Raw genomic sequence first — 56995 nt, forward strand, 5'->3', positions numbered from 1 at the left:
CGGCAGTTAAGCTCTTTTGCGCCGATGGTAGTTGGGGGTTTCCCCCTGTGAGAGTAGGACGTCGCTGGTCTAGAGAAAGAAAACCGTTGCCTTAACCGGCAGCGGTTTTTTTGTGCGTCTGGACATTGTCCGGATCACTGAGCGCCTAACGGTCCTTTGATCAAAAGTTATTCGCTATTGCAATAGTGGCATGAATGCCATAAAGAATAAATCGAAATTTTAATAGATTTTTCAATTGAATAAATTAAAATGTACCTTCATTGTCATATATAGCACAATTGTCAGAAGGGTAGAGTTTTTGTGTCCGGATTTGAAAGACAGGGATAGAAATAAGAAAATTAAAACCTCTATTCTAAAATTTTCTAAGAACTTCCCACCTTTTCATAAGTTATCGAAACAAATTGTTTTCAAAATTTTAAAAGCTTGAATGATGAAATTTATCATAAGATTTTTAAAAATAAGCACCATAATGATTAACAACGTCACGCATTGGGAAAACTGATAATGAGGTGATATGCATGAAACCAGGTTTATATAAAGTAGAAACAATTGATAAAAGAACTGCGCTGCTCACTCCATTGAATAAACAAGATGATCAATTTACTTTTCCAGTCTCCGATTTTACACACGATGTGGCTGAAGGAGATGTCGTAGAAGTTTGGCGGGAAGGCACTAAATGGAAAACGAAATATTGCGAAGAAGATACGAAATCGATTTCCAGCCACACTAAGGATTTTGTAAAGCGGATTATGGATAAAGAATAACTTATGATGTCTCGGGGATAATTAGTCTCGAGACATTTTTTGATTGTATTATTCAAATCGTAGAATTTGAAATCCTTAAAAAGCTTAGTGTATAATTAAGTCAAATATAGTCAAAGTCAATTAAAGACTAATTAGGTACCTGAGAGGTGATGGCGATGCGGAATATTTCGGACATAATTGAAGGGTATTTAAAAGGGATTATAGAAGTAAGCGAAAGAGACTATATTGAAATCAAACGCAATGAAATCGCCGAAAGATTTCAATGTGTCCCTTCGCAAATAAATTACGTGATAAATACTCGATTTACAGCGGATCGCGGCTATCTCGTAGAAAGCAAAAGAGGCGGTGGCGGATATATCCGCATTAAGCGCATCACGCTTCATACGAAATCCGATGTTCTTTCCGATGTTATTAAACGCTTGGAGCAAGGTGCCTCTCAAAGCATGGCAGAAGATATTGTTTTTAGGCTATTAAACGAGGATATCATTTCTAAAAGGGAAGCGAAATTAATCCTGAGTGCGAGCGATCGCGCGACGCTGCTTCTGCCGTTGCCGACGCGTGATGAGGTAAGAGCGAGAATTCTAATCGCTATGTTATTTACTTTGAAATATCAGTCGAGTATTTGAGAGGTGATCAAATGTTTTGTGAGCAATGCGGGAAAAGGCCGGCTTCTGTGATCGTCAAACAAAATGTGAATGGCAATACAATCCAACGCAACCTTTGCCCAATCTGTGCTGCTGAAAGCCATAATCTAAATTATACTTTTGAGCAAGATCCTATGGCCATTCACCAATTATTGTCCAATTGGTTTCCAAACCAAAAAACCTCTGTTAATCCAGTCAAAAAGGAAGTAGCTGTATGCCCGAATTGCGGATTCACATTCTCTAAATTCATGGAAATCGGAAAATTCGGTTGTGCTACTTGCTACGAAGCTTTTGAAGATCATTTAGATAATATATTCAAGAGACTCCATAATGGAAATTATAGGCACGAAGGTAAAATACCTTCTGCTTACGGCAGTACCTTAAAGATAAAAAAAGAGATAGAAGAATTACGAAAACAGATGCAAGTTTCTATTGCCGATGAGGATTTTGAAGAAGCGGCAAAACTGCGTGATGAGGTAAGGGCTCTTACTCTCCAACTTGTAGGGGGTGAGGCGGATGGAAATTGATCGTTTTCTGCAGCCTAAAGCTAGCAGTTGGATGGAAACAGATAGTGAAAATGCAGATATCGCAATGAGCACCCGGATACGGCTAGCCCGTAACTTAAGCGATTTTAAATTTCCTTACTCGTTTTCAGAAGACGAAGCATTAAAAGTAGACAAGGCGATTTCATCGGTGCTGATAGACCAAGGACGTAAATTGAACTTGGAATTCACCCATATTGATATACAGGAAATCCTTCCTCTCCAGCGAGAGGTGTTGATTGAAAAGCATTTGATCAGCCCATACTTAGTGAAGGAAAGCCATTCCGGCGCAGTTCTTCTTTCGGAAAATGAAGAGCTTAGTATAATGGTAAATGAAGAAGACCATTTGCGGATTCAAAGTTTACGGGCTGGGTTCCATTTGAAAGAAACGTATCAGGTGGCCAATGACCTGGATAATCTATTGGAACAGCATTTATCGTATGCGTTTCACGAAAAATATGGTTATTTGACCAGTTGCCCGACTAATACAGGAACAGGAATGCGAGCTTCAGTCATGCTGCATTTGCCAGCGTTGACAATGTCACAGCAAATCGCGCGGATCGTTCCGGCAATCTCACGTTTAGGAATGGCTGTGAGAGGTATTTACGGAGAAGGCAGCGAAGCGCTGGGCAATGTATACCAGATTTCCAATCAAATGACGCTTGGCAAGTCAGAATATGAAATTTTGCAAGACTTGGAAAGTATGACCGACCAAATCATTCAACAAGAACGCAGGGCGAGGGATGCGATTTTGAATAATTCGCCGGTCGCTTTGGAAGACCGGGTGTATCGCTCTCTCGGTACGTTAGCCAATGCAAGATTGTTGTCTACAGAGGAAGCGGCGACTTGCTTATCGAATGTCCGATTGGGCATCGATTTAAAATTAATTAAAGATATCGATATGTCGATATTAAATGAATTGATGATTTTTATGCAGCCGGCATTTTTGCAGCAGTATTCAGGCAGCCCTTTACAGCCGACTGAAAGAGATATTGCCCGCGCAAAATTATTCCGCGAGCGTTTGAATAAGGATAGTGTAACTAACAAAGGAGAGGATTTTGCATGATGTTTAATCGATTTACACAACGCGCACAAAAAGTTCTTCAACTAGCTCAAGAAGAAGCCATCCGCATGAAACACGAATCGATTGGGACCGAACATATTTTGCTTGGATTGATTCGTGAGGGCGGCGGCATAGCTGCTAAAGCTCTAGAAGCAATTGATGTTAATACACAACTAATCGAAGAAGGCATTAAAGAACTGGTCGGTGTCGGCGAAAAAGATGTAGGGCCGATTGTCCATTATACTCCGAGGGCGAAGAAAGTCATCGAGTTATCGGTGGATGAATCACGCAAGCTTGGCCATTCCTATATTGGGACCGAGCATTTGCTGCTTGCCTTGATACGCGAAGGTGAAGGAGTTGCTGCGCGGGTACTTGGCAATGCAGGCGTCAGCTTGAACAAAGCTCGCCAGCAAGTGCTTCAGCTATTGGGAAGCAACGAACAGGCTTCAAATACAGGAAGCAGCCCAAATGCTTCTGCGAATACACCGACTCTTGATGGCCTGGCACGCGACTTGACTCAAGTGGCGCGCGAAGGCAGTTTGGATCCGGTCATTGGGCGCAGCAAGGAAATTACACGGGTAATCGAAGTGTTGAGCCGCCGCACGAAAAATAATCCGGTGTTGATTGGTGAGCCAGGTGTTGGTAAAACAGCGATTGCCGAAGGATTGGCACAGCAGATTGTCAATAATGAAATACCGGAAACGCTGCGCGACAAACGTGTTATGGTACTTGATATGGGGACCGTTGTTGCCGGTACGAAATACCGCGGTGAATTTGAAGATCGTTTGAAAAAAGTGATGGACGAAATTCGCCAAGCGGGCAATGTCATTCTGTTTATCGATGAACTTCATACATTGATCGGTGCAGGCGGAGCGGAAGGGGCAATTGATGCTTCGAACATTCTGAAACCGTCATTGGCACGCGGAGAGTTGCAGTGCATCGGTGCTACTACATTGGACGAGTACCGAAAATACATCGAAAAAGATGCCGCCCTTGAGCGCCGGTTCCAGCCGATTCAAGTGGATGAGCCAACAGTGGCAGAATCCATTCTAATCATTAAAGGGTTGCGTGACCGTTACGAAGCGCATCACCGAGTGAAAATTACAGACGAAGCTATTGAAGCGGCAGCGGTCATGTCCGACCGATATATTTCTGACCGTTTCTTGCCGGATAAAGCGATTGATTTGATTGACGAAGCGGGTTCTAAAGTCCGTCTTCGTTCGTATACGACTCCACCTGATTTGAAAGAGTTGGAAGATCGCTTGGAATCTGCCCGCAATGAGAAGAATGCGGCTGTCCAAAGCCAGGCTTTCGAAAAAGCTGCTTCTTTGCGCGATGCCGAGCAAAAGCTGAAAGATCAATTGGATAAAACAAAGAAAGAGTGGAAAGAAAAGCAAGGCAAAGAAGAGTCTGAAGTGACGGTTGAGGATATTGCAGCGGTCGTCTCTATGTGGACAGGCGTTCCAGTTTCTAAATTGGCACAAACAGAAACTGAAAAATTATTGAATTTGGAAGATCTTCTCCACAATCGCGTAATCGGACAAGAAGAAGCCGTGACTTCGATTTCCAAAGCGATCCGCCGTGCGCGTGCAGGTTTGAAAGATCCGAAACGCCCGATTGGTTCGTTCATTTTCCTTGGGCCTACGGGTGTCGGTAAAACGGAACTTGCCCGCGCTTTGGCAGAAGCGATGTTCGGAGATGAAGAAGCGATGATCCGCATTGACATGTCCGAGTATATGGAAAGACATTCGACTTCACGCCTTGTCGGTTCGCCTCCGGGCTACGTCGGGTATGAAGAAGGCGGCCAATTGACGGAGAAAGTCCGTAGAAAACCGTATTCAGTGATATTACTAGATGAAATTGAAAAAGCGCATCCGGATGTCTTCAACATCCTGTTGCAAGTTCTCGAAGATGGACGTTTGACTGATTCGAAAGGCCGACGCGTCGATTTCCGCAACACGGTGATCATCATGACATCCAATGTTGGTGCGGAAGAATTGAAATACAATAAATACGTAGGATTCAATTTGCAGGACGGGAAAACGGATTACAAGGACATGAAAGCGAAAATGCTGGGCCAATTGAAAAAAGCTTTCCGTCCGGAGTTCTTAAACCGTATTGACGACATGATTGTGTTTCATTCTCTTGAACGGGAAGATTTGCGCAAAATCGTCAACTTGATGTCCCAGCAATTGGTCGATCGTTTGAAACAACAGCATATTGATTTGGAACTGACAGACGCTGCGCTTGAAAAAATCGCGAAGGAAGGGTATGATCCGGAATATGGTGCCCGCCCACTTCGCCGTTCTCTTCAAAAACACGTTGAAGACCGCTTGTCTGAAGAATTATTGAAAGGTACGGCAATTGCGGGGCAACATATCGTATTCGATGTAGAAAATGACGAATTTATCGTTCGCACAACGGCGGATATCAAGGAATAAAAGAATAATCATTCCGCTCGCCGGATTTTCGGCGGGCGGTTTTTATATGGAAAGGGAGAGAGTCATGGCTAAGAAAAAGTCGAAATTCATCTGTCAATCATGCGGCTATGAATCAGCGAAATGGATGGGCAAATGCCCAAACTGCGGCGAGTGGAACCAAATGGTGGAAGAAGTCGAAATGGCAGTGCCTAAAGGTACGCGCGGCGCATTCCAGCATTCGGCTTCTGTACCTCAAAAAGCCACACCGATCAACTCAATCGAAACGCAGGATGAACCGCGGGTGGATACGAAAATGGGCGAGATGAACCGGGTTCTCGGCGGCGGCATTGTGCCGGGTTCGCTCGTGCTCATTGGTGGTGATCCGGGGATCGGAAAATCGACGCTGCTTCTTCAAGTGTCTGCGATGCTTGCGAATAATGGCAACCGGGTATTGTATATTTCGGGAGAAGAATCGATCCGCCAAACGAAGCTGCGCGCGGAGCGCTTAGACGCTGCGTCGCCGGAATTATTCATTTATGCGGAAACGAATCTGGAACTGATCAATCATACAATTGAAGATGTGGCACCTGATTTTGTCATTATCGATTCCATCCAGACCGTGTATCATCCGGAAGTGACGTCCGCACCAGGCAGTGTGACCCAAGTGCGAGAAAGTACCGCCGAATTGATGCGCATTGCTAAAACCAAAAATATCGCGATTTTCCTGGTTGGCCATGTTACAAAAGAAGGGCAGATTGCAGGACCGCGTATTTTGGAGCACATGGTGGATACGGTGCTTTATTTTGAAGGCGAGCGGCACCATACGTACCGGATTTTGCGCAGCGTCAAAAACCGCTTCGGCTCGACAAATGAAATCGCGATTTTTGAAATGCTGCAAAGCGGGTTAGTGGAAGTGTTGAACCCGTCGGAACTCTTCCTTCAGGAACGCTCGAGCGGAGCGGCAGGGTCGACCGTCGTCGCTTCGATGGAAGGCACGCGGCCGATTCTGGTAGAAATCCAGGCGCTGGTAACGCAGTCGAGCTTCAATTATCCGAAACGGATGGCAACTGGCATCGACCAAAACCGGATTTCGTTATTGATGGCGGTCCTTGAAAAACGGGTGGGTATGCTGCTGCAGTCACAGGACGCTTATATCAAAGTGGCCGGAGGCGTCAAACTGGATGAACCGGCCATTGATTTGGCTGTGCTGGCGAGTATTGTTTCCAGCTACCGGGATATTGCGCCGAACGTCTATGACTGCATCATCGGAGAGGTCGGATTGACCGGTGAAGTGCGGCGGGTATCGCGCATTGAGCAGCGTGTTCAGGAAGCGGCTAAGCTCGGCTTTAAACGCGCTATCATTCCGGCTTCGAATCTGGGAGGCTGGGATTATCCGGAAGGAATCCGGGTAGTCGGCGTCGAAAGTGTCAACGATGCATTGAAAGAAATATTCCCACAGCAGTAAGAGGGCGCATTGCCCTCTTTTTCTTTACTGTAAAGCCGAACACAGCGTTTCCATTACAAAACGTGTATAATTATTTAAAAGGAGGTGGAGTCCATGTTAAAGAGAATTATCCAGATTTTATTTTTACTGATTGGCGCTACCGTCGGAATCATATTTTTGCCCTATGTTTTTGAACTTATTCCCATTCCCGACAGCCCGTGGATTAATAATGCCATCGTATTTGCTTTGATCGGCGCCCTTGTATTCTTTTTATTGTCATTATTGTTTGCGGATTCGATTGTTAAATTTGTGAGGTGGATGGAAGAGAAATTGCTCCATGCACCGACTCCGGATCTATTGTTCGGTACGGTAGGGCTTATCATCGGATTGGTGGTGGCTTTCCTGATCGGATTCGCCTTGAACACCATCGATATCCCGATTGTCGCTACGGCAGCTCCAATTATTCTGTCTGTGGTGCTCGGGTATTTAGGGTTCCAAGTTGGCTTTAAGAAGCGGGAAGAAATGGTCGGCATGCTGACGCCTCAGCGCATTATGACGAACCATAAAAAGGCGGAACCTGAAGAGCCTGTAAAAAACATGTCCTATAAATTGCTTGATACGAGTGTCATCATCGATGGCCGGATCGCGGACATTTCAGCTACCGGTTTTATGGAAGGTACGTTTGTCGTACCACATTTCGTGTTGTCGGAATTGCAGCATATCGCGGATTCATCGGATACGCTAAAACGGACACGCGGCCGCCGCGGCTTGGACATTTTGAAACGCCTCCAGGCTGAGCGTGAAGGTGCGATTGTGATTACCGAAGAAAATTACGATGAAGTCGCTGAAGTTGATATGAAATTGATGCGCGCTGCGAAGAAAATGGGCGGGCAAGTAGTAACAAACGACTTCAATTTGAATAAAGTCTGCGAATTGCACAATGTGCCGGTGCTGAACATCAATGATTTGGCGAATGCTGTGAAGCCGGTTGTCATTCCGGGTGAAGATATGCACGTTGTCGTGATCAAAGACGGCAAAGAACAAAATCAAGGCGTAGCTTATTTAGATGACGGCACGATGATTGTCATTGAAGACGGCAAAGGCTATATCGGCCAAGCCATTAATGTGACGGTGACGAGTGTGCTGCAAACATCGGCGGGCCGCATGATTTTTGCGAAACCGCGTGAGGGGCGCCAAGCCTCAATGAATGGATAAAGGATGTCGCAATATGAACTATACAGTGGTCTTGCCTGCTGCGGGCAGTGGAAAACGGATGAAGGCAGAGAAAAACAAATTATTGCTGGAGCTTTTCGGCAAACCGATTTTCGTTTACACGCTTGAAGTCTTTCAGAATGATCCGCAATGTGACGCGATTTGGCTTGCGGTAAAAGAAGAAGAGCGCAGTGTAATTGAACGCTATGTTGCGGATTACGGCATTACGAAAGTAAAAGGCTATGCACAAGGCGGAATGGAGCGTCAAGACAGTGTCAGAGCTTGTCTTGAAGCGATTCCGCCTTGCGGTGTTGTATTGGTGCATGACGCGGCGCGGCCATTCATTGCGCCTCGCGTCATCGCCAGTCTGGTACAGGAAGCGGCTCAAAAAGGGGCGGCGATTGCTGCGGTCCCGGTGAAAGATACCATCAAAAAAGCGGCGAATGGCATTATTACGGAGACTGTAGACCGGGAACAGCTGTGGATGATTCAGACGCCGCAAGCGTTCACTTATGAGCTTATGCTTGAGGCGGCACAATCGGCAAACGAAGCCGGTTTTATCGGTACGGATGAAGCGATGCTCGTAGAGCGCCTCGGCCATCCGGTACATATTATTGAAAGCACCTATGAAAATGTGAAAATGACTACTCCGGAAGACTTGATTTATGGCAAAGCCATTTTGGAGAGCCGGATACAGGAGGAATTGAAATGATTCGAATTGGACAGGGATATGATGTGCATCAATTAGTAGAAGGGCGGCCGTTCATCTTAGGCGGCATTGAAATTCCCCATGTTAAAGGATTGCTTGGGCATTCGGATGCGGATGTGCTGTTGCACACGATTACGGACGCTGCGCTTGGCGCGATTTGCGGAGGCGATATCGGCAAGCATTTTCCGGATACGGACCCTGAATTCAAGGACGCGGATTCAAAAAAACTGCTGTCGCATATTTGGCAATATGTAAAAGAACAAGGCTATGAACTGGGCAATGTCGATTGCACCGTCATCGCGCAGAAACCGAAATTGGCGCCGTATATTGAGCAGATGCGCGAATCGATTGCCCGCTTGCTGGAAGCAGATGTGTCGCAAGTCAACGTTAAAGCGACGACTTCGGAGCATCTAGGATTTACGGGCCGTGAAGAAGGCATCGCAGCGCTGGCTGTGATTTTACTGGTGCAGCGCCCGCTTTCGCTGGACGTTCCAGAATGATAGAATAAAGGATATTGTTATTCAAATGAGGAGGAAATATACATGACACAAGAAGTACGCGTACGCTACGCTCCGAGCCCGACTGGCCATTTGCATATCGGAGGAGCACGCACAGCGTTGTTCAATTATTTATATGCACGCCATAATAACGGCAAATTTATCGTCCGGATCGAGGATACCGACATTGCACGGAATATCGAAACCGGAATAACCTCGCAGCTAGACAATTTGAAATGGCTTGGCATCGAATACGATGAGTCGGTTGATATCGGCGGCGAATACGGTCCGTACCGACAGATGGAGCGCCTAGACATCTACAAGAAATACGCTGGCCAAATGCTTGAACAAGGAAATGCTTATAAATGCTTCTGTACGCCTGAAAAATTAGAAGCAGAACGCGAAGTCCAAAAAGCTGCAGGCATTGCTGCTCCTCAATACGTTGGGACATGCCGCAACTTAACTGCTGAACAAGTAGCTGAAAAAGAAGCTGCCGGCCTTTCCCATACTTTGCGCATGAAAGTGCCAGCTAACGTAACGTATGAGTTTGAGGATCTGGTCCGCGGGCCGGTATCATTCGAGTCGAAGGACGTCGGTGACTGGGTACTCGTGAAAACGAACGGCATCCCGACCTATAATTTCGCAGTTGTCGTAGATGACCATTTGATGGAAATCTCACATGTCTTCCGCGGAGAAGAGCATTTGTCGAACACACCGAAACAGATGATGATATTTGACGCATTCGGCTGGGATTACCCAACTTACGGCCATATGACATTGATCGTCAATGAAGACCGCAAAAAACTGTCGAAACGCGATGAATCGATTATCCAGTTCATATCCCAATACAAGGATCTTGGATTTATTCCTGAAGCGTTGTTCAATTTCTTCTCACTTCTTGGCTGGTCTCCGGAAGGGGAAGAAGAGATCTTCTCGAAAGAAGAGCTGATCCGCATTTTCGATGTGAACCGCCTTTCCAAATCGGCATCGATGTTCGATAAACAGAAGTTAACTTGGATGAATAACCAGTACATCAAGCAAATGACGCTGGAAGAAGTGGTCGCCTTGGCGCTTCCGCATCTGCAAAAATCGGGCAAGCTGCCTGAAGAGTTGACACCGGAACAAGCCGAATGGGCTGAAAAGCTGATTGCCCTGTATCATGAGCAATTGAGCTATGGCGCTGAGATCACGGAATTGACCGAAGTGTTCTTCGTTGATGAACTGACGTTCGAGGAAGATGAAAAAGCGGTGCTTGCCGGCGAACAAGTGCCGGAAGTGATGGCTTCTTTCAAAGAGCAGTTGGAAAACTTGGAAAGCTTTGAAGCGGCTGACATCAAAGCGTCGATCAAAGCAGTGCAAAAAGCGACAGGCCACAAAGGGAAAAATCTTTTTATGCCGATCCGCATTGTCACGACGGGCCAAATGCACGGACCTGAATTGCCGGATGCCATTTCGTTGCTCGGCAAAGACAAAACGATTGCCCGTGTTGCCCAGTTCGCAAGCGCTTAAATTGACTTCTGCTAAAAAAGAGGTACAATAAATCTACTATTACCAAAACGTTGACGAGAAGAAGTACGTGCGCACGCTCTTTAGAGAAGACCTCCACCGGCTGAAAGGGGTCTGGGCCTCTGCGGCACGGAAATGCCTCTCTGAGTGCTGAGTCGAATCAAGTAGACCAGACGTGCCGCCTGCGTTAAAGGCTTCGAGAGAGAAGGCACAGCCCTTCTAATCAGAGTGGAACCGCGCAATTATGCGTCTCTGTCATTAATTTGACAGGGGCGCTTTTTATTTTGCCCTAGGTTAGGAAGGAGTTAAGAAGATGTGGAAGTTATTGAAAGAAGACATTGATGTTATTTTTGAACAAGATCCGGCCGCCCGCAGCTACCCGGAAGTCATTCTGACGTATGCAGGCCTCCATGCCATTTGGTTGCACCGGCTGGCTCATTTCTTTTTCAAAAATAAGTTATTTTTTATCGCACGGGCCATCTCTCAGATCAGCCGTTTTTTCACGGGCATCGAAATTCACCCGGGCGCGGTCATCGGCCGCCGGGTCTTCATTGACCACGGCATGGGCGTAGTGATCGGCGAGACATGCATTATCGGCAATGACGTGACGCTGTACCAAGGCGTCACACTTGGCGGGACTGGGAAAGAACGCGGCAAACGCCATCCGACATTAGAAGACGGCGTGCTGGTCGCGACCGGCGCGAAAGTGCTCGGTTCGATTGTCATCGGCGCTAATTCCAAAGTGGGTGCCGGTTCGGTGGTTTTGAAGAATGTTCCGCCGAATTCGACCGTTGTCGGAATTCCAGGCAAAGTGGTCATGCAAGACGGCGTCAAAGTGAAGCCGGACTTGAACCACCAGAACATGCCGGATCCGGTCATGGACAAATGCGACAGCATGGAAATGAAGATTGCTGCGCTGCAGCGCGAAGTGGAACAACTGAAAAATGCTCAAAAGAAAGCAGGGGAACTTCAATGACGATCCAAATTTTTAATTCATTGTCACGCCAAAAAGAGGCGTTTATTCCGTTAGAAGCGGGAAAAGTAAAGATGTATGTGTGCGGGCCGACCGTCTATAATTACATCCACATTGGCAACGCGCGTCCGGTCATCGTCTATGATACCGTACGCCGCTACTTGGAATACCGCGGCTATGACGTAACGTATGTGTCTAATTTCACGGATGTCGATGACAAGCTAATCAAGGCGGCCAAGGAACTTGGCGTAGAAGTGCCGGAAGTGGCTGAGCGGTTCATCGGTGCCTATTTTGAAGATACGAAAGCGTTGGGCTGCAGCGAAGCAGATGTCCATCCCCGTGTAACGGGCCATATGCCGCAGATTGTCGATTTCATTAAAGTGCTGATCGAAAAAGGCTATGCCTATGAGTCGCAAGGCGATGTTTATTACCGCACCCGCAAATTCGAAGGCTACGGCAAATTGTCGCATCAATCGGTCGACGAGCTGAAAATCGGTGCGCGCATCGAAACGGGCGACAAAAAAGAAGATGCTTTGGACTTTGTGCTGTGGAAAACGGCCAAGCCTGGCGAAATTTCTTGGGAAAGCCCATGGGGCCAGGGACGTCCAGGCTGGCACATCGAATGCTCAGTGATGGCGCGCGAGCACCTCGGCGACACAATCGACATCCATGCCGGCGGACAGGATTTGACGTTCCCGCACCACGAAAACGAAATCGCACAGTCGGAAGCGCTGACAGGCAAACCGTTTGCACGCTACTGGATGCACAATGGCTATATCAATATCGACAATGAAAAAATGTCCAAATCACTGAATAATTACGTGTTGGTCAACGACATCCTGAAAGAGCTCGATGCCCAAGTGCTGCGATTCTTCATGCTGTCCGTGCATTACCGACATCCGATCAACTATTCGCAGCAATTAGTGGAAGATGCCATTGCAGCATTGGACCGCCTGCGCACGGCATACGCCAATTTAAAGCATCGCTTGCAAGCGTCCGCCGACCTCGGGGACCATTCGGACATTTGGCTGTCAAAAATGGACGGCATCAAAGCGGAGTTCCTTGAAACGATGGATGACGATTTTAATACAGCAAATGCCATTTCAAAGCTTTTTGATTTGTCGAAGCTGTCGAATACGTATTTACTGGAAAAGCAGACATCAACGCAAGTGCTTTCGGCATTTATCGCGATGTTCGACGAATTAGCGGGTGTTCTTGGGCTGCCGTTCAACGAGCAGGAAGAATTATTGGACGAAGAAGTCGAAGCGCTGCTTGCGGAACGGATCGAAGCGCGCAAGAATCGCAATTTTGCCCGTGCCGATGAAATCCGCGATTTGTTCAAAGAGAAAAGCATCATTTTGGAAGATACAGCGCAAGGCACGCGTTGGAAGCGGGGGTGACAGCATGAATGTGTTACGGAACCAAGATGTCGACCAGCTGAACGGGCTTGCGCTCGCCTATATGGGGGACGCTGTCTATGAGCAGGCAGTGCGCGAACATTTGCTGCGCTCAGGGCGCGTTAAACCGAATACGCTTCACCGCCAGGCGACGACGTTCGTCTCGGCAAAAGCTCAGGCAATGGTGCTGAAACGGTTGACGGAAGAAGGTTTTTTAACGGAAGAGGAATTGGCGGTCATGCGGCGCGGCCGCAACGCCAAATCAGGCTCCGTGCCCAAAAATACCGACGTCCAGACCTATAATTTCAGTACCGCGTTCGAAGCGGTTCTGGGCTGGCTGTATTTGAAAGAACGGCAGGAGCGGACAGGCGAGGTCATTCGCTACGCCATCGAGATTGTTGAAGAGTTGAGAGGAGTGGTCAAATGAGCGAAGAACTAACGCCAGAAATCATCGGCGGCAAAAATCCTGTACTGGAAGCGTTGCGCGCCGACCGCGATGTCAATAAAATCTGGATTGCTGAAGGCGTTCAGAAAAAAGGCATCATGGAAATATTGGAACTGGCTAAAGAGAAAAAAGTCTTGGTGCAATTCGTGCCGAAGAAAAAAATCGACAGCCTGACTGATTCCAACCACCAAGGAATCGCGGCAGCAGTAGCGGCCTATAATTATGCAGAGCTGGATGACTTGTTCGAAGCGGCGGTAAGCCGCTCTGAAGATCCGTTCTTTCTCATTCTCGATGAACTTGAAGATCCGCATAATTTGGGGTCGATCATGCGCACCGCGGATGCTATCGGTGTCCACGGCTTGATTATTCCGAGGCGCCGGGCAGTCGGGTTGACGGCGGTTGTTGCAAAATCCTCAACCGGTGCGATCGAGCATGTGCCGGTGGTACGGGTCAATAATTTATCGCAAACCGTTGATGAATTGAAAAAGCGTGGCCTGTGGATTGCCGGTACAGATGCGAAGGAATCTGCTGATTACCGGACAATGGACGCTAAATTGCCGCTTGCCGTCGTCATTGGCAGCGAAGGCAAAGGCATGAGCCGCCTGCTGCGCGATAAATGCGATTTCCTTTACCAGCTGCCGATGGTCGGGCATGTCACGTCGCTCAATGCGTCTGTCGCTGCTAGCCTTCTGATGTACGAAGTCTACAGAAAGCGCAATCCACTAGGTTGAGGCAATGGACATTCTACTGGTGGATGGGTATAACATCATTGGGGATTGGCCGGAACTGCAGAAACTGAAAAAAGATAAGTTGGCGGATGCCAGAGATCGGCTGATTGAGCGCATGGCGGAATACCAGAGCTATAAGGGATGGCGGGTCATCATCGTTTTTGATGCCCACCTGGTGCCTGGCATCGAAGCAAAAGACCGGCGCCATGATATAGAAGTGATTTTTACCCGGGAAAGCGAGACGGCCGATGAACGAATCGAAAAGCTGGCGGACAGTCTTGGCAACCGGCGTGACCAGATTTACGTCGCGACATCGGATATGACCGAGCAACGGGTGATTTTCGGCAAAGGCGCGCTAAGAATTTCGGCTCGGGAGCTGGAAATTGAAACAGAAGAAATAAAGCGAGATATTACAAAAAAAGTAAAAGAAATCCAGGAGCAGCGCGCTTTCTCAAAGATCCTGCTGTCTGATGAAATAGCTGAAATTTTCGAAAAATGGCGCAGGGGACAGAAATGATAGGTTGACGCTCAATTTTTGCTTCCTGTATACTGAGGATATCGAGGCTCGCAACCGGAGGGATAGCCGTGGTAAATCATGAGCAAGTTCAAGCCCAACGATTCACAAAAATGTCAGATGAGGAACTTGTCAGCTTAGTCCACAGCGGAAATACTGAGGCCTTGGATTATTTAATTACGAAATATCGGCATTTTGTCCGCATGAAAGCGCGTTCTTACTTTCTGATCGGCGCCGATAAGGAAGACATCATCCAGGAAGGGATGATCGGTTTATACAAGGCGATCCGTGATTTCCGCAGCGATAAATTATCGTCGTTCCGTGCGTTTGCCGAATTGTGCATCATCCGCCAGATCATCACGGCGATCAAAACGGCGACCCGCCAAAAACATATTCCGCTGAATTCCTATGTTTCATTGGATAAACCGATCTACGATGAGGAATCAGATCGCACTTTGATGGATGTGCTGACAGGCAACGGCGTGGATGATCCTGAAGAATTGATGATTAACAACGAAGAGTTCATGTACATGGAAGCAAAAATGGGGGAAGTGCTTAGCAACCTCGAACGGGAAGTGCTGGCGCTGTATCTCGACGGACAATCCTATCAGGAAATTTCAGAAAAATTAGAACGCCACGTCAAATCCATCGACAATGCGCTGCAACGAGTCAAGCGCAAATTGGAGCGGCATCTTCAGCTGGATGAGACACAGACGTCCTGACGCTGTTGACAGGTTACTTTTTAGATGCTAATCTGGAAAAAGCTGAAAACTCGAATAGGGTGAAGAAATATGGCTAAAAAAATCGTTTAAGCTGCTCGAAATGTGCATCCTGCAATTATACGGTTCCGGCGCGTTCGGAACCTAGCACACGTTTGGAACTTAATAAATCCTGTGCTCATTGCAATGGGCATACCGTGCATAAACAAACGATATGAATATTAAGTGAATGCCGAACGATATAGAGTGATTTTAAATTTTCGGAGGTTTTTTAAACAATGGGCAACATTGGCAGTTTCTTTAAGAACGTCGTTTCGGAAATGAGAAAAGTTAGCTGGCCTAAACGCAAAGAACTAACACGCTATACGATAGTGGTTCTTTCAACAGTCATCTTCATGGCGCTTTTCTTCGCATTGATTGATTCAGGCATCTCGGAATTATTCCGCTGGTTCTTGGCACTCTAAAGGATCAACAACAATAACATGTCAAAAATAGCCCGTCAGCAGTTGAGAACGGGTTTTTTCATTTGGTGAAAAAAGGAGGGACGGACGTTTAGTCCGAACGAATATGGAGAAAAACTGGTATGTGGTCCACACGTATTCCGGATATGAGAACAAAGTGAAGGCGAATTTGGAAAAACGTGTCGAAACAATGGGCATGCAAGACAAGATCTTCCGCGTCATCATCCCGGAAGAACAAGAAACAGATTTCAAAGATGGCAAAAAACGCACGGTCATGCGCAAAACCTTCCCGGGTTACGTGCTGGTTGAATTGATCATGACGGATGAGTCTTGGTATGTTGTGCGCAATACGCCGGGCGTAACCGGCTTTATCGGTTCATCGGGCGGTGGCGCGAAGCCAACGCCGCTTTTAGATGAGGAAGTCGATTTCATCCTGAAACAGATGGGCATGGCTGCGCGCAAAGTGGATATCGACTTTGCAGTGGGCGATACCGTTGAAGTCATGGAAGGGCCATTTGCGAACTTCCAAGGGAAAGTCGAAGAAATCGACGAAACAAAGGGCAAAGTCAAAGTGTCGATCGATATCTTTGGCCGTGAAACAAAAATGGAACTTGATTTCGAGCAGGCCCATAAAATTTAAATACCCCTTGCTATTCTCTTAGGGAAGTGGTATTATTTCATAGGTCAGACTGTCATCAGACAATTTGTACAAGCTAATTAATTCTATCAACATAGTTGACAGAGATATTGAGTGGGAGGGGAAACCCTATTACCACATCACGGACTTAAGGAGGTGTGTTTCGTGGCTAAAAAAGTTATTAAAGTTGTAAAATTGCAGATCCCTGCAGCAAAAGCTAATCCAGCGCCACCGGTTGGTCCAGCATTGGGTCAAGCAGGTGTTAACATCATGGGCTTCTGTAAAGAGTTCAACGCGCGTACGGCAGATCAAGCAGGACTGATCATTCCAGTTGAGATTTCAGTATTTGAAGATCGTTCATTTACATTCATTACGAAAACTCCACCCGCAGCTGTTCTACTTAAAGTAGCAGCCGGTATTGAATCAGGTTCAGGCGAACCGAACCGCAATAAAGTAGCGACTGTAAAACGCGACAAAGTTCGCGAAATCGCAGAAACTAAAATGCCAGATCTAAATGCTGCTTCAGTTGAAGCTGCAATGTTGATGGTTGAAGGTACTGCTCGCAGCATGGGCATTACAATCGAAGACTAATACAGCAGTTGTTTTTGGATGGGTTGCGTGAGTTCAATATGAACCGCGCAGCCTTTAATCGTGGGAGGTTTAAACCGTTAGACCACAACAAGGAGGACGTTTAAAATGGCTAAAACAGGCAAAAGGCTGCAAGATGCAGCAAAATTGATCGACCGTACAAAACTTTACGAAGCTAAAGAAGCGATCGAACTTGCTAAAAAAGCAAGCACAGTAAACTTCGATGCAACAGTAGAAGTGGCTTTCCGTCTTGGAATCGACACGCGCAAGAACGACCAGCAAATCCGTGGAGCAGTAGTGCTTCCGAATGGTACTGGTAAAACTCAAAGCGTATTGGTTTTCGCTAAAGGCGAAAAACTTAAAGAAGCTGAAGCAGCTGGCGCAGATTTCGTCGGCGATGCTGAATATATCCAGAAAATCCAACAAGGATGGTTTGACTTCGATGTTATCGTAGCAACTCCTGACATGATGGGTGAAGTTGGTAAACTTGGGCGCGTTTTAGGGCCAAAAGGCTTAATGCCAAACCCGAAAACAGGCACAGTTACATTTGATGTAACAAAAGCTGTTCAAGAAATCAAAGCTGGTAAAGTGGAATACCGTGCAGATAAAACGGGTATCATCCATGCGCCAATCGGGAAAGTTTCTTTCGAAGACGGCAAACTTGCTGAAAACTTGGAAGCGATCTATGATGTTGTCCTTAAAGCTAAGCCATCGGCTGCTAAAGGCGTATACATCAAATCCCTAAACGTAACAACTACAATGGGACCTGCTATTAAAGTGGATACTTCTACTGTAGGAAAATAAGAGTTTGACAAACCATTTCCGCGTTGCTATAATTGCGAAGTTGTGAAATGCATATTTGTACCGCAGACAGCAGGGGCGCCAGCCGCTTAATTTATCCCTGCCGAGGACATGATGAATTCAGTTGACATCTTTTTGATGCTGATATTATGCCTCTGTGTCTGTATAGACCAGAGGCTTTTCTTATGGGCTGACGGTACGAATTGAAAAATCTATAGGAGGTGCCAAAATGAGCAAAGCAGTTGAAACGAAAAAAGTTGTCGTGCAGACAATCGCTGATAAATTCAATGCTGCAGCTTCTGTTGTAGTTGTTGATTACCGCGGTTTGAATGTTGCACAAGTAACAGAACTTCGTAAACAGCTTCGTGAAGCAGGCGTTGAGTTTAAAGTTTACAAAAACTCAATGACTCGCCGTGCGACAGAAATGCACGGTCTTGAAGCGATCAACGAACACTTGACAGGACCAAACGCAATTGCATTTTCTAACGAAGATGTAGTAGCTCCAGCGAGAATCATCAACGATTTCGCTAAAAAGAACGAAGCGCTTGAAATTAAAGCGGGTATCATCGAAGGCACTGTTGCATCTGCTGACGATGTAAAAGCATTAGCAGAACTTCCATCACGCGAAGGTCTACTTTCTATGCTACTCAGCGTACTTCAAGCTCCAGTCCGCAACTTTGCTGCTATTACAAAAGCAGTTGCAGACCAAAAAGAAGAACAAGGCGCTTAATAAGTTAGCCGGATAAGCACGACAAAAAAATCAACTTTCCATAGGAGGAAACTATAATGACACAAGAACAAATCTTAGAATCAATCAAAGAAATGACAGTTCTACAACTTAACGACCTTGTAAAAGCAATCGAAGAAGAGTTCGGCGTAACTGCTGCTGCTCCTGTTGCTGCAGCTGCTGCTGGCGGTGCTGCTGAAGAAGAACAAACTGAATTTGATGTAATCCTAGCTGCTGCTGGCGATCAAAAAATCAAAGTTATCAAAGCAGTACGCGAAGTTACTGGCCTAGGCTTGAAAGAAGCTAAAGCACTAGTTGACGAAGCTCCTAAAGCAATCAAAGAAGGCGTTACTAAAGAAGAAGCTGAAGAAGTAAAAGGCAAACTTGAAGAAGTTGGCGCTTCAGTAGAAGTTAAATAATTTCAACACCTTTTGAATAAGAAAGAAGCTCGTCAGTATTCACCGACGGGCTTTTTCTTCTTTTTAAAACCGGAAATTCCGGTGCGGCATTGTGCTGAGTTGATAAATGTAAGGAGGACTCCTTGTGTCACAGCATTATTATTCCAAAAATCCTCAAACAAAAAGCAATCCTCGAGAATGGACATATACATTGCGGGGCGAAGAATTTCATTTCCAGACAGATGCGGGTGTGTTCAGTAAGGGTGAGGTCGATTTTGGCTCGCGGCTGCTGATCGAAGCATTTAAAGATTCGGACTTGAACGGGCCAATTCTCGATGTCGGCTGCGGATACGGGCCGATCGGAATGGCCATCGCCAAAACAATTCCCCACAAAGAAGTTCATATGGTAGACGTGAATGCACGCGCCATTGAATTGGCTAAAAAGAATACAGAGAAAAATGGAGCGACCAATGTTCGGATTTATGAAAGTGACGGACTGGCTGCTGTTGAGGCGGAAGGCTTTTCGGCGATCTTGACCAACCCGCCGATACGTGCGGGAAAAGATACGATATTCCGTTTTTACGAAGAAGCATTTGAGAAGCTGGAAAGTGGTGGATCCCTGTGGGTGGTTATCCAGAAAAAGCAGGGTGCGCCTTCGACGCAGGAGAAATTAGAGGGACTTTTCGGCAATTGCCGGCAGGCTGACAAGAAGAAGGGTTACTTTATTTTCGAAGCCAGAAAAGTTTGACTTGACAAATCCCTTGTGTTATTATAATGAAATGCAAAATTATTATTTTGAGGTCGTTTGCCCTTTTTGGGGCTTGGCATGGCGACAGAGCAAATCACGGGTATACCGAAAATGAGCTATTGTTTAGCCTCGTTTTCTTTTTGTCTTTTCGATATCATACACCATCCGGTGAAAATCGCAAAGACCTATAATCGTTTTATTGAGGGGTGAATAAGTTGGCAGGTCAACTAGTTCAGTACGGGCAACATCGTCAACGTAGAAGTTTTTCGAGAATTAAAGAAGTGCTCGATCTTCCTAACCTGATTGAAATTCAATCAGCGTCTTATGAGTGGTTCCTCGAAGAAGGGCTGCGCGAAATGTTCCGAGATATCTCGCCGATTGAAGATTTCACTGGAAATCTTTCACTCGAGTTTGTAGATTACAGTCTCGCAGAACCAAAGTATCCAGTTTCTGAATCGAAAGAACGCGACGTCACATATGCGGCTCCACTTCGCGTAAAAGTGCGTCTCCACAACAAAGAAACAGACGAAGTAAAAGAACAAGATGTCTTTATGGGCGATTTCCCATTAATGACGGAAACAGGTACTTTTGTCATCAATGGCGCAGAGCGCGTCATCGTTTCTCAATTAGTGCGTTCACCAAGTGTTTACTTCCACGACAAAACAGACAAAAACGGTAAAAGAGGCTTTGGAGCAACGGTTATTCCTAACCGCGGCGCATGGCTTGAATATGAAACTGACGCAAAAGACGTAGTCTATGTCAGAATCGACCGCACGCGTAAATTGCCAGTTACTGTACTTTTAAGAGCATTGGGCTTCGGATCCGACCAGGAGATCATCGAATTGCTTGGGGACAACGAATACCTGCAAAACACGCTTGAAAAAGACAATACAGAAAGCACTGAAAAAGCGCTTCTTGAAATTTACGAGCGCCTCCGCCCTGGAGAGCCGCCAACAGTCGAAAGCGCTAAGAGCTTACTTTACTCACGCTTCTTCGACCCAAAACGCTATGACCTTGCAAATGTCGGCCGCTACAAAATGAACAAAAAGCTTCACATCAAAAACCGTCTCTTTAATCAGACTATTGCTGAGACGCTGGTTGATCCGGAAACGGGTGAAATCCTGGTTGAAGCAGGCACGCTAATCGATCGCCGTGTCCTAGATCGCTTGATCCCTTACTTGGAAGCTGGAGTTAATTTCCATTCAGTTACCCAAAATGGCGGAGTCCTAGAAGGCGATGTTACATTGCAATCTGTGAAGATCTACGCGCCGAATGATGAAACTCAAAAAGAAATCAATGTTATCAGCAACGCTTACATTGAAGACAAGATCAAGCATGTAACGCCAGCCGATATCATTTCTTCTATTAGTTACTTCTTTAACCTACTTTACGGAGTTGGAAACACGGATGATATCGATCATCTTGGAAACCGACGTCTCCGTTCAGTAGGGGAGTTGCTGCAAAACCAATTCCGCATCGGTTTATCCCGTATGGAACGCGTTGTGCGTGAGCGTATGTCGATCAACGACACGCAAGCGATCGTGCCGCAGCAATTGATTAATATCCGCCCGGTAATTGCTTCCATCAAAGAATTCTTCGGAAGCTCTCAGCTTTCCCAGTTCATGGATCAAACAAATCCATTGGGCGAATTGACGCATAAACGCCGACTTTCTGCATTAGGACCCGGTGGTTTGACGCGTGAGCGCGCTGGATTCGAAGTACGTGACGTCCATTACTCTCATTATGGACGCATGTGTCCGATTGAAACGCCTGAGGGGCCAAATATCGGTTTGATCAATACATTATCAACATTCGCTAAAGTGAATAAATTCGGCTTTATCGAAACGCCTTACCGCCGTGTAGATCCAGAAACAGGCATTGTAACACCTCAAATCGACTATTTGACTGCCGATGAAGAAGATAATTACGTAGTAGCTCAGGCTAATTCGCGATTAAATGATGACGGTTCTTTTGTAGAAGATGAAGTGGTGGCCCGTTTCCGCGGTGAAAACACATTGCTTAAACGTGAACGCATCGATTATATGGATGTTTCGCCGAAGCAGGTTGTTTCGGTAGCAACAGCTTGTATCCCGTTCCTTGAAAACGATGACTCCAACCGAGCATTGATGGGAGCGAACATGCAGCGTCAAGCAGTTCCTCTATTAAACCCTGAAGCGCCTTTCGTCGGCACGGGCATGGAGCATTTGGCTGCAAGAGATTCAGGTGCAGCAGTTATCGCCAAGTTTGAAGGGATTGTAGAATCCGTTGAAGCACGCGAAATTAAAGTGCGCCGCATTGAAGAAATAGATGGCAAAGAAGTGAAGGGCGACCTTACTGCTTATAAATTGCAGAAATTTGTCCGTTCCAACCAAGGGACAAGCTATAACCAGCGACCGATTGTAAAAGTCGGGGACCGGGTTTCGCCTCGCGATATCTTAGCTGATGGACCTTCAATGGAACGCGGTGAAATGGCGCTTGGACGCAACGTCCTAGTTGCATTCATGACTTGGGATGGCTTTAACTATGAAGATGCGATCATCATGAGCGAACGACTTGTGAAAGATGACGTCTATACTTCTGTCCATATTGAAGAGTACGAGTCAGATTCTCGTGATACGAAACTTGGGCCAGAAGAAATCACACGTGACATCCCGAACGTCGGCGAAGATGCATTGCGCAACTTGGACGACCGGGGAATTATCCGTGTAGGGGCCGAAGTGAAAGACGGCGACATCTTAGTCGGCAAAGTAACTCCAAAAGGAGTAACTGAATTGACAGCTGAAGAACGTTTATTGCATGCAATCTTCGGGGAAAAAGCGCGTGAAGTACGCGATACTTCTCTTCGTGTTCCACACGGAGCAGGCGGAATCGTACTTGATGTGAAAATTTTCAACCGCGAAGATGGTGATGAGCTGCCACCTGGTGTAAACCAATTGGTGCGTGCTTATATCGTTCAGAAACGTAAAATTTCAGTCGGCGATAAAATGGCCGGACGCCACGGGAACAAAGGTGTTATCTCACGTATTCTTCCTGAGGAAGATATGCCATTTATGCCAGACGGAACACCTGTAGATATCATGCTTAATCCTCTTGGTGTACCATCACGTATGAACATTGGGCAAGTTTTGGAGCTTCACTTAGGTATGGCTTCACGCTCGCTTGGAATTCATATGGCATCGTCTGTATTTGACGGCGCCAATGAAGCAGATGTATGGGAAACAATGGAAGAAGCTGGCATGCCGCGCGACGGAAAAACCATCCTTTATGATGGCCGTTCAGGTGAAGCATTCGACAACCGTGTGTCTGTAGGGATTATGTACATGATCAAACTTGCCCACATGGTCGACGATAAATTGCACGCCCGTTCAACAGGACCTTACTCGCTCGTTACGCAACAGCCATTGGGCGGTAAAGCCCAGTTCGGTGGACAGCGCTTCGGTGAGATGGAAGTATGGGCTCTTGAAGCTTATGGGGCAGCCCATACACTTCAGGAAATCCTGACTGTGAAATCGGATGATGTTGTCGGACGCGTGAAAACATATGAAGCAATTGTCAAAGGCGAAAGCGTGCCAGAACCAAGTGTTCCTGAATCGTTCAAAGTTTTGATCAAAGAGCTTCAAAGTTTAGGTATGGATGTTAAGATGTTAACGATTGACGACGAGGAAATCGAATTACGCGATTTGGATGAAGAAGAAGATCTTCAGCCAGCGGATTCATTGAACATCTTGCCAATCGCAGATAAAGAAGCTTCTGTTGGAACAGTTGATTGATACATTTTGGAAGCGGACCGGCTTAACTGGCCGGCCGGCTTCCAATCACTTGGTCGCAAACGAGGAAGAGCCGTTCAGAAACTCGAGACAAAAGGGAGGTAGGCTCCTTGATAGATGTTAACAATTTTGAGTATATGAAAATCGGATTAGCTTCACCCGATAAAATTCGCTCATGGTCTTATGGAGAAGTCAAAAAGCCAGAAACAATTAACTACCGTACATTAAAACCAGAGAAAGACGGTTTGTTCTGTGAACGTATTTTCGGTCCTACAAAAGACTGGGAATGCCATTGCGGGAAATACAAGCGCGTCCGTTATAAAGGCGTAGTCTGCGATCGTTGCGGCGTTGAAGTCACACGTTCAAAAGTCCGCCGTGAACGCATGGGGCATATCGAACTTGCTGCTCCTGTATCACATATTTGGTATTTCAAAGGGATTCCGAGCCGTATGGGACTTATCCTTGATATGTCTCCACGCTCACTCGAAGAAGTCATCTATTTTGCTTCTTACGTAGTGATCGACCCTGCTGATACACCGCTTGAGAAGAAACAGCTTTTGTCTGAAAAAGAGTACCGCGCTTATCGCGATAAGTTCGGGAAAAAATTCCAGGCTGCAATGGGAGCGGAAGCAATCAAACGACTTCTTCAGGAAATCGACCTTGAGCGCGAAACCGACTCGTTAAAAGAAGAATTGAAAACTGCTCAAGGGCAGCGCCGCACACGTGCGATTAAACGCCTTGAAGTGGTTGAATCATTCCGCAACTCAGGCAACAACCCTGATTGGATGATTCTAGATGTTCTTCCGGTAATTCCGCCAGAACTGCGCCCGATGGTCCAATTAGACGGAGGCCGCTTTGCGACTTCTGATTTAAACGATCTATATCGTCGAGTGATCAACCGGAACAACCGCCTTAAACGCTTATTGGACCTTGGCGCTCCTAGCATCATTGTCCAAAACGAAAAACGTATGCTTCAAGAAGCTGTTGATGCGTTGATCGATAATGGGCGCCGTGGCCGTCCGGTCACTGGACCGGGTAACCGTCCATTGAAATCCCTTTCTCATATGCTTAAAGGGAAGCAAGGGCGGTTCCGTCAAAACCTTCTTGGTAAACGTGTTGACTATTCAGGCCGTTCCGTTATCGTTGTAGGACCGAACTTGAAAATGTACCAATGTGGACTGCCTAAAGGAATGGCAATCGAACTTTTCAAGCCTTTCGTTATGAAAGAACTTGTTGAACGCGGATTGGCACATAACATCAAGAGCGCGAAACGTAAAATCGAACGATTGCATTCAGAAGTTTGGGATGTACTCGAAGACGTGATCAAGGAGCATCCGGTTCTATTGAACCGGGCACCAACTCTTCACAGACTTGGTATCCAAGCATTCGAACCGACTTTGGTCGAAGGCAAAGCAATCCGTCTGCATCCGCTTGTATGTACAGCATACAATGCCGATTTCGATGGCGACCAAATGGCCGTCCACGTACCGTTATCTTCTGAAGCACAAGCGGAAGCGCGCCTTCTAATGCTTGCTGCTCAGAACATTTTGAACCCGAAAGACGGCAAACCGGTTGTAACTCCATCCCAGGATATGGTTTTAGGAAACTATTACTTAACACTGGAACGTAAAGGAGCTACTGGTGAAGGAGCTACATTCTCAGGTCCGGAAGAAGCGCTTGTCGCTTATCAGACTGGCCATGTGCATCTTCACACTAGAATTGCGATTCTTGCCGGGTCGTTGAACAACCCGACGTTTACGGAAGAACAAAACAAAATGCTTTTATTGACAAGTGTCGGTAAGATCATTTTCAATGAAATCCTTCCAAAATCGTTCCCTTATATTAACGAACCGACTGACTTCAATTTGCAGGTGGAAACACCGGCGAAATATTTCGTGTCGACTACGACAGACATCCGCACTTACATCGCGGAAGCTGAGCTAGTAACGCCGTTTAAAAAGAAAATTCTTGGAGAAATCATTGCAGAAGTCTTCAAACGCTTCCACATTACTGAAACTTCAAGAATGCTTGACCGCATGAAGAGTCTTGGGTTCAAATATTCGACTCAAGCTGGTATTACGGTCGGCGTTGCAGATATCGTAGTACTTCCTGATAAAGGCGAAATCCTGGTTGAAGCACAGGCGAATGTAGATAAAGTGATGAAGCAATTCCGTCGTGGTCTGATCACGGAAGAAGAGCGCTATTCACGCGTCATCTCGTATTGGAGCAGCGCGAAAGATGTTATTCAGGAAAAACTGATGGCATCTCTTGATAAGCTCAACCCGATTTATATGATGAGCGACTCCGGTGCCCGGGGTAACGCATCCAACTTTACCCAGCTTGCGGGTATGCGCGGATTGATGGCCAACCCGGCTGGACGCATCATCGAGTTGCCGATCAAGTCTTCATTCCGTGAAGGTTTGACGGTACTTGAATACTTCATCTCTACACACGGTGCACGTAAAGGGCTTGCCGATACTGCACTGAAAACAGCTGACTCAGGTTACCTGACGCGCCGTTTGGTAGACGTTGCACAAGATGCAATTGTCCGCGAAAACGACTGCGGAACTGACCGAGGCCTATTGGTGGGAGCATTGATGGAAGGGTCGGAAGTGATTGAAGAGCTGGACGAGCGTATTTTGGGCCGTCACGCGAAGAAAACCATCCGCCACCCGGAAACAAAAGAAGTTATTGTAGCGAAGGACGAATTGATTACACAAGATTTGACGCGCTTGATTGTTGAAGCTGGAATCAAAGAAGTGACAATCCGCTCAGCGTTTACATGTAATACGAAACACGGCGTTTGTAAGAAATGCTACGGAACGAACTTGGCGACTGGCGACGAAGTTGAAGTGGGCGAAGCAGTTGGTATCATTGCGGCTCAGTCAATCGGAGAACCAGGAACTCAGCTTACGATGCGTACATTCCATACAGGCGGGGTAGCTGGAGACGATATTACACAAGGTCTTCCGCGTATCCAGGAAATTTTCGAATCGCGGAATCCGAAAGGGCAAGCGGTCATTTCTGAAATCAACGGTACAGTTACCGAAGTGGATGAAATCCGTGAAGGCCAGAAGGAAATCACGATTCAAGGTGACGTTGAGACACGTAAATACTTGGCACCTTATAATGCCCGCCTTAAAGTGCACGTGGATGACGTCATCCGCCGCGGCGAAGTATTGACGGATGGTTCAATTGATCCGAAACAATTACTGCAAGTAAAAGACGTTCAATCTGTCCAAGTTTATTTGTTGAAAGAAGTTCAAAAAGTATATCGCATGCAAGGCGTTGAAATCGGCGATAAGCACGTGGAAGTTATGGTTCGCCAAATGTTCCGTAAAGTCCGTGTGATTGAAGCTGGAGACACTGAATTGCTGCCAGGATCACTTTTGGATATTCACCAATTCACTGAAGCCAACGTAAAAGCAGTGCTTGAAGGCAATTTGCCTGCTACAAGCCGCCCAGTTATTCTGGGTATCACAAAAGCTTCTCTTGAAACAGAATCATTCCTATCAGCTGCGTCATTCCAGGAAACGACTCGCGTCTTAACGGATGCGGCGATCAAAGGGAAGCGCGATGAGCTGCTTGGACTGAAAGAGAACGTCATTATCGGCAAACTTGTTCCAGCTGGAACAGGGATGCAGCGCTACCGCCAAATCAGGATTGCGCAAGCTGAAAAAAAGGCTCAGCAAGAGATTGTCGGAAGCGAATCATAATTTAATCTGATTCCGGAGAGTGCTTGAATACTCTCCGGGATTTTTTTAAGAAGACTGTTGACACTAGAACCTATGAATGATAACATGTTGAGGGTTGATGGTTTAGCGCTCTGGAACTTTGAGGATATTTAATATTCAACAACAAAGTGAACCAGGCATGCAAAGCAATCATCGGTATAAAGCAAACAGTAAAAGCATTAAAAAGCGGCATTGTCCAAGAAGCAATAGTGGCAACAGACGCGGTTGATCGAATGGCCGGACAGATTATTGAGCCAGCAAAAGACAAAGGCATTTCGATCGAATTTGCAGATTCACGATTAAAGCTTGGCAAAGTATATGGCATTCATGCCGATGCAGCTGCTGTGGCGATTACTGGATACCAGTTTTTGTGTAGAAAACACAAAGACTTTGTTTTTACCCAAAAAATGAACCACCTGGATATGTGGTATTAGAACACCTTTTGAGAGGAGGAAAAAATCGATGCCTACAATTAACCAATTAGTTAACAATCCCCGTAAACCGAAAAGCACGAAATCAGGCTCACCAGCGTTGAACAAAGGGTATAACAGCTTTAAAAAGTCTCAGACTAACGTAAGCTCACCTCAAAAACGTGGAGTTTGTACTCGTGTTGGTACTATGACACCGAAAAAACCTAACTCCGCATTACGTAAATATGCGCGTGTACGGTTGACAAACCAAATTGAGGTCAATGCATATATCGGCGGCGAAGGCCACAACCTTCAAGAGCACAGTGTAGTTCTTCTTCGCGGCGGACGCGTAAAAGATTTACCTGGTGTGCGTTACCATATCGTACGTGGAGCACTTGATACTGCTGGAGTTAACGGCCGTATGCAAGGACGTTCTAAATACGGAACAAAACGACCAAAAGTAAAAAAATAAAAAGTTAAAATAACGAAGTGATTTCGTTGAAAGGAGGAACATACATGCCTCGTAAAGGTCCTGTAGCTAAACGTGACGTGTTGCCAGATCCAATTTATAATTCGAAATTGGTGACACGCTTAATTAATAAAATGATGGTTGACGGAAAAAGAGGTACTTCACAAAAGATTCTATACGGAGCGTTCGAACTAGTTAAAGAACGCAGCGGTAAAGATCCGATTGAAGTATACGAACAAGCATTGACTAACGTTATGCCGGTTCTTGAAGTTCGCGCACGCCGTGTCGGTGGAGCAAACTACCAAGTACCAGTTGAAGTTCGTCCAGAGCGCCGTACAACTTTAGGTCTTCGCTACCTTGTAAACTATTCACGTCTTCGTGGAGAGAAAACAATGGAAGAGCGTTTGGCTAATGAAATTTTAGACGCTGCCAACAACACTGGAGCAGCTGTTAAAAAACGTGAAGATATCCACAAAATGGCGGAAGCAAACAAAGCGTTTGCTCATTATCGCTGGTAATTTCTTTCGAGATGTTTACATCTTAATCCGAAACGGAAGGAGAAAGACAACATGGCTAGAGAGTTCTCCTTAGACAAAACACGTAATATCGGGATCATGGCACACATAGATGCTGGTAAAACGACTACTACGGAGCGTATTTTATATTACACTGGTAAAATACACAAAATTGGGGAAACGCATGAAGGCGCTTCTCAAATGGACTGGATGGAGCAAGAGCAAGAACGTGGCATCACAATCACTTCTGCTGCTACAACAGCTTCATGGAAAAACCACCGTGTTAACATCATCGATACTCCTGGACACGTAGATTTCACAGTTGAAGTTGAACGTTCATTGCGAGTTCTTGATGGAGCTGTTACAGTTCTTGACGCTCAATCAGGTGTTGAGCCACAGACTGAAACGGTTTGGCGCCAAGCTACAACATACGGAGTTCCTCGTATCGTATTCATTAACAAAATGGATAAAATCGGTGCTGACTTCTTATATTCTGTAGGCACATTGCATGACCGCTTACAGGCAAACGCTCACCCGATCCAATTGCCAATCGGCGCTGAAGATGACTTCTCTGCAATCATTGATTTGGTTGAAATGAAAGCTAGTTTCTACGCGAACGATTTGGGAACTGAAATCACTGAAGGTGAAATTCCAGAAGAATACAAAGAGCTTGCCGAAGAATGGCACACTAAATTAGTGGAAGCTGTTGCTGAGCTTGATGAAGACTTGATGGAAAAATACCTTAGCGGCGAAGAAATCACTGTTGACGAACTTAAAGCGGGAATCCGTAAAGGAACGTTGGATGTTGAGTTCTATCCTGTGGTTTGCGGAACTGCATTTAAAAACAAAGGGGTTCAATTGATGCTTGATGCAGTAATTGACTACCTACCATCTCCATTGGACGTACCGCCAATGACTGGCGTTCTTCCGGATTCAGACGAAGAGGTATTGCGCAAACCTAGCGAAGACGAGCCATTCTCTGCACTAGCGTTTAAAGTAATGACAGATCCATACGTAGGGAAATTGACTTTCTTCCGTGTGTATTCTGGAACTCTTAAATCTGGTTCTTATGTACAGAACTCTTCTAAAGGCAAGCGTGAGCGCGTAGGACGTATCCTGCAAATGCACGCCAACTCCCGTGAAGAGATCGCTGAAGTATTTTGTGGAGATATCGCTGCTGCGATCGGTTTGAAAGATACATCGACAGGTGATACATTGTGTGACGAGAAAGCCCAAGTAATCCTTGAGCGCATGGTCTTCCCGGAACCAGTTATCTCATTGTCAGTTGAACCGAAATCAAAAGCGGATCAAGACAAAATGGGTCAAGCCCTTGCTAAATTGCAAGAAGAGGATCCAACTTTCCGTGCGCATACTGACCAGGAAACTGGCCAAACGATCATCGCTGGTATGGGTGAACTTCACCTTGATATCCTTGTTGACCGCATGCGCCGTGAATTCAACGTAGAAGCTAACGTGGGTGCACCTCAGGTTTCATACCGTGAGACATTCCGCAATACTGCTAAAGTTGAAGGCAAGTTCGTCCGCCAATCTGGTGGACGCGGACAATTCGGACACGTTTGGATTGAATTCTCTCCAAACGAAGAAGGAGCAGGTTTTGAATTTGAAAATGCTGTCGTTGGTGGTGTTGTTCCACGTGAATACATCCCAGCTGTTGAAGCGGGTCTGCGCGACTCTCTAGACAACGGTGTTATCGCCGGATATCCATTGATCGATATCAAAGCTAAATTGTACGATGGTTCTTACCATGACGTCGACTCGAATGAAATGGCATTTAAAGTTGCTGCATCTATGGCTCTTAAAAATGCTATCTCTAAAGTCAACCCGGTTCTTCTTGAGCCAATCATGCGCGTCGAGGTTGTTATTCCTGAGGAATACCTTGGGGATATCATGGGTGACATTACGTCACGCCGCGGCCGCGTAGAAGGTATGGACGCTCGCGGAAACGCGCAAGTGGTCCGTTCAATGGTACCTCTTGCTCAAATGTTCGGATATGCAACTTCATTGCGTTCTAACACGCAAGGCCGTGGTGTGTTCTCAATGCACTTCGATCACTATGAAGAAGTTCCGAAATCAATTTCTGAAGAAATTATCAAAAAAAATAAAGGTCAATAATTGAATTTTGATCTTTAATAAAGTATAAATAGTTTGTATGTCAGGAATAATAGGGCCCTATTATTCCGGCACTTCAAACTACCGAATAACTTACATTTTGAGGAGGATTTTTCTAATGGGTAAAGCTAAATTTGATCGTTCTAAAACACACGCGAATATTGGTACAATTGGTCACGTCGATCATGGTAAAACAACTTTGACTGCTGCAATCGCTACAGTTCTAGCTAAAAAATCAGGCGGGGAAGCTCGTTCTTACGCTCAAATCGACAACGCACCTGAAGAAAAAGAACGCGGTATCACAATCAATACTTCACACGTTGAGTATGAAACTGATGCTCGCCATTACGCACACGTTGATTGCCCTGGACACGCCGATTATGTTAAAAACATGATCACTGGTGCTGCTCAAATGGACGGCGGGATTCTAGTAGTATCTGCTGCTGACGGCCCAATGCCACAAACTCGTGAGCACATCCTTCTTTCACGCCAAGTTGGTGTTCCTTACCTAGTTGTATTCATGAACAAATGCGATATGGTAGATGACGAAGAACTTCTTGAACTAGTTGAAATGGAAGTCCGCGACCTTCTATCAGAATATGACTTCCCTGGCGATGACATTCCTGTCATCAAAGGTTCAGCTCTTAAAGCTCTTGAAGGCGAGCCAGAATGGGAAGAAAAAATCGTTGAATTGATGGATGCAGTTGATAGCTATATCCCAACACCACCACGTGATACTGACAAGCCATTCATGATGCCTGTTGAGGATGTATTCTCAATCACTGGCCGTGGTACGGTTGCTACTGGACGCGTTGAACGCGGACAAATCAAAATCGGTGACAACGTTGATATCATCGGTCTTACTGAAGAACCAAAATCTACAACTGTAACAGGTGTAGAAATGTTCCGTAAATTGCTTGACTATGCTGAAGCTGGCGACAACATCGGTGCACTTCTTCGCGGGGTTTCTCGTGACGACGTACAACGTGGACAAGTATTGGCTAAACCAGGCACAATCACTCCACACACTGAGTTCAAAGCAGAAGTTTATGTTCTTTCAAAAGAAGAGGGTGGCCGTCACACGCCATTCTTCACAAACTACCGCCCACAGTTCTACTTCCGTACAACTGACGTAACTGGCGTTTGTAACCTTCCTGAAGGCGTTGAAATGGTTATGCCTGGAGACAATATCGAAATGATCGTTTCTCTAATCTCTCCTATCGCACTTGAAGAAGGAACTAAGTTCTCTATCCGTGAGGGTGGACGTACTGTAGGCGCTGGCGTAGTTGCAACTATCACTAAATAATTTTCGCTAAGCGTAAATCCCCTGCTCATTTTAATGAGCAGGGGATTTTTTTATGGGCAGATTTTCTGTCTGTTTCCCCGTTGTATGAGGTATGTAATATATTGCATTCAAAATATTTTTTAGATTTTTTTAAATCTGTAAAACCCTTGGTACGACAACAATGAAAACGGATACATAAATTATTAATATTCTAAATAAACTAAAAACTATCAAAATCTTGATTGACACCCGCTAGGATAGGCGATATGATAACAACAATTTACTAAAAGAAAGCAAATACAGCGAACAATCAATAAAATATTTTGAAGAAAGAAGTGGGCGGCATGGGCGAACAGATGATTTATTTGAATGGTGAGTTTGTAAAAAAAGAAGATGCTAAAGTTTCGGTTTACGATCATGGGTTTTTATACGGAGACGGTGTATTCGAAGGGATTCGTTCATACAACGGAAACGTATTTCGATTAGAGGAGCATTTAGAACGTCTTTACGATTCAGCTAAATCGGTTATGCTCGAAATTCCTCATACTTTTGAAGAGTTGACAAATATTGTGACAGAAACATTGCGCCGCAACGAATTAAGAGATGCCTATATCCGACTGGTCGTTTCCAGAGGAGCCGGAAACTTAGGACTGGATCCTCTAAGCTGTCCAAGGCCGAGCGTGATTGTCATTGCGGAAGCTTTATCGTTATTCCCAAAAGCGTTGTATGAGACAGGAATTGAAATAGTATCGGTAGCTACACGGCGCAGCCGTTCAGACGTCTTAAGCCCAAAAGTGAAGTCACTCAATTACATGAATAATATCTTGGTTAAAATAGAAGCCAACCTGGCGGGTGTACCGGAAGCCCTTATGCTGAACGATCAAGGTTATGTGGCGGAAGGCTCCGCTGATAACATCTTTATCGTCCGCAAGAACAAACTGCTTACGCCTCCGGGCTATGTAGGTGCCTTAGAAGGCATAACGCGAAATGCCATCATGGAAGTTGCGAATGAAAAAGGGTATGACATGCAAGAAGCTGTTTTCACCAGACATGATGTTTATGTAGCCGACGAAGTATTCCTGACCGGAACAGCAGCGGAAGTCATCGCAGTAGTGAAAGTAGATGGACGGGTGATCGGAGAAGGTGTACCGGGTCCGGTTACAAACGATTTGCTTTGTTCATTCAGGCAGCTTGTGCAGGAAGACGGAGTCAAAGTATATGCTGATCAATTAAATGCGGTATGACAAAAATTTATAAAACAATTCAATGACGAGGTTAAAGTAAACGGAATAGGTATTCACAGAGAGCCGGTATTGGTGGAAGCCGGCAATACTATCGTTTTACGACATCCCCTCTGAGTGGAGTGCTGAACGGCTTCGGCCAAATAGGTATTCCCGGTGTCCAGCTAAGCAGTGGGCATCGTTATCAAAGGATAAGCAAAGCTTATCCATGAGGCTGCAGTTGTGCAGTGAACTAGGGTGGTACCATGAAGCATTTTCATCCCTATGCAAAGAACATGTTTCTTTGCATAGGGATGAAAATGCTTTTTTTTATTTCACCGAAGACATAATCCAAAAGGAGGCGGACAGATTGGGAGTAAATGTGGAAGTAAGAGAAGTGGTTGAACAGAAACTGAAAGGCAGCGGTGCTGAGATCCTGATTCAATCGTTGAAAGAGCAGGGTGTCGAAGTGATCTTCGGTTACCCAGGAGGGGCCGTATTGCCAATCTATGATGCATTGCACAGAAACCCCATCCGTCACGTGCTCGCTCGGCATGAACAAGGAGCTATACACGCCGCTGAAGGATATGCAAGGGTGTCAGGGAAAACTGGCGTGGTCCTAGCGACCTCCGGACCGGGAGCGACAAATCTTGTGACTGGAATCGCTGATGCCATGCTCGATTCGCTTCCATTGGTAGTTTTCACCGGACAGGTTGCCAGTACGGTCATCGGGACGGATGCTTTTCAGGAAGCCGACATCATCGGCATCACGCAGCCGATTACGAAACACAATTACCAAGTGAAAAGTGTTGAAGATTTTCCACGGATCATCAAAGAAGCATTCTATATTGCTTCAACTGGCCGGCCTGGCCCCGTAGTGGTGGATATACCGAAAGACATTTCAAATGGACTGTTGATGAACTATATAGACGAAGAAGTTAATCTCCCAGGCTACCAGCCGACAACGCAGCCGAATTACTTGCAGATCCAAAAAGCGGCATTGGCGATAAGCAATTCAAGAAAGCCGCTGATCCTTGCGGGAGCCGGAGTCCTTGCTGCAAAAGCGGCACCGGAACTAAGAGAATTTGTGGAACGGCATAATGTGCCGATCACCAACACGTTGCTTGGTCTTGGAACCATTGATGGCAACCATAACCTATTCCTTGGAATGGCCGGGATGCACGGAACGTATACGGCGAACATGGCGATTTGTGAATGTGATGTGCTGCTGAATATCGGAGCACGATTTGATGACCGGCTGACCGGCAATCTGGCACATTTCGCACCGAATGCAAAAGTTATCCATATCGATATTGACCCTGCTGAAATCGGCAAAAATGTTCCGACTGCCATACCGATTGTCGCGGATGCAGGAGAGGCGCTGCGGGCGCTGTTAAACCAAGACTTCGAGTCGCCGGATACAGCCGAGTGGCTGGCAAGCCTAGCGTCAAATAAAACCGAATATCCATTGCAGTATAAGGCGGATAAAGAACGGGGCATCCTTCCCCAGCAAGCCATTGAATTGATTCACCGGCTGACTGGTGGAGATGCGATCGTCACCACCGACGTAGGACAGCATCAAATGTGGGCAGCGCAATATTATAAATTCAATCATCCGCATAATTGGGTGACTTCAGGCGGCTTAGGGACAATGGGCTTCGGCTTTCCGGCAGCGATCGGGGCACAGCTCGCACGGCCCGATGAAAAAGTGATTTCGATTGTCGGAGATGCCGGCTTCCAGATGACATTGCAGGAACTGTCGCTGCTGCAGGAACTGCGTCTTCCGGTAAAAGTCGTCATCATGAATAACCGGAGCCTTGGGATGGTCAGGCAATGGCAGGAAACATTTTACGAAGAACGCTATTCCCAATCGCTGATCCACGTGCAACCTGATTTTGTGAAGATGGCTGAAGCGTATGACATCGCAGGATATAAAGTGGAAACGTTGGAACAGGCTGAAGCGGTTTTCAAAGAGGCATTTGAATCTGATGAGCCGTGTTTGATCGATTGCCGGACCGTGCAGATGGAAAACGTGTATCCGATGGTAGCACCAGGCAAGGGGCTCAATGAAATGATCGGGGTGAAGAGCGAATGAAGCGGGTTATAACCACAACAGTAATCAACCAAAGCGGCGTTTTAAACCGCGTGACGGGTTTATTGATGAAACGGCAGTTTAATATTGAAAGCATTTCGGTGGGCCATACGGAACAGCCGGGAATGTCGAAAATGACGTTTGTGGTCAATGTTGAGGATGCCGGCAAGCTGGAGCAATTGCTGAAGCAGCTCCAAAAACAGATTGATGTGATCAAAGTCAACGACATCACCGACAAGGCGATGGTCATGAGGGAACTGGCAATTGTCAAAGTGGTTTCTCCACCGGCTGTCAGAAACGAGCTTTACGCAATTGTCGAACCTTTCCGGGCGACGGTAGTGGATATGAGCAAAAACGTCACCACGTTCCAAGTGGCAGGCGACCCGGAGAAAATCGAGGCTTTTATCGATCTGATGAGGCCTTACGGCATTAAAGAAGTGACGCGGACAGGTGTTTCCGCTTTTGTTAGAGAAACCCAAAAAACGCCCGCAGCTCAATTATCGATTCTGTAAAACAAAAACCGAGGAGGAATTTAAAAATGGCGAAAATGTATTATAACCAAGATGTTAACGAACAGGTATTAAAAGGACGGACAATTGCGGTGATCGGATACGGATCACAAGGGCATGCACACGCGCAGAACTTAAAGGATTCAGGATTCGAGGTTGTTGTCGGAGTAAGACCCGGAAAATCATTCGACCAAGCGCAGGAGGATGGCATGAAAGTAGCTACTGTAGCAGAAGCGGCGGAAGCGGCAGATGTCATCATGGTATTGGTGCCGGATGAGCGCCAGACACAAGTTTATAACGACGAAATCAAACCGGCATTGAAAGCTGGAAAGTCACTGGTTTTCGCACACGGCTTTAATGTTCATTTCAACCAAATCGTCGCTCCGAAAGACGTGGATGTGTTCCTGGTAGCACCAAAAGGGCCCGGCCATCTTGTGCGCCGCACATACGAATCAGGTGCTGGCGTTCCCGCATTGATCGCGATCCATCAAGATGTATCGGGGCAAGCGCAGGAAACGGCGTTGGCTTACGCGAAAGGCATCGGTGCAACGCGTGCGGGTGTTCTTGAGACAACATTCAAGGAAGAGACGGAAACGGATTTGTTCGGAGAGCAGGCCGTGTTATGCGGCGGCGTGACGTCGCTGGTGAAAGCTGGATTTGAAACATTGGTGGAAGCGGGCTATCAGCCAGAAGTGGCGTACTTCGAATGTATGCACGAATTAAAGCTGATTGTCGACTTGATGTATGAAGGCGGATTATCGGGTATGCGTTATTCAATCTCCGATACAGCGCAATGGGGAGACTTCGTATCTGGACCGCGTATCGTTGATGCAGATACAAAAGCCCGCATGAAAGATGTATTAACGGATATCCAGACTGGCAAGTTCGCCAAAGGCTGGTTGCTTGAGAACCAATTAAACCGTCCGGAATTCACAGCAATTGAAAAATCGGAAGAAAATCACCAAATTGAACAAGTAGGACGCGAATTGCGCGCCATGATGCCATTTGTCAATGAAGGGAAAAAAACAAAGGAAAAAGAGGTGGTCGCCAGTGCGCAAAATTGACATCTTTGATACGACGCTAAGAGACGGTGAACAATCGGCAGGCATCAACTTGAATACCGCTGAGAAAATCGAAATCGCCCGCCAACTTGAACGTTTTGGCGCGACGATCATTGAGTCAGGATTCCCAGCAGCCTCTCCGGGAGATTTCGACGCTGTGCAGCGCATTGCGGGCACGGTGAAAAATTCCATTGTTACAGGACTGGCGCGTTCGGTTGAAAGCGACATTTCAAGAGCTTGGGAAGCGCTGAAAGGCGGCGAACAGCCGCATGTCCATATTTTCATAGCGACTTCTCCGATCCATATGGAACATAAATTGATGAAAACGCCGGAACAAGTGATGGAAACGGCTATTGCATCTGTAAAATACGCGAAAAAATTCTTCCCGCTGGTCCAATGGTCGGCGGAAGATGCTTCAAGGTCCGACCCGGAATTTTTGGTCCGCATCATCCGCAAAGTCATCGAAGCGGGAGCGACCACGATCAACCTGCCGGATACAGTCGGATACGCCACGCCAGCTGAATACGGCGCCATGTTCAAATACGTGACGGAAAATGTCATCGGCATCGAAAACGTCAAATTATCGGCGCATTGCCATAATGACTTGGGGATGGCGACAGCGAATACGCTGGCAGCAATCGAAAATGGAGCGACTCAGGTGGAAGGGACGATCAACGGCATCGGTGAGCGCGCAGGCAACGTGGCGTTGGAAGAAATTGCAGTTGCCCTTCATATCCGCAAACAAATTTACGAGATTGAGACCGGCATCCAGTTGAAGGAAATCAAGCGCACAAGCCAATTGGTCAGCCAATTGACGGGCAGCTTGATTCAGCCTAATAAAGCGGTGGTCGGTAAGAATGCCTTTGCGCATGAATCCGGCATCCACCAGGACGGCATGCTGAAAAACCCATTGACCTACGAAATTATTACGCCAGAATTGATCGGCGATGCATCGACGCAATTGGTGCTTGGCAAACATTCCGGCAGACACGCTTTCAAAGACCGTGCTATCAAGATGGGCTTTGAATTAAGCGATGAAAAATTGAACAAAGCTTTTGTGGAATTCAAGAAACTGGCCGACAGCAAAAAAGAAATTGTCGAAGACGATTTGTTCGTCTTGCTGACTGATCAGCAAATAAACGATAAAGAAGTTCCGGTCTATGAACTGGAAAGTGTGCAAGTGCATTACGGCACAGCGAACATTCCGACTGCTACAGCTTCCGCGTATAAGCCGGATGGCGAACTGATACGGGATTCGGCAACAGGCGCCGGTTCGGTAGAAGCGATATTCAATAGCTTGGAACGGCTGGTGGCAGGTAAAGTCCACATTCTGGATTACCGGGTGACGTCGATCGGCAAAGGCCGCGATGCATTAGGTGAAGCAGTCATCAACATGACGTATAACGGCGAAACAGTGACCGGGCGTGACGTAGCGCAGGATGTACTGGAAGCGACGGCGAAAGCGTATTTGAACGCAGTGAACCGCCAATTGGTAAAGGCGGGGCAAAAACTCAGTGTCGCAGCAAGGTGACCCACAACACGATTGAAAGAGGAGGAATTTTCATGGAGAAAACAATAGCGGTATTGCCAGGAGACGGAATCGGACCAGAAGTGACAGAGGCGGCGGTGAAAGTGCTGCAATCCATTGCAATGCGCTATGGCCATACGTTCCACTTGAAGCAAGCATTGATTGGCGGAAGTGCAGTGGACGCGCATAATAATCCGCTGCCGGAAGAAACGGTGGCTATATGTGAAGCGAGCGATGCTATTCTTCTAGGGGCAGTCGGTGGAGTGAAATGGGATAGCCATCCAGCTCATCTGCGTCCGGAAAAAGGCTTGCTGAACATCCGCAAGCATTTTGATTTATTCGCTAACATCCGCCCCGTTAAAGCGGTGCCGGCATTGCTTGGGTCTTCTCCATTAAAAGAAGAGGTCGCGAAAGATGTGGACATGGTCATCGTCCGCGAATTGACAGGCGGTCTTTACTTCGCTGAACCGAAACGCCGCTCTGAAAAATCGGCTGTTGATACATTGGTGTATACGCGCCGGGAAATCGAGCGGATTGTCGACCAAGCATTCGAAATCGCCCGTGGGCGCAGAGGCAAAGTGACTTCGGTCGATAAAGCGAACGTCCTTGAAACGAGCAAATTATGGCGTGAAGTTGTGGAAGAGCGGAAAGCAGCTTATCCGGACGTCGAAGTCGAGCATATGCTGGTCGATTCGGCCGCGATGAAATTGATCACTGATCCGCGCCGCTTTGACGTGGTTGTGACAGAGAATATGTTCGGCGACATCTTAAGCGATGAAGCGTCGGTCATCACAGGATCGCTTGGCATGCTGCCATCAGCGAGCGTCCGCACAGACGGCTTCGGCTTATACGAACCGGTACACGGATCAGCTCCAGATATCGCTGGGCAGAATAAAGCCAACCCGTCAGCAGCGATCTTGTCAGTCGCCATGATGCTCCGCCATTCGTTCGGCCTCCATTCAGAAGCTTCGGCAATTGAAGAAGCGGTAATGGGCGTGCTGGAAGATGGTTATTGCACAGGGGATTTGACGACAGCCGGCAAACGGACCGTTTCCACGGAAGCTTTTGTGACGAAAGTCATCGAAGAAGTAGAACGGGAATTTGTATCTGAACACATCATGTATTCTTACGTTTAAGCAAAGGAGCGTGCGCACGATGGCAAAAACGATTATTGAAAAGATTTGGGAACAGCATATCGTCTATGAAGAGGCGGGAAAGCCGGACCTTTTATATATCGACCTTCATTTATTGCATGAAGTCACTTCACCGCAGGCGTTCGAAGGGCTGCGGCTGAATGGCCGCAAAGTACGCAGGCCGGATTTATGCTTTGCGACGATGGACCACAATGTGCCGACGCGCAACCGCGATCAAATCACCGATCCGATTTCGCGCAAGCAGATTGCCACTTTACAGCAAAACTGCGATGAATTCGGTGTGCCGCTGGCGGGCATCAACCATCCCGATCAAGGCATCGTCCACGTCATCGGACCGGAGCTTGGGCTGACCCAGCCGGGCAAGACGATTGTTTGCGGCGATAGCCATACGTCGACACACGGCGCTTTCGGTGCATTGGCGTTCGGCATCGGCACAAGTGAAGTTGAACACGTGTTATCAACACAGACTTTATGGCAATCAAAGCCTAAAACGATGGAAATCCGCATCGACGGTGAACTCGGATTCGGCGTTTCTTCAAAGGATGTCATCTTAGCCATCATTGCAAAATTCGGCATCGACATGGGAACGGGGCATATCGTCGAGTACACGGGCGATGCCATCCGCAAATTGTCGATGGAAGAGCGCATGACGATCTGCAATATGTCGATTGAAGCGGGAGCGCGCGCTGGACTGATCAGCCCGGACGACACGACGATTGAATACTTGAGAGGCCGCCGCCACGTGCCGCAAGACGAGGCGTTTGAAGAAGCGGCTGCGAAATGGCTGGAGTTGGCGACAGATGAAGAGGCGCAATACGATGTGTCGCTTTCCATCCACGCCGATGAAATCTCGCCGTTCGTCACTTGGGGCACCAATCCTTCGATGGGTTCAGGAATTTCAGGTCATGTGCCGTTTGCTGCGGATTACGAAGAACAGGAAGACCGGGACGCGCTGAAACAGGCTTTGGACTATATGCACCTCGAAGAAGGGGCTGCATTGTCGTCGATTCCTATCCAACACGTCTTTATCGGTTCCTGCACGAATGCACGCTTAGGTGATTTGCGGGCAGCTAGCGCCATTGTAGAAGGCCGTACAGTTCATCCATCGGTGACGGCGATTGTCGTGCCGGGGTCGGAAACAGTGAAGCGTGCTGCAGAAGAGGAAGGGCTTGATAAAATCTTCCTGGCAGCCGGCTTTGAATGGCGCGAAACGGGATGCAGTATGTGCCTGGCGATGAACGAAGATTCTGTTCCGGCAGGAGAACGCTGCGCCTCCACTTCCAACCGGAATTTTGAAGGGCGCCAAGGAGCGGGTTCAATGACTCACCTCGTCAGCCCAGTGATGGCTGCTGCTGCTGCAATTGAAGGGCATTTGACAGATGTCCGGAATTATATGAAAGAACCTGTACCGAGTGCCTAACATCAATGGAAAAGGAGGCTGCTAGCAATGAAGCCCATCAACCACATCAATAGCGTCGTAACCCCTTTAGAACGCAAAAATGTCGACACCGACCAAATCATTTCGAAAGAGTTTCTGAAGCGCATTGAACGCACCGGGTTCGGCAAGTATTTATTCTACCACTGGCGATTCCGTCCGGATGGTGCACCGGAAGAGGGCTTCGTCCTGAACGATCCGCGTTTCAAAGGCTCCGAAATTCTGGTCGCACAAGAAAACTTCGGCTGCGGCTCCTCACGCGAGCATGCCCCATGGGCGATTCAAGATTACGGGTTCAACGTCGTCATCGCGCCGAGCTTTGCGGATATCTTCTATAATAATTGTGTCAAAAACGGCATTTTGCCAATCCGTTTGGCGCATGCGGAAGTGGACGAGCTGATTCAAAAAGGCAAGCGCGAACCCTACCGGCTGGAAGTCGATTTAGAGGCACAGACCGTAGTAGGCCAGGATGGCAGCCGCTATTCTTTCACGATTGATCCGTATTGGAAAGAGATGCTGCTCAAAGGCTGGGACGAGATTGCGCTGACATTCCAATTTGAATCGCATATTACGGCATATGAAGCAAAACAAGGCGTGTAACATTCTACTATTACAAGAGGAGATGATCTGCTTGGGAATTCGTACAGCACAGTAGGCTTATTTAATGCATTCGAGAGGCTGGCGCCGATTGTCCATCGTACGCCGTGCAAGCAATCCAGTACGCTGAATGCCATCACAGGCAGCGAAGTTTCATTGAAGCTGGAGAACTTGCAGAAAACAGGTTCGTTCAAAGTCCGCGGCGCGTTCAATAAAATCAGCCAGATGACGGAATTGGAATGCGCGCGGGGAATCATCGCCGCTTCGGCCGGCAACCACGCGCAAGGTGTGGCGCTGGCAGGACGCGAAAAGGGAGTGCAGGTGACGGTGTTCATGCCTGAAGGCACTCCGGAAACGAAAGTGATGGCGACACGACAATACGGTGCCCAAGTCAAAATTGTCGGCAAAAACTTCGAAGAAGCATACGCAGAAGCGAAGAGGGAGCAATTGGCGACCCTTGCGGCGTTTGTCCATCCGTTTGACGATTTGGCGATCATTGAAGGGCAGGCGACTGTTGCGATGGAGATGATGCAGCAATGCCCCGACCTGGATACAATCGTCGTGCCAGCAGGCGGCGGAGGCCTGCTGGCAGGGACAGCTATCGCCGCAAAGCTGATGCGGCCGGAAATCCGGGTCATCGGCGTCCAGGCACGGGCAGCTTCCGCTATCGCCTCAATTTTCCATGGCACCAATAATACGGCGGTGCCATTTCTGCCGACCATGGCGGAAGGCATCAAAGTAAAAGAGCCGGGAAAATTGACGACGAAAATCATCCAGGCTTATGTAGATGACGTCATCACTGTCAGTGAACAGGAAATCGCCTCGGCTATCCTATTTATGCTTGAACGTGAAAAGATGCTTGTCGAAGGAGCGGGAGCAGCGGCGGTGGCTGCAGTGCTCAACCGGCATCTGCCATTTGATTCGGCGCGCACAGGCGTCATTGTCAGCGGCGGCAATTTCGACATCGGGAAACTCGAAGAATGCAGAAAAACTGCTACTGATATCGGTACGGCAAGTTCTTATTAATAGTAGAAGCCCTTTGCTATCCAGCAAAGGGTTTTTTGTTGGGCTGCAAAAAAAGCGGAATTTTCAGTATCAAGCCAATGCGCGCAGAGCTGTTGACATCCTTTTAGAGATTTGTTAATTTAATAAAGTGCTTTAACGCTTTAGCAAACTAAAGGAGAATCCATAAATGAATGCAGTAATGATTGCCGTAATTATTATGCTTGTCTTGAGCCTCCTCCGCGTCAACGTCGTGTTCGCGTTGCTGATCGGGGCATTGGCGGGAGGGCTCGCTGGAAACTTGTCATTTGCAGAAACGATCACCGCTTACACCGATGGACTCGGAGCGGGGGCGACCATCGCGCTCAGCTACGCCATGCTTGGCGGATTCGCAGTCGCGATTTCGCGCACAGGAATTCCGGAATTGCTGGTGGCAGGCGTCTTGAAGCTCGTCAATAAAGAAGGAGAAGCGACGCGGGAAAATCTAGCGAAAGCATTGATCATCTTTGCGCTGCTGGTGATGGCTATCTTTTCACAAAACCTCATCCCGATTCACATCGCCTTTATCCCATTATTGGTGCCGCCGATTCTGCACATCCTGAATGAGCTGCGCATCGATCGCCGTTTGATTGCTACCGTACTTACTTTCGGTTTGACTGCGCCATATATTTTGCTGCCATATGGCTTCGGGCTGATTTTCCATGAAATTGTTGCAACGCAGATGGAGCTTGCGGGATTGCCGATCGATATGGCGGATATTCCGAAAGCGATGGCGATTCCGGTTGCCGGCATGGCACTCGGCTTGATCATCGCCGTGTTCATCGCTTACCGCAAGCCGCGTGATTATCACACCGATTATAATACTATAGAAGAAACTCGTACGAAAAAAGCATCGAAGAAAGATATCATCGTAACGATTTTGGCTTTGGCTGCCGCGCTTTACGGACAGATCGAGACCGAGTCGATGATTATCGGTGCGCTGGCCGGTATTCTTGTGCTGTATATCTTCGGAGCCATGAAATGGCGCGACGCTGACGATGTGCTGACAGCCGGCATGCGCATGATGGCCTTTATCGGCTTTGTCATGATCTCGGCGAATGGTTTTGCTTCCGTCATCCAAGCGACTGGCGCCATTGAGCCGCTGGTGGCAAGCGCCTCTGATTTATTCAATGGCAATAAAGGGGCTGCCGCCCTCGCGATGCTCATCATCGGTCTCGTCGTCACAATGGGCATCGGCTCATCATTCGCTACCATTCCGATCATCGCTGCCATCTTCGTGCCGCTCAGCATGGAGTTCGGCTTCTCGACGCTGGCGATCATCGCACTGATCGGCACGGCTGGGGCGCTCGGCGACGCCGGGTCTCCAGCATCCGATTCGACGCTCGGCCCAACAGCCGGACTGAACGTCGACGGACAGCATAACCACATCTGGGATACATGCGTGCCAACGTTCATCCATTACAATATTCCGCTCGTTGTGTTTGGCTGGATTGCCATTATGCTGCTTGCTTAAAGGCGAATGTTCGGACTATTATCGTATAGGTTGTATAAAGGAAAAATCCTGTTATAATAAAAAAAGCGAATCAGAAAGAATTTCGTGGAAAGCCTTGCGGAATTCTTTTTTCTTTTGTATAATGGTGAATGTTGGTCTTTGACTGCGATGAAGCGAGAGGTTACCGATACACCCGGCCGCTTTGCCATGGCGAGTGATTGGAAAATTTTCGTGGAGAATGTCTATCCAAAATAGGCGAAAGGGAGGGAAAATAATGGCAAAACAAAAAATTCGTATCCGTTTAAAAGCATATGATCATAGAATCCTAGATCAGTCTGCTGAGAAAATTGTAGAAACAGCTAAACGTTCAGGCGCTAGCGTATCGGGTCCGATACCATTGCCGACGGAAAAGTCGATCTACACAATCTTGCGTGCTGTCCATAAGTACAAAGATTCTCGTGAGCAATTTGAAATGCGCACACACAAACGTCTAATCGATATCGTTAACCCGACACCACAAACTGTCGATGCGTTGATGAAACTTGATTTACCGTCAGGCGTTGACATTGAAATTAAACTTTAATCGGTGAACGAAATAGAAAAAACACAAAAATTGCAGGAGGTGTGACAACATGACCAAAGGAATCTTAGGTAGAAAAATCGGTATGACGCAAGTTTTTGCTGAGAACGGTGATTTAATCCCTGTAACTGTAGTTGAGGCGGCTCCAAACGTAGTGCTTCAAAAGAAAACAGTTGAGGTTGACGGCTACGAAGCAATCCAATTAGGTTTTGAAGACAAGCGCGAAAAGCTTTCTAACAAACCTTCTAAAGGACACGTAGCAAAAGCGAACACTGCTCCTAAGCGCTTCATTCGCGAACTTCGCAATGTAAACTTAGCTGATTACGAGATTGGTCAAGAAGTCAAAGTAGATGTATTCGCAGAAGGCGATATCGTAGATGTCACTGGAACAACAAAAGGTAAAGGTTTCCAAGGTGTTATTAAACGCCACGGACAATCCCGCGGACCAATGTCCCACGGATCACGTTACCACCGTCGTCCAGGTTCGATGGGCCCGGTTGCCCCTAACCGCGTTTTCAAACAGAAGAAATTACCTGGTCAAATGGGTGGAACGACAATTACGATCCAAAACCTTGAAATCGTCAAGGTTGATGTGGAACGCAACTTGCTTCTAATCAAAGGTAATGTTCCTGGTTCACGCAAAGCGATGCTTCGCGTAAAAACAGCTATCAAAGCTAACTAATTATTTTTCTGAGGAAGGAGGAAACACGAATGCCTAAAGTAGCTTTATTAAATCAAACAGGTTCACAAGTTGGCGACATCGAATTGAACGACTATGTATTCGGTATCGTACCAAATGAATCAGTGTTATTTGACGCAGTTGTGATGCAGCGCGCTTCACTTCGCCAAGGTAACCATAAAGTAAAAAACCGTTCTGAAGTAGCGGGCGGTGGTAGAAAACCATGGCGTCAAAAAGGAACAGGACGTGCCCGTCAAGGTTCGATCCGTTCACCACAATGGCGCGGCGGCGGAGTTGTCTTCGGACCAACACCACGCAGCTACAGCTATAAATTGCCTAAGAAAGTACGTCGTTTAGCTCTTCGCTCTGCTCTTTCATCGACAGTGGTCGGAGAAAAATTGATGGTACTTGAAGGATTGTCATTTGACGCACCAAAAACAAAGTCATTTACACAATTGATGGGCGACCTTTCAATCGGTAAAAAAGCTTTGTTCGTAACTGCTGACCTTGATGAGAACGTAGCATTGTCTGCGCGCAACATCAAAGGCATGACAGTGGTGTCGGCAACCGGCATCAACGTATTAGACCTGCTTGGACATGACAAAATTGTTATGACTAAAGCAGCGATCGAGAAAATTGAGGAGGTGCTTAGTTAATGGAAGCACGTGATATTTTAAAGCGTCCGGTCATTACTGAGCGTTCTTCTGAAGTAATGGCAGATAAGAAGTACACTTTTGAAGTGGACACTCGCGCAAACAAAACACAAGTTAAACATGCAGTTCAGGAAATCTTCGGAGTTCAAGTTGAGAAAGTCAACATCATGAACTACAAAGGGAAATTCAAACGCATGGGCAAACACGCAGGATACACTAACAAACGCCGCAAAGCGATCGTTAAATTGACTGCTGACAGCAAAGACATCGAATTGTTCGATATTTAATTTCATATAAGTTCTTAAAGAACTACTAACGAAGGAGGGAAACAACGTGGGGATTAGAAAATATAAACCTACCACTAACGGTCGTCGTAATATGACGAGTTCGGATTTCGCTGAAATCACAACGAACAAGCCTGAAAAATCGCTTCTACAACCAGTTAGACGTAAAGGCGGCCGTAATAACCAAGGTAAAATAACTGTACGCCATCACGGTGGTGGACATAAACGCCAATACCGCGTCATCGATTTCAAACGTAACAAAGATGGCATTCCAGGACGCGTTGCTACAATCGAGTACGATCCTAACCGTTCTGCAAACATCGCATTGATCAACTACGCTGATGGAGAAAAACGTTACATCTTGGCTCCTAAAGGACTCACAGTTGGAACTCAAATCATGTCAGGCATAGAAGCTGATATCAAAGCAGGTAACGCACTGCCGTTATCAAACATCCCGATGGGTTCTACAATCCACAACATTGAATTGAAGCCAGGCGGCGGCGGACAACTTGTACGCTCTGCAGGAACTTCAGCTCAGGTATTGGGTAAAGAAGGCAAATACGTAACAGTTCGTTTGCAATCAGGCGAAGTTCGCATGATCCTTGCTACTTGCCGCGCTACTATTGGCGCTGTAGGAAACGAGCAACACGAATTGATCAACATTGGTAAAGCAGGACGTAACCGCTGGTTAGGCAAACGCCCGACAGTCCGCGGATCTGTAATGAACCCTAACGATCACCCACACGGTGGTGGTGAAGGACGTTCGCCAATCGGACGTAAATCACCAATGTCTCCATGGGGCAAACCAACTCTTGGATACAAAACGCGCAAGAAAACGAACAAGTCAGACAAGTTCATCGTGCGTCGCCGTAAAAAATAATTTGATTCCGCTACGGTTCAATGAAAGAACCGTGGTGCGATCACGAAGGGAGGACCTCAAATGGGCCGCAGCTTGAAGAAAGGACCTTTTGCTGATGATCATCTTTTGAAAAAAGTTGACGCACAAAAGGATTCTGAGAAAAAACAAGTGATTAAAACTTGGTCTCGCCGTTCTACAATTTTCCCGACATTCATCGGACTAACAATTGCAGTATACGACGGACGTAAACACATCCCTGTATACGTGACTGAAGACATGGTTGGCCATAAACTAGGAGAATTTGCTCCAACACGCAAATACGCTAGTCATGGTGCAGACGACAAGAAAACAAGACGTTAATTGAGAGGAGGATTTCCCCATGCAAGCAAAAGCTGTTGCTAGAACAGTACGTATTGCTCCTCGTAAAGTCCGTTTAGTTGTAGATTTAATCCGAGGCAAGCAAATCGGCGAAGCCGTTGCAATTTTGAATCACACTCCGAAAGCATCATCTATTGTTGTTGAGAAGTTGTTGAAATCTGCAGCTGCTAACGCTGAACATAACTACGAAATGGATCTAAACAACTTGTACATCAGTGAAGTGTTCGTTGATGAAGGTCCGACATTGAAACGTTTCCGTCCACGTGCAATGGGACGCGCAAGCGCGATTAACAAACGTACAAGCCACATCACACTAGTGGTATCTGACAAGAAGGAGGGATAATTCGTGGGACAAAAAATACATCCAATAGGGATGCGTATCGGAATCATTCGTGACTGGGAATCCAAATGGTACGCTGAAAAAGACTATGCGACACTTCTTCACGAAGATATTAAAATCCGTGAATACGTCGAAGCACGTTTGAAAGAAGCTTCAGTTTCTAAAATCGAAATTGAACGCGCTGCAAACCGTGTAAACGTAACAATTCACACTGCGAAACCAGGTATGGTAATTGGTAAAGGTGGTTCTGAAGTAGAAGTGCTTCGCAACCAACTGAACACAATGACTGGCAAGCGTGTACACATCAACATCATTGAAATCAAGAGAGCTGACCTTGATGCGAGATTAGTAGCTGAAAGCGTTGCACGCCAATTGGAAAACCGTGTATCTTTCCGCCGTGCTCAAAAGCAAGCTATCCAGCGCACTATGCGTTCTGGCGCTAAAGGGATCAAAACTCAAGTATCTGGACGTTTAGGCGGCGCTGACATTGCGCGTTCTGAACACTACAGTGAAGGTACTGTTCCGCTCCATACGCTACGCGCGGATATCGATTATGCGCATGCTGAAGCCGATACAACTTACGGCAAACTTGGCGTAAAAGTATGGATCTACCGCGGTGAAGTCCTTCCAACTAAGAAGAAATCTGAGGAAGGAGGCAAATAATATGTTAATGCCTAAACGCGTTAAATATCGTCGAGAGCACCGAGGCAAGATGCGCGGAGAAGCTAAAGGCGGCAAAGAAATCGCATTCGGTGAATTTGGTCTCCAGGCTTTAGAATCATCTTGGATCACTAACCGCCAAATCGAAGCAGCACGTATTTCCATGACTCGCTACATGAAACGTGGCGGTAAAGTATGGATTAAAATTTTCCCGCATAAACCTTATACGAAAAAGCCTCTTGAGGTACGTATGGGATCCGGTAAAGGTTCGCCTGAAGGCTGGGTAGCGGTTGTTAAAACTGGTAAAGTAATGTTCGAACTTGCTGGAGTATCTGAAGAAGTGGCACGCGAAGCATTGCGCCTTGCATCACACAAACTTCCGATCAAAACGAAGTTCGTTAAACGCGAAGAAATTGGTGGTGAATCGAATGAAAGCTAAAGAAATCCGTGACTTAACCACTGCTGAAATCGAACAAAAAGTGAAATCACTGAAGGAAGAGCTTTTCAACCTTCGCTTCCAATTGGCTACTGGTCAATTAGAAAATACTGCTCGCATCCGCGAAGTACGTAAAGCGATTGCCCGTATGAAAACTGTGATTCACGAAAGAGTACTCAGTGGCAATAACTGATAAATCGAGAGGAGGTTTGCAAGTATGACTGAGCGTAACCAACGCAAAGTATACACAGGCCGTGTTGTGTCTGACAAAATGGACAAAACCGTTACAGTAATGGTTGAAACTCAAAAGAAGCACGCATTTTATGGCAAACGTGTAAAATACTCTAAGAAATATAAAGCTCATGATGAGCTAAACGAAGCGAAAATGGGCGACGTAGTTCGCATCATGGAAACTCGTCCGCTGTCAGCTACAAAACGTTTCCGTTTGATGGAAGTTGTAGAAAAAGCGGTTATTATCTAATTTAAATAATTTCGGAACCTAAGAAATTCCGAAGGGAGGTAACCTAAGTGATCCAACAGGAAACTCGTTTAAAAGTTGCAGACAACTCGGGTGCTCGTGAAGTACTAACAATTAAAGTACTTGGTGGTTCTGGTCGCAAGACTGCAAACATCGGTGACGTAATTGTTTGTACCGTGAAGAAAGCAACACCAGGTGGCGTTGTCAAGAAAGGTGAAGTCGTTAAGGCTGTCATCGTTCGCACGAAAAGCGGAGCTCGCCGTAAAGACGGTACTTACATTAAGTTTGATGAAAATGCATGTGTTATTATTCGTGACGACAAAGGTCCACGTGGAACACGTATTTTCGGACCTGTTGCCCGCGAACTACGCGACAGCAACTTCATGAAAATCGTTTCACTTGCTCCTGAAGTTCTTTAATAAATCAATGTGCCATACCAAGGAGGTGCGACAGAATGCATGTTAAAAAAGGTGATACAGTTAAGGTGATTTCAGGTAAAGACAAAGGCAAAACAGGTGTTGTTTTGACAGCTCTACCTAAGAAAGACCGTGTGCTAGTTGAAGGTGTAAACATCATCAAAAAGCATACAAAACCGAACCAGGCAAGCCCACAAGGTGGGATTGTCAGCCAAGAAGCAGCGATTCACGTTTCTAACGTAATGTTAATCGACCCTAAATCCGGCGAGCCGACTCGTGTAGGATACAAGGTAGAAGATGGTAAAAAAGTTCGTGTTGCAAAAAAATCCGGTGAAAAATTAGATAAATAAAATTCCTGAATGAAGGGAGGTACACACATGAACCGCCTAAAAGAAAAATATGTGAATGAAGTCACTCCTGCTCTAGTGAGCAAGTTTGAATATAAATCAGTAATGCAAGTACCTCAAGTAGATAAGATCGTTATCAACATGGGTGTGGGCGAAGCTGTTCAAAACACTAAGTCCCTTGACACTGCTGTTGAAGAATTACAAACCATTTCTGGTCAAAAACCAGTAATTACTAAAGCTAAGAAATCTATCGCTGGCTTCCGTCTTCGTGAAGGTATGCCAATCGGATGTAAAGTTACACTTCGCGGAGAGCGTATGTATGACTTCCTGGATAAATTGATTGCTATCTCACTTCCACGTGTACGTGATTTCCGTGGCGTTTCGAAAAAATCTTTCGATGGACGCGGCAACTACACACTTGGTGTGAAAGAACAATTGATCTTCCCTGAAATCGATTATGATAAAGTTTCTAAAGTACGCGGTATGGACATCGTAATTGTAACAACTGCGAACTCTGATGAAGAAGCTCGTGAGTTATTAACACAATTCGGAATGCCGTTCCAAAAGTAAACGTGAGGGAGGCGTAAACGTGGCTAAAAAATCTATGATCGCAAAACAAAAACGCACGCCAAAGTTTAAAGTACAAGAGTACACACGCTGTGAACGATGCGGACGTCCGCATTCAGTATTACGCAAATTTAAACTTTGCCGTATTTGTTTCCGTGAACTTGCATATGTGGGACAAATTCCTGGCGTTAAAAAAGCCAGCTGGTAATCCCCTAATTTGGGAAGGAGGTAAATGTAATGACAATGACAGATCCGATTGCAGATATGCTGACACGCATTCGTAATGCAAACATGGTTCGTCACGAGAAATTAGAGCTTCCGGCTTCTAATGTGAAAAAAGACATCGCTGAAATTCTTAAGCGTGAAGGTTTCGTTCGTGACGTGGAATATGTTGAAGATGATAAACAAGGTATGATCCGGATTTTCTTGAAATACGGAGCTAATAACGAACGCGTTATTACTGGATTGAAACGCATTTCAAAACCAGGATTACGTGTATACGCTAAAACTAATGAGGTGCCTCGTGTGCTGAACGGTCTTGGGATCGCTTTGGTATCGACATCACAAGGTTTGGTAACTGATAAAGAAGCCCGCGCGAAACAAATCGGCGGAGAAATCATAGCATACGTTTGGTAATTAGCAACAAACGAATGGAGGTGCAAAGAAATGTCACGTGTAGGTAAAAAACCAATCGAGGTTCCTGCTGACGTTACTGTCACTATTGGAGACAATAACGAAGTAACTGTTAAAGGACCTAAAGGCGAGTTGACTCGCACATTTAACAAAGATATCGCAATCGTTCTTGAAGACAACGTGGTAACATTGTCACGCCCGTCTGAATCGAAAGATCACCGCACAATTCACGGAACTACTCGTGCTTTGCTTGCTAACATGGTTCTTGGAACTTCTCAAGGATTCGAGCGTACGCTTGAATTGGTAGGGGTTGGATACCGTGCTCAGCTGCAAGGTCAAAAATTGGTTCTTAACGTAGGTTACTCTCACCCGGTTGAATTCACTCCGGAAGATGGCCTTACAGTTGAAGTTCCAGCTAACACACGAGTTATCGTTAAAGGCATCGACAAAGAACGCGTTGGAGCTCTTGCTTCTAACATCCGCCAAGTGCGTCCGCCAGAGCCGTATAAAGGCAAAGGTATCCGTTACGAAGGTGAGAAAGTTCGCCGCAAAGAAGGTAAAACAGGTAAATAATGCTGCTTAGGCAGGATGAAAGGAGTGACCTCAGTGATTACGAAACTCGATAAAAACGCATCTCGTAAAAAGCGTCATGCTCGTGTACGTTCAAAAATCACGGGTACAGCAACACGCCCGCGTTTAAACGTATTCCGTTCGAATAAATATATCTACGCTCAATTGATCGACGATACAAACGGCGTAACACTTGTAAGTGCATCATCTATGGATAAAGATTTCACAGGCGATTCAACTGGCAACGTGGACGCGGCGGCTAAAGTCGGCGAAACAATCGCAAAACGTGCTACTGAAAACGGTTTGAAATCGATCGTTTTTGACCGCGGTGGTTATTTATATCATGGACGTGTAAAAGCATTGGCAGAAGCTGCACGTGAAAATGGTTTACAATTTTAAAAGAAGGAGGGACACATTTCATGCGTCGTATTGATCCAAACAAACTTGAACTTGAAGAACGCGTAGTTACGATTAACCGCGTAGCGAAAGTTGTAAAAGGTGGACGTCGTTTCCGTTTCTCCGCATTAGTTGTTGTAGGCGACAAAAATGGTAATGTCGGTTTTGGTACTGGTAAAGCTCAAGAAGTTCCAGATGCTATCCGTAAAGCTATTGAAGATGCGAAGAAAAACCTTATTGAAGTACCAATGGTTAAAGGTACAACTCCACACTTAGTAATCGGTCGCTTTGGTGCTGGCCAAATTCTTATCAAACCGGCTTCTCCGGGTACTGGTGTTATTGCTGGTGGACCTGTCCGTGCGGTACTTGAACTTGCTGGAGTACAAGACATCTTGTCGAAATCTCTAGGTTCAAACACACCAATCAACATGGTTCGTGCAACTATCAACGGTTTAACTCAACTGAAAAGTGCTGACCAAGTTGCAAAACTTCGCGGCAAAACTACAGAAGAGCTATTAGGATAAGGAGGGAAAATTACATGGCAACTAAACTAGAAATTACCCTCACAAAATCTGTGATCGGCGCTAAGCCATCACAACGTAAAACTGTCCAGTCATTAGGCTTGCGCAAAATGCACCAGACAGTAGCGCACCAAGACAATGCAGCCGTTCGCGGAATGCTTGATAAAGTCGCTCATTTAGTAACTATCAAAGAAGTTTAATCCCTGATTTTCTATAGAAGGAGGTGCCAACCACATGAAACTTCATGAATTAAAACCAGCAGAAGGATCACGCAGTTCAAGAAAGCGTGTCGGACGCGGTATCGGTTCAGGTACTGGTAAAACAGCAGGTAAAGGCCATAAAGGTCAAAACGCACGTTCTGGCGGCGGAGTTCGTCCAGGATTCGAGGGTGGTCAAAACCCATTGTTCCGTCGTTTGCCTAAACGTGGATTTACGAACATTAACCGTAAAGACTACGCTATTGTCAACCTTGATGTATTGAACCGTTTCGACGAGGGCACAGAAATTACACCTGCATTGCTTATGGAATCAGGTTTTGTCAGCAATGAACGTTCTGGAATCAAGATTCTGGGCAATGGTAGCTTAGAGAAGAAATTGACTGTTAAAGCTCACAAATTCTCTGGAACAGCAAAAGAAGCGATTGAAGCTGCCGGCGGACAAACCGAGGTGCTTTAATGTTTCAGACAATCTCAAATTTTATGCGCGTGACTGATATTCGAAATAAAATTATCTTTACTTTACTAATGCTCATCATTTTCCGTATCGGAACTTTCATTCCGGTACCGAATGTTGACGCAAGCGTATTGCAAGCTACTGATCAAGCTGGCTTGATCGGATTCTTAAATACTTTCGGTGGAGGCGCCCTAGCTAATTTCTCGATTTTAGCAATGGGAATCATGCCATACATCACAGCGTCAATCATTGTGCAATTATTGCAGATGGACGTTGTGCCGAAGTTTGCAGAGTGGGCGAAACAAGGTGAAGTCGGAAGACGGAAACTTGCTCAATTCACTCGCTATTTCACAATTGTTCTTGCCTTTATCCAAGCAATTGGTATGTCTTACGGATTCAACCAGATTTATGGTGGATCTTTAATACTGGACGATTCGGTTGCAACTTATGCTGTAATCGCAATTGTTTTAACTGGCGGTACTGCATTTCTACTGTGGCTTGGTGAGCAGATTACGGCAAAAGGTGTGGGGAACGGTATTTCGATTATCATCTTCGCTGGGATTGTCGCTGCAATACCTGGAGCTGTCAACCAATTGTATGCACAGCAAATCGAAGGAGCTGGTTCTCAGCTTGCGATCAACATCGCCCTTCTGGTCTTGCTTGCATTAGCAGTTGTTGCTGTTACTGTTTTGGTTATCTACGTTCAGCAAGCGCTGCGCAAAATTCCGATCCAGTATGCAAAACGCGTTGCTGGCCGCGGCCAGACAACAGGTGCACAACAAACGCATTTACCTTTGAAAGTGAACGCGGCCGGAGTTATCCCGGTTATCTTCGCAGTAGCGTTTATCATTACGCCGCAAACCATCGCTTCTTTCTTTGGCGCCAACGCGGTTACGGATGCAATCCAGAATACATTTGACTACACTCGCCCTGTCGGCATGATTATTTATGTCGCTTTGATTGTAGCTTTCACGTATTTCTATGCATTCATTCAGGTTAATCCTGAAAACGTGTCGGACAATCTGAAAAAGCAAGGTGCTTATATTCCGGGAATCCGTCCGGGTAAAAATACGCAAGATTATTTAACAAGTGTGTTATACCGTTTGACATTCGTCGGAGCGATTTTCCTATCCGTTATCGCAGTAATGCCAATTTTCTTCACCAACTTGATGGGCTTGCCGCAATCGGCGCAAATCGGTGGTACAAGTCTATTGATCGTGGTAGGGGTAGCGCTGGAGACGATGAAACAATTGGAATCTCAGCTTGTTAAACGTCATTACAAAGGCTTTATGAAATAATCAGGGGTTTTAGGGGCGTGTCAAATCGTTCCTTCTCCACTTGTCTGAGGGGGCAAACGTATGAATATCGTATTAATGGGTCTACCTGGTGCTGGAAAAGGCACTCAAGCGGACAAAATTGTTGAGAAGTACGACATCCCTCATATTTCTACAGGTGATATGTTCCGGGCCGCTATTAAAGGCGGAACGAAACTAGGCTTGGAAGCAAAATCGTTCATGGATAAGGGAGCATTAGTTCCCGATGAAGTGACTATCGGTATCGTCCGTGAGCGTCTTAGCGCAGCGGATTGTGAAGAAGGCTTCCTATTGGACGGCTTTCCACGTACAGTCCCACAAGCTGAAGCGCTGGAATCTCTTCTTGCCGATCTTGGCAAAAGAATCGAGCATGTCGTAAACATTCAAGTTGAACAAGACGAACTTGTTAAGCGATTATCAGGCCGTCGGATTTGCAAAGTGTGTGGCACTGCGTACCATCTTGTGTTCAATCCGCCTAAAGTTGAAGGCGTGTGCGACAAAGACGGGGGCGAGCTTTACATGCGCGAAGACGATAACCCTGAAACCGTCACAAACCGTTTAGAAGTCAACATTAAACAAACTCAGCCGCTTCTGGATTTCTACGAAGACAAAGGCGTGCTGAAAAATATAAATGGACAGCAGGACATTCAGAAAGTATTTGCTGACATTGATGCTCTTCTAAAGGGCGACCGAGGCTAATCTTCGGCGCCGGGCGCAGTTAGTTGCCTCCATGTGGCTTTAAGGAGCGACGGAGATATGAATTTTCGAGAGCTGCAAAAGCAAACAAGGCTCCTTATAGGAAATCTGGTGCAGGGTCGCAAAGTGCAATTCGGCATGGGAAATAGTATAATGGGTTTCGTGGAAGCATCTGTGTAACGGGTTTGGAACTCATCCAAGGCAGTCCGGACGGTCGAGGAAACATGAGTCAGGCTGGATTAACCGGATTACCCCCTCTCCGCAATTTGCGGGCAGTGGAACTCGGAGACTGTCTTTCGAATGTCACTCATGCATTCCTGGTGAATGAATATCGTAGTATTATTCAATCAGCAAATACTGTTTGAAGATGAGAACCTGATTTGTATACAGAAGGGAGACTGGGTCGATGGCGAAAGACGATGTAATTGAAATCGAAGGAACAGTCGTTGAGACTTTGCCTAACGCGATGTTTAAAGTAGAATTGGAGAACGGCCATACGATTCTTGCGCATGTATCAGGCAAGATCCGCATGCATTTCATCCGCATTCTGCCGGGGGATAAAGTAACAGTGGAACTTTCTCCTTACGATTTAACACGCGGTCGTATCACATACCGTTTTAAATAATCTTTTGCACTCCGGACTACTAAGGAGGTTGGGTTAGATGAAAGTGAGACCATCTGTAAAACCGATCTGTGAAAAATGTAAAGTTATTCGCAGAAACGGTAAAGTAATGGTAATCTGTGAAAATCCGAAACACAAACAAAGACAAGGCTAATAAGAAGGAGGTGCATCACACATGGCACGTATTGCTGGTGTTGACATTCCACGCGACAAACGCGTTGTTATTTCATTAACATACATTTTCGGTGTTGGTAAAACTACTGCTCAGAAAGTACTTTCAGGAGCTGGTATCTCTGAAGATACTCGCGTTCGCGATCTTACTGAAGACGAGTTGAACAATATCCGTGAACAATTGGATCAATTTAAAATTGAAGGTGACCTACGCCGTGAAGTTTCTATGAACATCAAGCGATTGATGGAAATTGCTAGCTTCCGAGGTATCCGCCACCGCCGTGGACTACCTGTTCGCGGACAAAATACGAAGAACAATGCGCGTACGCGTAAGGGTCCTCGTAAAACTGTAGCTAACAAGAAAAAATAATCAGTAAAGGAGGTATC

Annotated in this window: 66 protein-coding genes, 1 rRNA gene, 1 pseudogene and 2 other annotated features; all 68 genes and pseudogenes read left to right on the forward strand. The window is 46.4% G+C overall.

The window, feature by feature from the left end; all coding sequences use genetic code 11:
- Nucleotides 1-70 (forward strand): 5S ribosomal RNA (rrf, locus tag AC4EHJ_RS16240); the annotation flags it as partial.
- Between the two features lie 448 nt (nucleotides 71-518).
- On the forward strand, nucleotides 519-764 hold the full coding sequence (locus tag AC4EHJ_RS16245; protein WP_490976650.1) for a hypothetical protein: 246 nt from the start codon (nucleotides 519-521) through the stop codon (nucleotides 762-764).
- Nucleotides 765-919: 155 nt separating this feature from the next.
- The gene (locus tag AC4EHJ_RS16250) at nucleotides 920-1390 is read left to right on the forward strand and encodes a CtsR family transcriptional regulator (RefSeq protein ID WP_490976651.1); all 471 of its coding nucleotides are present in this window, start codon (nucleotides 920-922) and stop codon (nucleotides 1388-1390) included.
- A gap of 47 nt (nucleotides 1391-1437) precedes the next feature.
- Nucleotides 1438-1935 carry a UvrB/UvrC motif-containing protein gene (locus AC4EHJ_RS16255; RefSeq protein ID WP_490976652.1) on the forward strand — a complete coding sequence of 166 codons (498 nt, stop codon included), beginning with the start codon at nucleotides 1438-1440 and terminating at the stop codon, nucleotides 1933-1935.
- Complete coding sequence (mcsB, locus tag AC4EHJ_RS16260) at nucleotides 1925-3016, forward strand: protein-arginine kinase McsB (protein WP_490976653.1); 1092 nt, start codon at nucleotides 1925-1927, stop codon at nucleotides 3014-3016. Before AC4EHJ_RS16255 ends, mcsB begins: the two co-directional genes overlap by 11 nt.
- On the forward strand, nucleotides 3013-5454 hold the full coding sequence (locus tag AC4EHJ_RS16265; RefSeq protein ID WP_490976654.1) for an ATP-dependent Clp protease ATP-binding subunit: 2442 nt from the start codon (nucleotides 3013-3015) through the stop codon (nucleotides 5452-5454). The genes mcsB and AC4EHJ_RS16265 overlap by 4 nt, the downstream gene beginning before the upstream one ends.
- Before the next feature lie 64 nt (nucleotides 5455-5518).
- Nucleotides 5519-6898 (forward strand): DNA repair protein RadA, encoded by a 1380-nt coding sequence (gene radA / locus AC4EHJ_RS16270; RefSeq protein ID WP_490976655.1) that lies wholly within the window; start codon nucleotides 5519-5521, stop codon nucleotides 6896-6898.
- A gap of 93 nt (nucleotides 6899-6991) precedes the next feature.
- On the forward strand, nucleotides 6992-8092 hold the full coding sequence (locus AC4EHJ_RS16275) for a PIN/TRAM domain-containing protein (RefSeq protein WP_135500597.1): 1101 nt from the start codon (nucleotides 6992-6994) through the stop codon (nucleotides 8090-8092).
- Between the two features lie 13 nt (nucleotides 8093-8105).
- Nucleotides 8106-8801 carry a 2-C-methyl-D-erythritol 4-phosphate cytidylyltransferase gene (gene ispD / locus AC4EHJ_RS16280; protein ID WP_490976656.1) on the forward strand — a complete coding sequence of 232 codons (696 nt, stop codon included), beginning with the start codon at nucleotides 8106-8108 and terminating at the stop codon, nucleotides 8799-8801.
- Nucleotides 8798-9298, forward strand: coding sequence for a 2-C-methyl-D-erythritol 2,4-cyclodiphosphate synthase (gene ispF, locus AC4EHJ_RS16285; protein WP_490976657.1), 501 nt, complete (start codon nucleotides 8798-8800; stop codon nucleotides 9296-9298). The genes ispD and ispF overlap by 4 nt, the downstream gene beginning before the upstream one ends.
- Before the next feature lie 42 nt (nucleotides 9299-9340).
- A complete protein-coding gene (gltX, locus tag AC4EHJ_RS16290) occupies nucleotides 9341-10804 on the forward strand; it encodes a glutamate--tRNA ligase (RefSeq protein ID WP_490976658.1) in 1464 nt (487 codons plus the stop codon).
- Nucleotides 10805-10845: 41 nt separating this feature from the next.
- Nucleotides 10846-11058 (forward strand) — a binding site (T-box leader).
- 56 nt (nucleotides 11059-11114) lie between these two features.
- Nucleotides 11115-11777 (forward strand): serine O-acetyltransferase, encoded by a 663-nt coding sequence (cysE, locus tag AC4EHJ_RS16295; RefSeq protein ID WP_490976659.1) that lies wholly within the window; start codon nucleotides 11115-11117, stop codon nucleotides 11775-11777.
- Nucleotides 11774-13174 carry a cysteine--tRNA ligase gene (gene cysS / locus AC4EHJ_RS16300; RefSeq protein WP_490976660.1) on the forward strand — a complete coding sequence of 467 codons (1401 nt, stop codon included), beginning with the start codon at nucleotides 11774-11776 and terminating at the stop codon, nucleotides 13172-13174. Before cysE ends, cysS begins: the two co-directional genes overlap by 4 nt.
- A gap of 4 nt (nucleotides 13175-13178) precedes the next feature.
- The gene (locus AC4EHJ_RS16305; RefSeq protein WP_490976661.1) at nucleotides 13179-13598 is read left to right on the forward strand and encodes a Mini-ribonuclease 3; all 420 of its coding nucleotides are present in this window, start codon (nucleotides 13179-13181) and stop codon (nucleotides 13596-13598) included.
- Nucleotides 13595-14347: a 23S rRNA (guanosine(2251)-2'-O)-methyltransferase RlmB gene (gene rlmB, locus AC4EHJ_RS16310; protein ID WP_490976662.1), complete on the forward strand. Its 753-nt coding sequence runs from the start codon at nucleotides 13595-13597 to the stop codon at nucleotides 14345-14347. The genes AC4EHJ_RS16305 and rlmB overlap by 4 nt, the downstream gene beginning before the upstream one ends.
- A gap of 4 nt (nucleotides 14348-14351) precedes the next feature.
- Nucleotides 14352-14861, forward strand: coding sequence for an NYN domain-containing protein (locus tag AC4EHJ_RS16315; RefSeq protein ID WP_490976663.1), 510 nt, complete (start codon nucleotides 14352-14354; stop codon nucleotides 14859-14861).
- 68 nt (nucleotides 14862-14929) lie between these two features.
- Nucleotides 14930-15580 carry an RNA polymerase sporulation sigma factor SigH gene (gene sigH / locus AC4EHJ_RS16320; RefSeq protein ID WP_490976664.1) on the forward strand — a complete coding sequence of 217 codons (651 nt, stop codon included), beginning with the start codon at nucleotides 14930-14932 and terminating at the stop codon, nucleotides 15578-15580.
- A gap of 140 nt (nucleotides 15581-15720) precedes the next feature.
- Nucleotides 15721-15795 (forward strand): annotated as a pseudogene (gene rpmG / locus AC4EHJ_RS16325) (50S ribosomal protein L33); the annotation flags it as partial.
- Between the two features lie 60 nt (nucleotides 15796-15855).
- Complete coding sequence (gene secE / locus AC4EHJ_RS16330) at nucleotides 15856-16041, forward strand: preprotein translocase subunit SecE (protein WP_135500608.1); 186 nt, start codon at nucleotides 15856-15858, stop codon at nucleotides 16039-16041.
- Between the two features lie 103 nt (nucleotides 16042-16144).
- Entirely contained in the window at nucleotides 16145-16678 is a 534-nt protein-coding gene (nusG, locus tag AC4EHJ_RS16335; protein WP_135500609.1) for a transcription termination/antitermination protein NusG, read from the forward strand.
- A 162-nt stretch (nucleotides 16679-16840) separates the two neighbouring features.
- Nucleotides 16841-17266: a 50S ribosomal protein L11 gene (gene rplK, locus AC4EHJ_RS16340; protein ID WP_033542812.1), complete on the forward strand. Its 426-nt coding sequence runs from the start codon at nucleotides 16841-16843 to the stop codon at nucleotides 17264-17266.
- A gap of 105 nt (nucleotides 17267-17371) precedes the next feature.
- On the forward strand, nucleotides 17372-18067 hold the full coding sequence (gene rplA, locus AC4EHJ_RS16345) for a 50S ribosomal protein L1 (RefSeq protein ID WP_490976665.1): 696 nt from the start codon (nucleotides 17372-17374) through the stop codon (nucleotides 18065-18067).
- A gap of 42 nt (nucleotides 18068-18109) precedes the next feature.
- Nucleotides 18110-18257, forward strand: a sequence feature (ribosomal protein L10 leader region).
- 36 nt (nucleotides 18258-18293) lie between these two features.
- Entirely contained in the window at nucleotides 18294-18794 is a 501-nt protein-coding gene (gene rplJ / locus AC4EHJ_RS16350; RefSeq protein WP_490976666.1) for a 50S ribosomal protein L10, read from the forward strand.
- A gap of 56 nt (nucleotides 18795-18850) precedes the next feature.
- The gene (gene rplL / locus AC4EHJ_RS16355) at nucleotides 18851-19210 is read left to right on the forward strand and encodes a 50S ribosomal protein L7/L12 (protein WP_490976667.1); all 360 of its coding nucleotides are present in this window, start codon (nucleotides 18851-18853) and stop codon (nucleotides 19208-19210) included.
- A gap of 124 nt (nucleotides 19211-19334) precedes the next feature.
- Nucleotides 19335-19937 carry a class I SAM-dependent methyltransferase gene (locus AC4EHJ_RS16360; protein WP_490976668.1) on the forward strand — a complete coding sequence of 201 codons (603 nt, stop codon included), beginning with the start codon at nucleotides 19335-19337 and terminating at the stop codon, nucleotides 19935-19937.
- 215 nt (nucleotides 19938-20152) lie between these two features.
- Nucleotides 20153-23707, forward strand: coding sequence for a DNA-directed RNA polymerase subunit beta (gene rpoB, locus AC4EHJ_RS16365; protein ID WP_490976669.1), 3555 nt, complete (start codon nucleotides 20153-20155; stop codon nucleotides 23705-23707).
- A gap of 107 nt (nucleotides 23708-23814) precedes the next feature.
- Complete coding sequence (gene rpoC, locus AC4EHJ_RS16370) at nucleotides 23815-27420, forward strand: DNA-directed RNA polymerase subunit beta' (protein WP_490976670.1); 3606 nt, start codon at nucleotides 23815-23817, stop codon at nucleotides 27418-27420.
- 146 nt (nucleotides 27421-27566) lie between these two features.
- Nucleotides 27567-27872 (forward strand): ribosomal L7Ae/L30e/S12e/Gadd45 family protein, encoded by a 306-nt coding sequence (locus tag AC4EHJ_RS16375; RefSeq protein ID WP_490976671.1) that lies wholly within the window; start codon nucleotides 27567-27569, stop codon nucleotides 27870-27872.
- Between the two features lie 28 nt (nucleotides 27873-27900).
- A complete protein-coding gene (rpsL, locus tag AC4EHJ_RS16380; protein WP_135500617.1) occupies nucleotides 27901-28320 on the forward strand; it encodes a 30S ribosomal protein S12 in 420 nt (139 codons plus the stop codon).
- Between the two features lie 44 nt (nucleotides 28321-28364).
- Complete coding sequence (rpsG, locus tag AC4EHJ_RS16385) at nucleotides 28365-28835, forward strand: 30S ribosomal protein S7 (RefSeq protein ID WP_008432480.1); 471 nt, start codon at nucleotides 28365-28367, stop codon at nucleotides 28833-28835.
- A gap of 51 nt (nucleotides 28836-28886) precedes the next feature.
- The gene (gene fusA / locus AC4EHJ_RS16390; RefSeq protein ID WP_490976672.1) at nucleotides 28887-30965 is read left to right on the forward strand and encodes an elongation factor G; all 2079 of its coding nucleotides are present in this window, start codon (nucleotides 28887-28889) and stop codon (nucleotides 30963-30965) included.
- A 115-nt stretch (nucleotides 30966-31080) separates the two neighbouring features.
- On the forward strand, nucleotides 31081-32268 hold the full coding sequence (tuf, locus tag AC4EHJ_RS16395; RefSeq protein ID WP_490976673.1) for an elongation factor Tu: 1188 nt from the start codon (nucleotides 31081-31083) through the stop codon (nucleotides 32266-32268).
- Nucleotides 32269-32591: 323 nt separating this feature from the next.
- Nucleotides 32592-33491, forward strand: coding sequence for a branched-chain-amino-acid transaminase (gene ilvE / locus AC4EHJ_RS16400; protein WP_490976674.1), 900 nt, complete (start codon nucleotides 32592-32594; stop codon nucleotides 33489-33491).
- Between the two features lie 346 nt (nucleotides 33492-33837).
- Nucleotides 33838-35562: a biosynthetic-type acetolactate synthase large subunit gene (ilvB, locus tag AC4EHJ_RS16405; protein ID WP_490976675.1), complete on the forward strand. Its 1725-nt coding sequence runs from the start codon at nucleotides 33838-33840 to the stop codon at nucleotides 35560-35562.
- Nucleotides 35559-36071: an acetolactate synthase small subunit gene (ilvN, locus tag AC4EHJ_RS16410; protein WP_135500622.1), complete on the forward strand. Its 513-nt coding sequence runs from the start codon at nucleotides 35559-35561 to the stop codon at nucleotides 36069-36071. Before ilvB ends, ilvN begins: the two co-directional genes overlap by 4 nt.
- Nucleotides 36072-36097: 26 nt before the next feature.
- Nucleotides 36098-37132 carry a ketol-acid reductoisomerase gene (ilvC, locus tag AC4EHJ_RS16415; RefSeq protein WP_490976676.1) on the forward strand — a complete coding sequence of 345 codons (1035 nt, stop codon included), beginning with the start codon at nucleotides 36098-36100 and terminating at the stop codon, nucleotides 37130-37132.
- Nucleotides 37119-38660: a 2-isopropylmalate synthase gene (locus tag AC4EHJ_RS16420; RefSeq protein WP_490976677.1), complete on the forward strand. Its 1542-nt coding sequence runs from the start codon at nucleotides 37119-37121 to the stop codon at nucleotides 38658-38660. Before ilvC ends, AC4EHJ_RS16420 begins: the two co-directional genes overlap by 14 nt.
- Before the next feature lie 32 nt (nucleotides 38661-38692).
- Entirely contained in the window at nucleotides 38693-39793 is a 1101-nt protein-coding gene (leuB, locus tag AC4EHJ_RS16425) for a 3-isopropylmalate dehydrogenase (protein WP_490976678.1), read from the forward strand.
- A 19-nt stretch (nucleotides 39794-39812) separates the two neighbouring features.
- A complete protein-coding gene (gene leuC / locus AC4EHJ_RS16430) occupies nucleotides 39813-41231 on the forward strand; it encodes a 3-isopropylmalate dehydratase large subunit (RefSeq protein WP_490976679.1) in 1419 nt (472 codons plus the stop codon).
- A gap of 27 nt (nucleotides 41232-41258) precedes the next feature.
- Nucleotides 41259-41846, forward strand: coding sequence for a 3-isopropylmalate dehydratase small subunit (leuD, locus tag AC4EHJ_RS16435; protein ID WP_490976680.1), 588 nt, complete (start codon nucleotides 41259-41261; stop codon nucleotides 41844-41846).
- Between the two features lie 87 nt (nucleotides 41847-41933).
- Nucleotides 41934-42869, forward strand: a complete 936-nt coding sequence (locus AC4EHJ_RS16440) for a threonine ammonia-lyase (protein WP_490976700.1) — start codon at nucleotides 41934-41936, stop codon at nucleotides 42867-42869.
- Between the two features lie 166 nt (nucleotides 42870-43035).
- Nucleotides 43036-44358, forward strand: a complete 1323-nt coding sequence (locus AC4EHJ_RS16445) for a Na+/H+ antiporter family protein (RefSeq protein WP_490976681.1) — start codon at nucleotides 43036-43038, stop codon at nucleotides 44356-44358.
- 253 nt (nucleotides 44359-44611) lie between these two features.
- Nucleotides 44612-44920: a 30S ribosomal protein S10 gene (gene rpsJ, locus AC4EHJ_RS16450; protein WP_066790933.1), complete on the forward strand. Its 309-nt coding sequence runs from the start codon at nucleotides 44612-44614 to the stop codon at nucleotides 44918-44920.
- Between the two features lie 49 nt (nucleotides 44921-44969).
- Nucleotides 44970-45599: a 50S ribosomal protein L3 gene (rplC, locus tag AC4EHJ_RS16455; protein WP_490976682.1), complete on the forward strand. Its 630-nt coding sequence runs from the start codon at nucleotides 44970-44972 to the stop codon at nucleotides 45597-45599.
- Nucleotides 45600-45628: 29 nt separating this feature from the next.
- Nucleotides 45629-46252: a 50S ribosomal protein L4 gene (gene rplD, locus AC4EHJ_RS16460; RefSeq protein WP_490976683.1), complete on the forward strand. Its 624-nt coding sequence runs from the start codon at nucleotides 45629-45631 to the stop codon at nucleotides 46250-46252.
- Nucleotides 46252-46536, forward strand: a complete 285-nt coding sequence (rplW, locus tag AC4EHJ_RS16465) for a 50S ribosomal protein L23 (RefSeq protein WP_135500632.1) — start codon at nucleotides 46252-46254, stop codon at nucleotides 46534-46536. The genes rplD and rplW overlap by 1 nt, the downstream gene beginning before the upstream one ends.
- 46 nt (nucleotides 46537-46582) lie before the next feature.
- Nucleotides 46583-47413 (forward strand): 50S ribosomal protein L2, encoded by an 831-nt coding sequence (rplB, locus tag AC4EHJ_RS16470; protein ID WP_490976684.1) that lies wholly within the window; start codon nucleotides 46583-46585, stop codon nucleotides 47411-47413.
- Between the two features lie 60 nt (nucleotides 47414-47473).
- On the forward strand, nucleotides 47474-47752 hold the full coding sequence (gene rpsS, locus AC4EHJ_RS16475; protein WP_135500634.1) for a 30S ribosomal protein S19: 279 nt from the start codon (nucleotides 47474-47476) through the stop codon (nucleotides 47750-47752).
- A gap of 19 nt (nucleotides 47753-47771) precedes the next feature.
- Nucleotides 47772-48113: a 50S ribosomal protein L22 gene (gene rplV, locus AC4EHJ_RS16480; RefSeq protein ID WP_135500635.1), complete on the forward strand. Its 342-nt coding sequence runs from the start codon at nucleotides 47772-47774 to the stop codon at nucleotides 48111-48113.
- A gap of 3 nt (nucleotides 48114-48116) precedes the next feature.
- On the forward strand, nucleotides 48117-48773 hold the full coding sequence (gene rpsC, locus AC4EHJ_RS16485; protein WP_135500636.1) for a 30S ribosomal protein S3: 657 nt from the start codon (nucleotides 48117-48119) through the stop codon (nucleotides 48771-48773).
- A 1-nt stretch (nucleotide 48774) separates the two neighbouring features.
- Nucleotides 48775-49209, forward strand: a complete 435-nt coding sequence (gene rplP / locus AC4EHJ_RS16490; RefSeq protein WP_036803910.1) for a 50S ribosomal protein L16 — start codon at nucleotides 48775-48777, stop codon at nucleotides 49207-49209.
- The gene (rpmC, locus tag AC4EHJ_RS16495; protein ID WP_135500637.1) at nucleotides 49199-49399 is read left to right on the forward strand and encodes a 50S ribosomal protein L29; all 201 of its coding nucleotides are present in this window, start codon (nucleotides 49199-49201) and stop codon (nucleotides 49397-49399) included. Before rplP ends, rpmC begins: the two co-directional genes overlap by 11 nt.
- Nucleotides 49400-49423: 24 nt before the next feature.
- Nucleotides 49424-49687, forward strand: coding sequence for a 30S ribosomal protein S17 (rpsQ, locus tag AC4EHJ_RS16500; RefSeq protein ID WP_490976685.1), 264 nt, complete (start codon nucleotides 49424-49426; stop codon nucleotides 49685-49687).
- Nucleotides 49688-49734: 47 nt separating this feature from the next.
- Nucleotides 49735-50103: a 50S ribosomal protein L14 gene (gene rplN, locus AC4EHJ_RS16505; protein WP_135500639.1), complete on the forward strand. Its 369-nt coding sequence runs from the start codon at nucleotides 49735-49737 to the stop codon at nucleotides 50101-50103.
- A gap of 35 nt (nucleotides 50104-50138) precedes the next feature.
- Nucleotides 50139-50450, forward strand: a complete 312-nt coding sequence (gene rplX, locus AC4EHJ_RS16510) for a 50S ribosomal protein L24 (protein ID WP_183736526.1) — start codon at nucleotides 50139-50141, stop codon at nucleotides 50448-50450.
- A gap of 27 nt (nucleotides 50451-50477) precedes the next feature.
- Nucleotides 50478-51017, forward strand: a complete 540-nt coding sequence (gene rplE / locus AC4EHJ_RS16515) for a 50S ribosomal protein L5 (RefSeq protein WP_135500640.1) — start codon at nucleotides 50478-50480, stop codon at nucleotides 51015-51017.
- Nucleotides 51018-51036: 19 nt separating this feature from the next.
- A complete protein-coding gene (gene rpsN / locus AC4EHJ_RS16520; RefSeq protein WP_006828941.1) occupies nucleotides 51037-51222 on the forward strand; it encodes a 30S ribosomal protein S14 in 186 nt (61 codons plus the stop codon).
- Between the two features lie 29 nt (nucleotides 51223-51251).
- Nucleotides 51252-51650 (forward strand): 30S ribosomal protein S8, encoded by a 399-nt coding sequence (rpsH, locus tag AC4EHJ_RS16525; protein ID WP_006828942.1) that lies wholly within the window; start codon nucleotides 51252-51254, stop codon nucleotides 51648-51650.
- A 30-nt stretch (nucleotides 51651-51680) separates the two neighbouring features.
- Entirely contained in the window at nucleotides 51681-52220 is a 540-nt protein-coding gene (rplF, locus tag AC4EHJ_RS16530; protein ID WP_490976686.1) for a 50S ribosomal protein L6, read from the forward strand.
- 33 nt (nucleotides 52221-52253) lie between these two features.
- The gene (gene rplR / locus AC4EHJ_RS16535) at nucleotides 52254-52616 is read left to right on the forward strand and encodes a 50S ribosomal protein L18 (protein WP_490976687.1); all 363 of its coding nucleotides are present in this window, start codon (nucleotides 52254-52256) and stop codon (nucleotides 52614-52616) included.
- Between the two features lie 20 nt (nucleotides 52617-52636).
- Nucleotides 52637-53137, forward strand: coding sequence for a 30S ribosomal protein S5 (gene rpsE / locus AC4EHJ_RS16540; RefSeq protein ID WP_135500642.1), 501 nt, complete (start codon nucleotides 52637-52639; stop codon nucleotides 53135-53137).
- 14 nt (nucleotides 53138-53151) lie between these two features.
- Nucleotides 53152-53334: a 50S ribosomal protein L30 gene (gene rpmD / locus AC4EHJ_RS16545; RefSeq protein ID WP_135500643.1), complete on the forward strand. Its 183-nt coding sequence runs from the start codon at nucleotides 53152-53154 to the stop codon at nucleotides 53332-53334.
- A gap of 34 nt (nucleotides 53335-53368) precedes the next feature.
- Complete coding sequence (gene rplO / locus AC4EHJ_RS16550) at nucleotides 53369-53809, forward strand: 50S ribosomal protein L15 (RefSeq protein WP_490976688.1); 441 nt, start codon at nucleotides 53369-53371, stop codon at nucleotides 53807-53809.
- Nucleotides 53809-55104, forward strand: a complete 1296-nt coding sequence (secY, locus tag AC4EHJ_RS16555) for a preprotein translocase subunit SecY (RefSeq protein WP_490976689.1) — start codon at nucleotides 53809-53811, stop codon at nucleotides 55102-55104. The genes rplO and secY overlap by 1 nt, the downstream gene beginning before the upstream one ends.
- 60 nt (nucleotides 55105-55164) lie before the next feature.
- Nucleotides 55165-55818 (forward strand): adenylate kinase, encoded by a 654-nt coding sequence (locus tag AC4EHJ_RS16560; protein WP_490976690.1) that lies wholly within the window; start codon nucleotides 55165-55167, stop codon nucleotides 55816-55818.
- Nucleotides 55819-56221: 403 nt separating this feature from the next.
- Entirely contained in the window at nucleotides 56222-56440 is a 219-nt protein-coding gene (gene infA / locus AC4EHJ_RS16565; protein WP_006828950.1) for a translation initiation factor IF-1, read from the forward strand.
- Between the two features lie 37 nt (nucleotides 56441-56477).
- Nucleotides 56478-56591, forward strand: a complete 114-nt coding sequence (gene rpmJ / locus AC4EHJ_RS16570) for a 50S ribosomal protein L36 (RefSeq protein ID WP_006828951.1) — start codon at nucleotides 56478-56480, stop codon at nucleotides 56589-56591.
- 21 nt (nucleotides 56592-56612) lie between these two features.
- Nucleotides 56613-56978, forward strand: a complete 366-nt coding sequence (gene rpsM, locus AC4EHJ_RS16575; protein WP_290213329.1) for a 30S ribosomal protein S13 — start codon at nucleotides 56613-56615, stop codon at nucleotides 56976-56978.
- Nucleotides 56979-56995: the final 17 nt, after the last annotated feature.

It is taken from the genome of Planococcus sp. TJ-301, from assembly GCF_058268475.1.

What these genes read in the sequence shown, in the direction of transcription:
- AC4EHJ_RS16245 (WP_490976650.1), top strand. Translation starts at nt 519, where the DNA reads ATGAAACCAGGTTTATATAAAGTAGAAACAATTGATAAAAGAACTGCG.
- AC4EHJ_RS16250 (WP_490976651.1), top strand. Translation starts at nt 920, where the DNA reads ATGCGGAATATTTCGGACATAATTGAAGGGTATTTAAAAGGGATTATA.
- mcsB (WP_490976653.1), top strand. Translation starts at nt 1,925, where the DNA reads ATGGAAATTGATCGTTTTCTGCAGCCTAAAGCTAGCAGTTGGATGGAA.
- AC4EHJ_RS16265 (WP_490976654.1), top strand. Translation starts at nt 3,013, where the DNA reads ATGATGTTTAATCGATTTACACAACGCGCACAAAAAGTTCTTCAACTA.
- radA (WP_490976655.1), top strand. Translation starts at nt 5,519, where the DNA reads ATGGCTAAGAAAAAGTCGAAATTCATCTGTCAATCATGCGGCTATGAA.
- AC4EHJ_RS16275 (WP_135500597.1), top strand. Translation starts at nt 6,992, where the DNA reads ATGTTAAAGAGAATTATCCAGATTTTATTTTTACTGATTGGCGCTACC.
- ispD (WP_490976656.1), top strand. Translation starts at nt 8,106, where the DNA reads ATGAACTATACAGTGGTCTTGCCTGCTGCGGGCAGTGGAAAACGGATG.
- ispF (WP_490976657.1), top strand. Translation starts at nt 8,798, where the DNA reads ATGATTCGAATTGGACAGGGATATGATGTGCATCAATTAGTAGAAGGG.
- gltX (WP_490976658.1), top strand. Translation starts at nt 9,341, where the DNA reads ATGACACAAGAAGTACGCGTACGCTACGCTCCGAGCCCGACTGGCCAT.
- cysE (WP_490976659.1), top strand. Translation starts at nt 11,115, where the DNA reads ATGTGGAAGTTATTGAAAGAAGACATTGATGTTATTTTTGAACAAGAT.
- cysS (WP_490976660.1), top strand. Translation starts at nt 11,774, where the DNA reads ATGACGATCCAAATTTTTAATTCATTGTCACGCCAAAAAGAGGCGTTT.
- AC4EHJ_RS16305 (WP_490976661.1), top strand. Translation starts at nt 13,179, where the DNA reads ATGAATGTGTTACGGAACCAAGATGTCGACCAGCTGAACGGGCTTGCG.
- rlmB (WP_490976662.1), top strand. Translation starts at nt 13,595, where the DNA reads ATGAGCGAAGAACTAACGCCAGAAATCATCGGCGGCAAAAATCCTGTA.
- AC4EHJ_RS16315 (WP_490976663.1), top strand. Translation starts at nt 14,352, where the DNA reads ATGGACATTCTACTGGTGGATGGGTATAACATCATTGGGGATTGGCCG.
- secE (WP_135500608.1), top strand. Translation starts at nt 15,856, where the DNA reads ATGGGCAACATTGGCAGTTTCTTTAAGAACGTCGTTTCGGAAATGAGA.
- nusG (WP_135500609.1), top strand. Translation starts at nt 16,145, where the DNA reads ATGGAGAAAAACTGGTATGTGGTCCACACGTATTCCGGATATGAGAAC.
- rplA (WP_490976665.1), top strand. Translation starts at nt 17,372, where the DNA reads ATGGCTAAAACAGGCAAAAGGCTGCAAGATGCAGCAAAATTGATCGAC.
- rplJ (WP_490976666.1), top strand. Translation starts at nt 18,294, where the DNA reads ATGAGCAAAGCAGTTGAAACGAAAAAAGTTGTCGTGCAGACAATCGCT.
- rplL (WP_490976667.1), top strand. Translation starts at nt 18,851, where the DNA reads ATGACACAAGAACAAATCTTAGAATCAATCAAAGAAATGACAGTTCTA.
- rpsL (WP_135500617.1), top strand. Translation starts at nt 27,901, where the DNA reads ATGCCTACAATTAACCAATTAGTTAACAATCCCCGTAAACCGAAAAGC.
- rpsG (WP_008432480.1), top strand. Translation starts at nt 28,365, where the DNA reads ATGCCTCGTAAAGGTCCTGTAGCTAAACGTGACGTGTTGCCAGATCCA.
- fusA (WP_490976672.1), top strand. Translation starts at nt 28,887, where the DNA reads ATGGCTAGAGAGTTCTCCTTAGACAAAACACGTAATATCGGGATCATG.
- tuf (WP_490976673.1), top strand. Translation starts at nt 31,081, where the DNA reads ATGGGTAAAGCTAAATTTGATCGTTCTAAAACACACGCGAATATTGGT.
- ilvE (WP_490976674.1), top strand. Translation starts at nt 32,592, where the DNA reads ATGGGCGAACAGATGATTTATTTGAATGGTGAGTTTGTAAAAAAAGAA.
- ilvN (WP_135500622.1), top strand. Translation starts at nt 35,559, where the DNA reads ATGAAGCGGGTTATAACCACAACAGTAATCAACCAAAGCGGCGTTTTA.
- ilvC (WP_490976676.1), top strand. Translation starts at nt 36,098, where the DNA reads ATGGCGAAAATGTATTATAACCAAGATGTTAACGAACAGGTATTAAAA.
- leuB (WP_490976678.1), top strand. Translation starts at nt 38,693, where the DNA reads ATGGAGAAAACAATAGCGGTATTGCCAGGAGACGGAATCGGACCAGAA.
- leuC (WP_490976679.1), top strand. Translation starts at nt 39,813, where the DNA reads ATGGCAAAAACGATTATTGAAAAGATTTGGGAACAGCATATCGTCTAT.
- leuD (WP_490976680.1), top strand. Translation starts at nt 41,259, where the DNA reads ATGAAGCCCATCAACCACATCAATAGCGTCGTAACCCCTTTAGAACGC.
- AC4EHJ_RS16445 (WP_490976681.1), top strand. Translation starts at nt 43,036, where the DNA reads ATGAATGCAGTAATGATTGCCGTAATTATTATGCTTGTCTTGAGCCTC.
- rpsJ (WP_066790933.1), top strand. Translation starts at nt 44,612, where the DNA reads ATGGCAAAACAAAAAATTCGTATCCGTTTAAAAGCATATGATCATAGA.
- rplC (WP_490976682.1), top strand. Translation starts at nt 44,970, where the DNA reads ATGACCAAAGGAATCTTAGGTAGAAAAATCGGTATGACGCAAGTTTTT.
- rplD (WP_490976683.1), top strand. Translation starts at nt 45,629, where the DNA reads ATGCCTAAAGTAGCTTTATTAAATCAAACAGGTTCACAAGTTGGCGAC.
- rplW (WP_135500632.1), top strand. Translation starts at nt 46,252, where the DNA reads ATGGAAGCACGTGATATTTTAAAGCGTCCGGTCATTACTGAGCGTTCT.
- rpsS (WP_135500634.1), top strand. Translation starts at nt 47,474, where the DNA reads ATGGGCCGCAGCTTGAAGAAAGGACCTTTTGCTGATGATCATCTTTTG.
- rplV (WP_135500635.1), top strand. Translation starts at nt 47,772, where the DNA reads ATGCAAGCAAAAGCTGTTGCTAGAACAGTACGTATTGCTCCTCGTAAA.
- rplP (WP_036803910.1), top strand. Translation starts at nt 48,775, where the DNA reads ATGTTAATGCCTAAACGCGTTAAATATCGTCGAGAGCACCGAGGCAAG.
- rpmC (WP_135500637.1), top strand. Translation starts at nt 49,199, where the DNA reads ATGAAAGCTAAAGAAATCCGTGACTTAACCACTGCTGAAATCGAACAA.
- rpsQ (WP_490976685.1), top strand. Translation starts at nt 49,424, where the DNA reads ATGACTGAGCGTAACCAACGCAAAGTATACACAGGCCGTGTTGTGTCT.
- rplX (WP_183736526.1), top strand. Translation starts at nt 50,139, where the DNA reads ATGCATGTTAAAAAAGGTGATACAGTTAAGGTGATTTCAGGTAAAGAC.
- rplE (WP_135500640.1), top strand. Translation starts at nt 50,478, where the DNA reads ATGAACCGCCTAAAAGAAAAATATGTGAATGAAGTCACTCCTGCTCTA.
- rpsH (WP_006828942.1), top strand. Translation starts at nt 51,252, where the DNA reads ATGACAATGACAGATCCGATTGCAGATATGCTGACACGCATTCGTAAT.
- rplF (WP_490976686.1), top strand. Translation starts at nt 51,681, where the DNA reads ATGTCACGTGTAGGTAAAAAACCAATCGAGGTTCCTGCTGACGTTACT.
- rpsE (WP_135500642.1), top strand. Translation starts at nt 52,637, where the DNA reads ATGCGTCGTATTGATCCAAACAAACTTGAACTTGAAGAACGCGTAGTT.
- rpmD (WP_135500643.1), top strand. Translation starts at nt 53,152, where the DNA reads ATGGCAACTAAACTAGAAATTACCCTCACAAAATCTGTGATCGGCGCT.
- rplO (WP_490976688.1), top strand. Translation starts at nt 53,369, where the DNA reads ATGAAACTTCATGAATTAAAACCAGCAGAAGGATCACGCAGTTCAAGA.
- secY (WP_490976689.1), top strand. Translation starts at nt 53,809, where the DNA reads ATGTTTCAGACAATCTCAAATTTTATGCGCGTGACTGATATTCGAAAT.
- AC4EHJ_RS16560 (WP_490976690.1), top strand. Translation starts at nt 55,165, where the DNA reads ATGAATATCGTATTAATGGGTCTACCTGGTGCTGGAAAAGGCACTCAA.
- infA (WP_006828950.1), top strand. Translation starts at nt 56,222, where the DNA reads ATGGCGAAAGACGATGTAATTGAAATCGAAGGAACAGTCGTTGAGACT.
- rpmJ (WP_006828951.1), top strand. Translation starts at nt 56,478, where the DNA reads ATGAAAGTGAGACCATCTGTAAAACCGATCTGTGAAAAATGTAAAGTT.
- rpsM (WP_290213329.1), top strand. Translation starts at nt 56,613, where the DNA reads ATGGCACGTATTGCTGGTGTTGACATTCCACGCGACAAACGCGTTGTT.